The sequence below is a fragment of the Chromobacterium sp. CCUG 30098 genome (genome assembly GCF_059916605.1).
Genome location: NZ_JAUCGS010000003.1, coordinates 1 through 55,691, shown reverse-complemented (window position 1 = coordinate 55,691; position 55,691 = coordinate 1). Strand labels below are relative to the sequence as shown.

Annotated in this window: 53 protein-coding genes (1 of these 53 running past the window's edge); 25 read left to right on the top strand and 28 right to left on the bottom strand. The window is 65.2% G+C overall.

The genetic code is table 11. The annotated features are described in order from the left end of the window. The 3 genes from trpS to QUG03_RS08400 all read left to right on the top strand — a co-directional run. Positions 1–304: the 3' end of a tryptophan--tRNA ligase gene (gene trpS / locus QUG03_RS08410; RefSeq protein ID WP_227106884.1), read on the top strand. 719 nt of this gene lie to the left of the window's left edge; only the last 304 of its 1,023 coding nucleotides appear in the window; its start codon lies off the left edge, out of view; the stop codon is at positions 302–304. A gap of 72 nt (positions 305–376) precedes the next feature. Beyond that, on the top strand, positions 377–682 hold the full coding sequence (locus tag QUG03_RS08405; RefSeq protein ID WP_107798122.1) for a chorismate mutase: 306 nt from the start codon (positions 377–379) through the stop codon (positions 680–682). A 92-nt stretch (positions 683–774) separates the two neighbouring features. Then, entirely contained in the window at positions 775–1,239 is a 465-nt protein-coding gene (locus QUG03_RS08400) for a CreA family protein (protein WP_107798121.1), read from the top strand. Between the two features lie 44 nt (positions 1,240–1,283). On the opposite strand, the gene QUG03_RS08395 is transcribed toward QUG03_RS08400, so the two are convergent. From QUG03_RS08395 to mltG, 7 genes are read right to left on the bottom strand one after another with little or no spacing between them, the layout of a single operon-like run. After that, the gene (locus QUG03_RS08395) at positions 1,284–2,060 is read right to left on the bottom strand and encodes an MBL fold metallo-hydrolase (protein ID WP_227106882.1); all 777 of its coding nucleotides are present in this window, start codon (positions 2,058–2,060) and stop codon (positions 1,284–1,286) included. Positions 2,061–2,084: 24 nt separating this feature from the next. Beyond that, a complete protein-coding gene (locus tag QUG03_RS08390; protein ID WP_107798119.1) occupies positions 2,085–2,477 on the bottom strand; it encodes a hypothetical protein in 393 nt (130 codons plus the stop codon). 14 nt (positions 2,478–2,491) lie between these two features. Continuing rightward, positions 2,492–3,262, bottom strand: a complete 771-nt coding sequence (locus tag QUG03_RS08385; protein ID WP_227106878.1) for a TatD family hydrolase — start codon at positions 3,260–3,262, stop codon at positions 2,492–2,494. Between the two features lie 48 nt (positions 3,263–3,310). Beyond that, positions 3,311–3,685: a PilZ domain-containing protein gene (locus tag QUG03_RS08380; protein WP_048416050.1), complete on the bottom strand. Its 375-nt coding sequence runs from the start codon at positions 3,683–3,685 to the stop codon at positions 3,311–3,313. 19 nt (positions 3,686–3,704) lie between these two features. Next, positions 3,705–4,724 carry a DNA polymerase III subunit delta' gene (locus QUG03_RS08375; protein WP_500819838.1) on the bottom strand — a complete coding sequence of 340 codons (1,020 nt, stop codon included), beginning with the start codon at positions 4,722–4,724 and terminating at the stop codon, positions 3,705–3,707. Then, positions 4,724–5,359 carry a dTMP kinase gene (tmk, locus tag QUG03_RS08370; protein ID WP_081544255.1) on the bottom strand — a complete coding sequence of 212 codons (636 nt, stop codon included), beginning with the start codon at positions 5,357–5,359 and terminating at the stop codon, positions 4,724–4,726. The genes QUG03_RS08375 and tmk overlap by 1 nt, the downstream gene beginning before the upstream one ends. Beyond that, positions 5,359–6,348 (bottom strand): endolytic transglycosylase MltG, encoded by a 990-nt coding sequence (mltG, locus tag QUG03_RS08365; protein WP_199225793.1) that lies wholly within the window; start codon positions 6,346–6,348, stop codon positions 5,359–5,361. The genes tmk and mltG overlap by 1 nt, the downstream gene beginning before the upstream one ends. Before the next feature lie 201 nt (positions 6,349–6,549). Here mltG and QUG03_RS08360 point away from each other — a divergent pair, with 201 nt between their 5' ends. From QUG03_RS08360 to QUG03_RS08325, 8 genes are all read left to right on the top strand, one after another. Further along, positions 6,550–7,227, top strand: a complete 678-nt coding sequence (locus tag QUG03_RS08360) for a DUF3313 family protein (protein ID WP_158274224.1) — start codon at positions 6,550–6,552, stop codon at positions 7,225–7,227. 106 nt (positions 7,228–7,333) lie between these two features. After that, the gene (locus QUG03_RS08355; RefSeq protein WP_107798114.1) at positions 7,334–8,014 is read left to right on the top strand and encodes a DUF3313 family protein; all 681 of its coding nucleotides are present in this window, start codon (positions 7,334–7,336) and stop codon (positions 8,012–8,014) included. Between the two features lie 57 nt (positions 8,015–8,071). Continuing rightward, a complete protein-coding gene (gene modA, locus QUG03_RS08350) occupies positions 8,072–8,800 on the top strand; it encodes a molybdate ABC transporter substrate-binding protein (RefSeq protein ID WP_107798113.1) in 729 nt (242 codons plus the stop codon). Next, entirely contained in the window at positions 8,797–9,471 is a 675-nt protein-coding gene (gene modB / locus QUG03_RS08345) for a molybdate ABC transporter permease subunit (protein WP_107798112.1), read from the top strand. The genes modA and modB overlap by 4 nt, the downstream gene beginning before the upstream one ends. Positions 9,472–9,734: 263 nt before the next feature. Continuing rightward, positions 9,735–9,998 carry a hypothetical protein gene (locus tag QUG03_RS08340; RefSeq protein WP_107798111.1) on the top strand — a complete coding sequence of 88 codons (264 nt, stop codon included), beginning with the start codon at positions 9,735–9,737 and terminating at the stop codon, positions 9,996–9,998. A 170-nt stretch (positions 9,999–10,168) separates the two neighbouring features. After that, positions 10,169–11,650 (top strand): flagellar filament capping protein FliD, encoded by a 1,482-nt coding sequence (gene fliD / locus QUG03_RS08335; protein WP_500819837.1) that lies wholly within the window; start codon positions 10,169–10,171, stop codon positions 11,648–11,650. A gap of 92 nt (positions 11,651–11,742) precedes the next feature. Then, positions 11,743–12,441 carry a FadR/GntR family transcriptional regulator gene (locus QUG03_RS08330; protein WP_500819836.1) on the top strand — a complete coding sequence of 233 codons (699 nt, stop codon included), beginning with the start codon at positions 11,743–11,745 and terminating at the stop codon, positions 12,439–12,441. Positions 12,442–12,512: 71 nt separating this feature from the next. Beyond that, positions 12,513–13,784 carry a CynX/NimT family MFS transporter gene (locus QUG03_RS08325; protein ID WP_500819835.1) on the top strand — a complete coding sequence of 424 codons (1,272 nt, stop codon included), beginning with the start codon at positions 12,513–12,515 and terminating at the stop codon, positions 13,782–13,784. Positions 13,785–13,992: 208 nt separating this feature from the next. On the opposite strand, the gene QUG03_RS08320 is transcribed toward QUG03_RS08325, so the two are convergent. Genes QUG03_RS08320 through QUG03_RS08310 form a run of 3 tightly spaced genes read right to left on the bottom strand, consistent with a single transcriptional unit; the run spans position 13,993 to position 17,754 of the window. Beyond that, positions 13,993–14,517 carry a DUF2946 family protein gene (locus QUG03_RS08320; protein WP_500819834.1) on the bottom strand — a complete coding sequence of 175 codons (525 nt, stop codon included), beginning with the start codon at positions 14,515–14,517 and terminating at the stop codon, positions 13,993–13,995. 55 nt (positions 14,518–14,572) lie between these two features. Further along, entirely contained in the window at positions 14,573–17,065 is a 2,493-nt protein-coding gene (locus tag QUG03_RS08315) for an ABC transporter permease (RefSeq protein WP_253313787.1), read from the bottom strand. Next, the gene (locus QUG03_RS08310) at positions 17,062–17,754 is read right to left on the bottom strand and encodes an ABC transporter ATP-binding protein (protein ID WP_048414370.1); all 693 of its coding nucleotides are present in this window, start codon (positions 17,752–17,754) and stop codon (positions 17,062–17,064) included. The genes QUG03_RS08315 and QUG03_RS08310 overlap by 4 nt, the downstream gene beginning before the upstream one ends. A gap of 2 nt (positions 17,755–17,756) precedes the next feature. Between QUG03_RS08310 and QUG03_RS08305 the strand changes: the two genes are divergently transcribed. Then, positions 17,757–18,356 (top strand): arylesterase, encoded by a 600-nt coding sequence (locus QUG03_RS08305; protein WP_107798106.1) that lies wholly within the window; start codon positions 17,757–17,759, stop codon positions 18,354–18,356. Positions 18,357–18,456: 100 nt separating this feature from the next. Further along, positions 18,457–19,743 carry an MFS transporter gene (locus QUG03_RS08300; RefSeq protein ID WP_500819833.1) on the top strand — a complete coding sequence of 429 codons (1,287 nt, stop codon included), beginning with the start codon at positions 18,457–18,459 and terminating at the stop codon, positions 19,741–19,743. A 76-nt stretch (positions 19,744–19,819) separates the two neighbouring features. Here QUG03_RS08300 and QUG03_RS08295 read toward each other — a convergent pair whose 3' ends face one another. The 6 genes from QUG03_RS08295 to QUG03_RS08270 all read right to left on the bottom strand — a co-directional run bounded on the left by QUG03_RS08295 (position 19,820) and on the right by QUG03_RS08270 (position 26,123). After that, positions 19,820–21,061, bottom strand: a complete 1,242-nt coding sequence (locus QUG03_RS08295) for a GGDEF domain-containing protein (protein WP_500819832.1) — start codon at positions 21,059–21,061, stop codon at positions 19,820–19,822. Further along, positions 21,058–22,260, bottom strand: a complete 1,203-nt coding sequence (locus QUG03_RS08290; RefSeq protein WP_500819831.1) for a GGDEF domain-containing protein — start codon at positions 22,258–22,260, stop codon at positions 21,058–21,060. The genes QUG03_RS08295 and QUG03_RS08290 overlap by 4 nt, the downstream gene beginning before the upstream one ends. Before the next feature lie 138 nt (positions 22,261–22,398). After that, on the bottom strand, positions 22,399–23,013 hold the full coding sequence (locus QUG03_RS08285; protein WP_107798102.1) for a peroxiredoxin: 615 nt from the start codon (positions 23,011–23,013) through the stop codon (positions 22,399–22,401). A 290-nt stretch (positions 23,014–23,303) separates the two neighbouring features. Further along, positions 23,304–25,097, bottom strand: a complete 1,794-nt coding sequence (gene aspS, locus QUG03_RS08280) for an aspartate--tRNA ligase (RefSeq protein WP_500819830.1) — start codon at positions 25,095–25,097, stop codon at positions 23,304–23,306. 84 nt (positions 25,098–25,181) lie between these two features. Then, a complete protein-coding gene (locus QUG03_RS08275; protein ID WP_081550658.1) occupies positions 25,182–25,850 on the bottom strand; it encodes a DUF502 domain-containing protein in 669 nt (222 codons plus the stop codon). A gap of 6 nt (positions 25,851–25,856) precedes the next feature. After that, positions 25,857–26,123: an FmdB family zinc ribbon protein gene (locus tag QUG03_RS08270; protein WP_107798100.1), complete on the bottom strand. Its 267-nt coding sequence runs from the start codon at positions 26,121–26,123 to the stop codon at positions 25,857–25,859. A gap of 265 nt (positions 26,124–26,388) precedes the next feature. On the opposite strand from QUG03_RS08270, the gene fabI reads away from it, so the two are divergent. From fabI to QUG03_RS08255, 3 genes are read left to right on the top strand one after another with little or no spacing between them, the layout of a single operon-like run. Further along, a complete protein-coding gene (gene fabI / locus QUG03_RS08265) occupies positions 26,389–27,165 on the top strand; it encodes an enoyl-ACP reductase FabI (RefSeq protein WP_107801628.1) in 777 nt (258 codons plus the stop codon). A gap of 11 nt (positions 27,166–27,176) precedes the next feature. Further along, positions 27,177–28,112, top strand: coding sequence for a phosphate acetyltransferase (locus tag QUG03_RS08260; RefSeq protein WP_235084438.1), 936 nt, complete (start codon positions 27,177–27,179; stop codon positions 28,110–28,112). Beyond that, entirely contained in the window at positions 28,109–29,263 is a 1,155-nt protein-coding gene (locus QUG03_RS08255) for an acetate/propionate family kinase (protein ID WP_500819829.1), read from the top strand. Before QUG03_RS08260 ends, QUG03_RS08255 begins: the two co-directional genes overlap by 4 nt. 88 nt (positions 29,264–29,351) lie before the next feature. On the opposite strand, the gene QUG03_RS08250 is transcribed toward QUG03_RS08255, so the two are convergent. Together QUG03_RS08250 and rpsT are read right to left on the bottom strand one after the other, a co-directional pair. Next, positions 29,352–30,407, bottom strand: a complete 1,056-nt coding sequence (locus QUG03_RS08250) for a phospholipase A (RefSeq protein WP_500819828.1) — start codon at positions 30,405–30,407, stop codon at positions 29,352–29,354. A 93-nt stretch (positions 30,408–30,500) separates the two neighbouring features. After that, positions 30,501–30,764, bottom strand: coding sequence for a 30S ribosomal protein S20 (rpsT, locus tag QUG03_RS08245; RefSeq protein ID WP_048409254.1), 264 nt, complete (start codon positions 30,762–30,764; stop codon positions 30,501–30,503). Positions 30,765–30,890: 126 nt separating this feature from the next. Here rpsT and murJ point away from each other — a divergent pair, with 126 nt between their 5' ends. The 3 genes from murJ to queF are packed head-to-tail and all read left to right on the top strand — an operon-like array spanning position 30,891 to position 34,085. Continuing rightward, on the top strand, positions 30,891–32,426 hold the full coding sequence (gene murJ, locus QUG03_RS08240; protein ID WP_500819827.1) for a murein biosynthesis integral membrane protein MurJ: 1,536 nt from the start codon (positions 30,891–30,893) through the stop codon (positions 32,424–32,426). A gap of 1 nt (position 32,427) precedes the next feature. Beyond that, positions 32,428–33,195: a CPBP family intramembrane glutamic endopeptidase gene (locus tag QUG03_RS08235; protein WP_500819826.1), complete on the top strand. Its 768-nt coding sequence runs from the start codon at positions 32,428–32,430 to the stop codon at positions 33,193–33,195. 50 nt (positions 33,196–33,245) lie between these two features. Then, positions 33,246–34,085: an NADPH-dependent 7-cyano-7-deazaguanine reductase QueF gene (gene queF, locus QUG03_RS08230; RefSeq protein ID WP_500819825.1), complete on the top strand. Its 840-nt coding sequence runs from the start codon at positions 33,246–33,248 to the stop codon at positions 34,083–34,085. A 235-nt stretch (positions 34,086–34,320) separates the two neighbouring features. Here queF and QUG03_RS08225 read toward each other — a convergent pair whose 3' ends face one another. The 5 genes from QUG03_RS08225 to aroQ form a co-directional block, all read right to left on the bottom strand. Further along, positions 34,321–35,430 (bottom strand): DUF3426 domain-containing protein, encoded by a 1,110-nt coding sequence (locus QUG03_RS08225; RefSeq protein WP_500819824.1) that lies wholly within the window; start codon positions 35,428–35,430, stop codon positions 34,321–34,323. Then, a complete protein-coding gene (gene prmA, locus QUG03_RS08220) occupies positions 35,427–36,323 on the bottom strand; it encodes a 50S ribosomal protein L11 methyltransferase (RefSeq protein ID WP_107798093.1) in 897 nt (298 codons plus the stop codon). Before prmA ends, QUG03_RS08225 begins: the two co-directional genes overlap by 4 nt. Then, positions 36,323–37,681 (bottom strand): acetyl-CoA carboxylase biotin carboxylase subunit, encoded by a 1,359-nt coding sequence (gene accC / locus QUG03_RS08215; protein ID WP_107798092.1) that lies wholly within the window; start codon positions 37,679–37,681, stop codon positions 36,323–36,325. Before accC ends, prmA begins: the two co-directional genes overlap by 1 nt. 126 nt (positions 37,682–37,807) lie before the next feature. Next, positions 37,808–38,263: an acetyl-CoA carboxylase biotin carboxyl carrier protein gene (accB, locus tag QUG03_RS08210; RefSeq protein ID WP_107798091.1), complete on the bottom strand. Its 456-nt coding sequence runs from the start codon at positions 38,261–38,263 to the stop codon at positions 37,808–37,810. 36 nt (positions 38,264–38,299) lie between these two features. After that, positions 38,300–38,749 carry a type II 3-dehydroquinate dehydratase gene (gene aroQ / locus QUG03_RS08205; protein WP_500819823.1) on the bottom strand — a complete coding sequence of 150 codons (450 nt, stop codon included), beginning with the start codon at positions 38,747–38,749 and terminating at the stop codon, positions 38,300–38,302. Between the two features lie 279 nt (positions 38,750–39,028). Between aroQ and queA the strand changes: the two genes are divergently transcribed. From queA to ubiB, 5 genes are all read left to right on the top strand, one after another. Beyond that, positions 39,029–40,051, top strand: a complete 1,023-nt coding sequence (gene queA, locus QUG03_RS08200; protein ID WP_500819822.1) for a tRNA preQ1(34) S-adenosylmethionine ribosyltransferase-isomerase QueA — start codon at positions 39,029–39,031, stop codon at positions 40,049–40,051. A gap of 36 nt (positions 40,052–40,087) precedes the next feature. After that, positions 40,088–40,459: a gamma-butyrobetaine hydroxylase family protein gene (locus QUG03_RS08195; RefSeq protein WP_107798089.1), complete on the top strand. Its 372-nt coding sequence runs from the start codon at positions 40,088–40,090 to the stop codon at positions 40,457–40,459. A 2-nt stretch (positions 40,460–40,461) separates the two neighbouring features. Further along, entirely contained in the window at positions 40,462–41,196 is a 735-nt protein-coding gene (gene ubiE / locus QUG03_RS08190; protein WP_474455633.1) for a bifunctional demethylmenaquinone methyltransferase/2-methoxy-6-polyprenyl-1,4-benzoquinol methylase UbiE, read from the top strand. 233 nt (positions 41,197–41,429) lie between these two features. Then, positions 41,430–42,014, top strand: coding sequence for a ubiquinone biosynthesis accessory factor UbiJ (locus tag QUG03_RS08185; protein WP_107798088.1), 585 nt, complete (start codon positions 41,430–41,432; stop codon positions 42,012–42,014). Positions 42,015–42,020: 6 nt separating this feature from the next. After that, positions 42,021–43,547 carry a ubiquinone biosynthesis regulatory protein kinase UbiB gene (gene ubiB / locus QUG03_RS08180; protein WP_486636518.1) on the top strand — a complete coding sequence of 509 codons (1,527 nt, stop codon included), beginning with the start codon at positions 42,021–42,023 and terminating at the stop codon, positions 43,545–43,547. Between the two features lie 222 nt (positions 43,548–43,769). Here the strand turns inward: ubiB and QUG03_RS08175 are convergent, their stop codons facing one another. The 5 genes from QUG03_RS08175 to QUG03_RS08155 form a co-directional block, all read right to left on the bottom strand. Continuing rightward, positions 43,770–44,468 carry a B3/B4 domain-containing protein gene (locus tag QUG03_RS08175; protein ID WP_500819821.1) on the bottom strand — a complete coding sequence of 233 codons (699 nt, stop codon included), beginning with the start codon at positions 44,466–44,468 and terminating at the stop codon, positions 43,770–43,772. Positions 44,469–44,529: 61 nt separating this feature from the next. Then, complete coding sequence (locus QUG03_RS08170) at positions 44,530–45,387, bottom strand: DMT family transporter (RefSeq protein WP_199225792.1); 858 nt, start codon at positions 45,385–45,387, stop codon at positions 44,530–44,532. 629 nt (positions 45,388–46,016) lie between these two features. After that, entirely contained in the window at positions 46,017–47,516 is a 1,500-nt protein-coding gene (locus QUG03_RS08165) for an exonuclease domain-containing protein (RefSeq protein WP_107798085.1), read from the bottom strand. A gap of 51 nt (positions 47,517–47,567) precedes the next feature. Continuing rightward, positions 47,568–48,842: a Y-family DNA polymerase gene (locus QUG03_RS08160; RefSeq protein WP_500819820.1), complete on the bottom strand. Its 1,275-nt coding sequence runs from the start codon at positions 48,840–48,842 to the stop codon at positions 47,568–47,570. Positions 48,843–48,990: 148 nt separating this feature from the next. Further along, positions 48,991–50,745, bottom strand: a complete 1,755-nt coding sequence (locus tag QUG03_RS08155) for a cholesterol oxidase substrate-binding domain-containing protein (protein WP_227106810.1) — start codon at positions 50,743–50,745, stop codon at positions 48,991–48,993. A gap of 300 nt (positions 50,746–51,045) precedes the next feature. Between QUG03_RS08155 and QUG03_RS08150 the strand changes: the two genes are divergently transcribed. Continuing rightward, positions 51,046–55,691: amino acid adenylation domain-containing protein (locus QUG03_RS08150; RefSeq protein ID WP_500819819.1), on the top strand; the 4,646-nt coding region annotated here is incomplete at its 3' end.

Below are 55,691 nucleotides of genomic sequence, written 5' to 3'. Positions count from 1 at the left end.
TCCGGGCCAGGTGGAAGGCAATGTGGTGTTCACCTATCTGGACGTGTTCCATTCCGACACGGAGCAGGTGGCGGAATGGAAGGAGCATTATCGCCGCGGCGGCCTGGGCGACACCGTGATCAAGAAGCAGTTGGAAGAATGCCTGCAAACCCTGCTGGAGCCGATCCGCGCCCGCCGCGAGCAGTACGCGCGCGATCCGGCGGCGGTAATGGCGATGCTGAAGACCGGCACCCAGCGCGCGCGCGAAGTGGCGGCCGCCACGCTGGCCGAGGTGAAGACGGCGATGGGCTTGAACTACTACTAAGAGCCTTTTTACGATCTGCTGCGCGTCGGCGAGACCGCGTTGAAAACACACTCTTTAAGAGGAGAGCACCGCATGGAACAAGTCTACCAATGCCAAAACCTGGAAGAGGTGCGCGGCCAGATCGACCGCATCGACCGCGCGCTGGTGGCGCTGATCGCCGAGCGCGGCCTTTACGTGCGCCAGGCGGCGGCGTTCAAGCACAGCCGGGAAGAAGTGGAAGGCGGCAAACGCGTCGATCAGGTGATGCGCCGCGTCGAGCGTCTGGCCGGCGAACTGGGCGCCGACGCGGCGCTGACCGCGGCGGTTTACCGCACGATGATAGAGTACTTCATCGCCGATGAAATGGCGGCCTTCCGCGCCAAAGCGGCTGCCGATTGAGGCGGAGGCCGGCTTTCCCTACAATCGCTTCCATCCGCTGACCACCGGCCGCCCTCCGCGGCCGGCGTTTTTCCCGCGGCCGGAGAACCTGAATGAACAAGATTGCCCTGTTGCTGCTCGCCTGCCTGACCGCGCCCGCGATGGCCGAGGAAGTGGGCGAGGTATCCACCACCTTCAAGCTGCTCAGCCCCAACGACAAGGTGGTGGTGGAAGCTTTCGACGACCCGGCGGTGCAAGGCGTGGCCTGCTATATCTCGCGCGCCAAGACCGGCGGCTACAAGGGCGCGCTGGGCCTGGCCAAGGACCCGTCCCGCTTCTCGGTGGCCTGCCGCCAGGTGGGCGCGATCAAGTTCTCGCGGCCGCTGCCCAAGCAGGAGCAGGTGTTCAAGGAAGGCGCGTCCTTCATCTTCAAGCATGTGCGGGTGGTGCGCATCGTCGACGCCAAACGCAATACCCTGACCTACCTCAGCTATTCCGACAAGCTGCTGGACGGCAGCCCGGACAATGCGCTGACCGCAGTGGCGGTGCTGGATCAAAAGATCCCGCTGCAACCCTGAAATAAAAGCGATTGATTATTAACGATTTCTTGGCATGACGGGCATCAGCTAAACGGCAGCTCAACGCGCAAGCCGTCATAGCCGACCTCCACGCCGGGCGGACATTCGGCGCTGAGCGCGCCGAATTCCAGCCTGTGGGTCATGTGGATCAGCACCGTGCGTTCGGCGCCGATGCGCTCGGCCCAGGCAAAGGATTGCCGCACGCCGAGGTGGGACGGATAGGGGTCGTGGTTCAGGCAGTCCAGGAACAAGAGCTTCAGCCCCTGCAACAAGGGCAGGCTGCTGTCAGGGATGTCCGACACGTCGGTCAGCCAGGCCATGTCGCCGACGCGCCAGCCGAGGCAAGGCCAGGAGCCGTGTTGCAAGGGCACGGGCGTCAGCGTGACGCCGCCGCAGTCCACCGGCCCGTCCACCTGCTGCGGCAGCAGCACCGGCTTGTCCCACATCTTGGACGGCGGCAGCAGCGCGTAGTCGAAACGGCTCTTGATATTGTCCAGGGTGAAGGCGTTGCCGTAGAGCGTGATCGGCCCCTTCTTCACGTAGCAGAAGGCGCGCAGGTCGTCGATGCCGTTCAGGTGGTCGGCGTGCGGATGGGTGTACAGCACCGCGTCCACCTGGCTCAGGCCTTCGCGCAGCGCCTGCTGCCGCAGGTCCGGCCCGGTGTCGATCAGCAGCCCCTGGCCGGCCGCCTTGATATAGGCGCTGGCGCGGGTGCGGCGATTGCGCGGATCCGGCGAACGGCAGGTGACGCAGTCGCAGCCTATGGCCGGCGTGCCGGAACTGGAGCCGCAGCCCAGGATGGTAACTTCAAGCGAACCCAATGGCGTTTCCCAAGTAATAAGGCATCAGCGGCAGCGCTCGGGGCGCTCCGCCTTCTCGCGCACCCAGCCGCCGTCGCAGCGGACATTGCCGTCGGCGTCTTGCTGGCAGCCGCCGCGCGGCTGCTTGGCGCAATACGGATTGCCGTCGCGCGACAGCAGGCAGGCGCCGGGGCCGGCGTAAGTGACGCCGTTGGCGCGCACCACGCCGCCGCCCGGATAAGGCGAGCACAGCACGTTGCCGAATTCATCGATCGCGCATTCGCCCTTGCCGCACATCGCCTGTCCGCGCTGCACCAGAGCGATGCCGCCGTCTTCGGAACAATAACTGCGTCCGTTCAGATTGACGCAATTGGCCCAGGCCTGGGCCGAGAACAATATGGCCAGCAAGGCCAGCCCGGACAGCAAGATTCGCTTCATGCGCTTTCTCCGCTTCAACGGCTGGCCTTGGAGAACAGCCGGAAAAAGTTATCGCTGGTGACACGCGCCACCTCTTCCACCGCCATGCCGCGCAGCTCGGCGATGTGCGCGGCCACATGGCGGACATAGGCCGGCTCGTTGACCTTGCCGCGATACGGCACCGGCGCCAGATACGGGGAATCGGTTTCGATCAGCATCCGATCCAGCGGCACTTTCTGCGCCACTTCCTTGACCTGGGCCGCGTTCTTGAAGGTCACCACACCGGAGAAGGAAATGTAGAAGCCCAGCTCCAGCGCGGCTTGCGCCACCTCCCAGGTTTCGGTGAAGCAATGCATCACGCCGCCGCACGCCTCGGCGTTTTCTTCCCGCATCAGCCGGATGGTGTCCTCGGCGGACTCGCGGGTGTGGATCACCAGCGGCAGGCCGACGCGCTTGGCGGCGCGGATATGGGTGCGGAAGCGCTGATGCTGCCATTCCAGATCGCCCTTGCACCAGTGGTAGTCGAGTCCGGTTTCGCCTATGCCCACCACCCGCGGGTGCGCGGCCAGCGCCACCAGTTCGTCCTCGCTGTACTCTTCCGCTTCCGGGTCGTCCGGATGCACGCCCACGGTGGCGTATAGATTGCCGTGGCTCTCCGCGAGTTCCAGCACTTGCGGATATTTGGGACGGCTGACGCCGATCACCAGCGCGTGGCTGACCTGGTTGGCCTGCATATTGGCCAGCACTTCCGGCATGCGCGCGGCGAGGTCGGGAAAATTGATATGGCAGTGGGAGTCGATAAACATATTTGCGTCAATCAGGCTGCGGCGCGCGGACGCGCGCCGCTAAAACAATCACATGGTATGAGTGGGCCGGCTGGAATTGAGCACGCCGCTGAGCAGGGCCTCGATCTTGTCCTTGGCCTGCTTGCCGGCGTCGCCGGCGACGAACTCGACGCCGACGCCCTGCACCCGGCTGTTGTTGGCGCCGGCCGGCGTCAGCCACACCACCTTGGCTTGCACCGCGATGCGCTGCGGGTCGTCCATCAGGGTCAGCAGCAGGAACACCTCCTCGCCCAGCTTCATTTCCTTATTGGTGGGAATGAAGATGCCGCCGTGGCGCACAAAGGGCATGTAGGCGGCGAACAGCGCGCTGCGCTCCTTGATGTGCAGGGACAGCACCCCGGGACGGTTGGGATTCAGGTCCGGGCGAGTGGCGGAATTGTCCATACTTGGCTAACCCTCTGTGTCAGGCGGCCTTGCCGCTGGCGAATATCTTCAGATAGTCCATCAGCACCGCTTCCAATTGCAAGCGCGTGTTCAAGGTATGCTGGCCGAACGGCGCCAGTTGGTTGAGCGTCTGCTGACACGCCATCAATTGCGCGATGTCGGCGCGCGCCGCCAGTTGCTGCAAGGCGCGCTCCTGATCTGGATAATAGCGGACCAAACCGGCCAGTCTCAAACTCGCCAGATCATGCAGCCACTTCATCAGCCAGCCTATGGGCAGCAACAGCGGCAGTTTCTGCTTGTCCACCGCCTCCGCCAGCTGCAACACATTGGCGAAGCTGGGCTGGCCCAGACCCTGGACGAACTGGCCGCGCAGCTTGGCCAAAGCCGGATCGTGGTCGAACAGCGGCGCGCCGCCGTTATGAGCCAGTTCCAGTTCCAGTTCCGCGTCCGCCACGCCCTGCTCGCGCAGCCAGGCCAGCGCCTGGGCCTGGTGCGGCCGCGTCAGCGGAAACTGGCGGCAACGGCTGCGTATGGTGGGCAGCAAGCGCTGCGGCGCATGCGCCACCAGCAGGAACAGCACCTCGGCCGGCGGCTCTTCCAGGATTTTGAGCAAGGCGTTGGCGGCGGCCGGATTCAGGCTTTCCGCCGGTTCCACCAGCACGATGCGCCGGCCGGCGCGATGCGCGCTCAGGTGGGCGAAATCGATCACATCGCGCACCGCCTCGATCTTGATCACCGGCAGCTTGCGGCTGACTTTCTTGCCCTCGGCGCCCTCCTTGCCTTCCTCGTCCTCGTCGCCCAGCGGCGACAAGCGGCGGAAGTCCGGGTGGGTGCCGTGCCGATACCAGCGGCAGGCCTCGCATTCGCCGCAAGGCTGGTGGCCGGCCTGCGGGCGTTCGCACAGCAGCGACTGGGCCAGGTGTTCGGCGAACTCCAGCTTGCCGATGCCGGCGGCGCCGGTGAACAGCCAGGCATTGGGCAGGCGTTCGCGCTCGGCGTTCAGCCGGGTCCAATCGCCTTCTTGCCAGGGCAGCAACATCACGCGGCCTCCAGCAGTTTTTGCAGGCAGGCTGCAATGTCGACCTGGATCTCGGCGATGGAGCGGCTGGCGTCCAGCACCGCGAAACGCGGCTGGCCGGCGGCGCGGCGCAAATAGGCTTCGCGCACGCGCACGTGGAAATCGGCCTTCTCCTGCTCGAAGCGGTCCAGCTGCCGGGTCTTGGACATACGCTCGGCCGCCACTTCCAGCGGCAGGTCGAACAGCAGGGTCAGGTCCGGCTGCAAACCGTGCTGCACCCATTGTTCCAGTTCGGCGATGCGCTCGAACGGCACGCCGCGGCCGCCGCCCTGGAAGGCGAAGGTGGAATCGGTGAAGCGGTCGGACACCAGCCACTGGCCGGCGGCGAGCGCGGGCTCGATCACGCTGTGCAGCAATTGCTGGCGCGAAGCGAACACCAGCAGGGTTTCCGCGTCCAGCGAGGCCTCGGTGTCCACCGCCAGCAGCAGCTCGCGGATTTTCTCGCCCAAAGGGGTGCCGCCCGGTTCGCGGGTGAATACGGCGTCGACGCCGTGTTGCGCCAGCCAATCGCGGATGAAGGCCAGATGGGTGCTTTTGCCGGCGCCGTCTATGCCTTCCAGGCTGATGAAGCGGCCGCGTTGCTGCTCTAGCGCCATTACTGTCCTTTCTTCAAGATATATTTGCGCACCGCCTGATTGTGTTCGTCCAGCGTTGCGGAGAAATGCGAAGTGCCGTCGCCGCGAGCGACGAAATACAAGGCCTTGGTTTCGGCCGGATTGGCCGCCGCGTCCAGCGCCGCCTTGCCCGGCAAGGCGATGGGCGTGGGCGTCAGGCCGGCGCGGGTATAAGTGTTGTAAGGCGTGTCGCGGCGCAGATCAGCCTTGCCTATCTTGCCCTGGTACAGGCTGCCCATGCCGTAGATCACAGAGGGATCGGTCTGCAAGCGCATGCCCTGCTTCAAGCGGTTGACGAACACCCCCGCCACCATTGGACGGTCGGCGTCTTCACCGGTTTCCTTCTCAATCAGGCTGGCCATGATCAGCAGCTCGTAAGGCGTGCGGTAAGGCAGCTCCGGCTTGCGCGCCGCCCAGGCCGCTTCCAGCCGCTGCTGCATCGCGCCGAAGGCCTGGCGGTAGAGCTCCGCGTCCTCGGTGTCCGGCGAGAACAGATAGGTGCTGGGGAAGAACAGGCCTTCCGGCTTGGCGTCGCCGAAGCCCAGCCGCCGCATGATCTCCTCGTCGCTCCAGTCCTTGGCCGTATGCTTGATGTCGGGGTTGCGGTCTATCGCCTGGCGGAATTGGCGGAAGGTCCAGCCCTCGATCACCGTCAGGCTGGCCTCGTCCGGATGGCCGTCGGCCAGGCGGTTCAGGATGTCCAGCATCGATGCCTGGCCGTCGAAACGATACAGGCCGGCCTTGATCTTGCGGTCCACGCCTTGCAGGCGGGCCAGGGCCACCATCACCTGGCGGCTGCGAACCACGCCCTCCTGCTCCAGTCCCCGCGCCACTTGGCTCAGGGTGCGGTTGGGCCCCACGGTCAGCTTGTAACCGGCTTCCGGCAGGCCAACCGGAATCAGGACCACCCAAACCAGCCAGGCACAGCCCAGCGCAAGGCACAGCAAGAACAGGCGAAACAGAGTTTTCATCATTTGACGGGAAGCATGAGACAGCGCAGCGGGACGATCGCGCATGATACCAGACAAGCCGGCCTGACCGACATGTCAGGCCCGCCCCCCGCAATCAAGCAAAGTTTGCGCCAAATCAACTGTCCACCTTTCCATTTTGCATAGTTTTGCTCGCGTTCTATACCTGATTAAATGGACTGCTTAAATGATGCGAGTCTTTTCATGAAGCCATTCTTCAATCTGGGATGCGCATTGGTGGCCTGGACGGCGCTGGCCAGATTGGCGGCAGTCCGGCAGACCGACAGGGATTTATGGCGCCTGCCGATGGACGCTTTCCGACAAGGAGGGCATCCGCAGCAATTGACTTACCAGCAATCCCCCGCTGCGCTGAGCGGCTACCACGCGCTGATCGTGGAGCCTTTGCTGCTGTTGAACCGCCAGCAGGACGGCGGCTGGCAGCTGCTGCAAACCGCGGAACAGGAAAACGCCAACCAGATCATGCGCCGCCAGGTGGCCGCGCTGCTACAGGCCTGGCCTATCGCGCTGACCGACGTGGCCACCGCCGGCGTGCTGCGCTTGCGCATCGCGGTGGCCGCGCGTCAGTCTCGGATTGCCCAGGACAGCCAGCCGCTGAACAGCAGCCACGTGGCGCTGCAACTGCCTTGCATGGCTTCCAATATAGAACCCTATCTGCAACTGGTGTCCTCGGTGTCCCAATTGGAAGACGCGCTGGGACGGGGCGTGGTCGCCGGCGGCGTCACCATGCAGTCGCAAGCCGAAGCCGCCTCCGGCGACGAAGGCGACGGCTGGCGGCAGCTGCTGACCCAGGACTGGTCCCCGCTGCTGCGCCAACAACTGGCGCCGGCGACGCGGCGCGGCGCGGCCTCGACGACGCGATAAGCCGCATGAAGACAGTCCGCCCCGTCACAAAGTCGCAACAATATAGAGGGAACGCCGCTTGGCGGCCGCAGTCCATCTCCCACGCAATCTCCACTGAGCCCGCACGATGAAACCATTCTTTAAACTCGCCTGCGCGCTGATGGCTTCCGCCTTGCTGGCCAATATCGGCCACGCCGGGGAGCCGCCGGAGAATCTGGTCCTGCTGCCCAGCGAAGCCTTCCATCCCAACCCTGAGCATGCCGGCCAGGTGCTGTACCTGCAGCCCGGCGTCGATCTGAAACGCTATCACGGCATCCTGATCGAGCCGCTGATTTTCCTGGGCCGCCAAGCGGACGGCCAATGGCTGGCGACGGCGGCGGACGAGCACAACCGCCTAGACGCCTGCTACCGCAACAGCCTGGCCCGGGCGCTCTGCCGCGAGGGATTGCCGGTGGCCGCCGCGCCCGGTCCGGGCATCGCCCGGCTGCGCGTGGCGGTGGGCGACATGCTCAGAGAGCTGGCCGGCCCCAAGGAACGGCGCCCCGTGAAGACCGCCCTCAATCTGGCGCGCTTCGCCGACGACATCGATCCCTATCTGGCCCAGGTGTCCACCGTGGGCCAGCTGGAAGACTCCGAATCCGGGCTGCTGCTGGCCGGCGGCGTCAATCTGCTGGGCAAGGACATGGACCTCGCCAACGCGCAACCGTCCAATGCGGAATGGCTGCAACAGCGCGTTGACCTTTGGAGCAGCCACCACGCGCGGCAGATGGCCCAGCATCTGGCTGCGGCTACGTCGTTTGGGGAGTAGGCTAGCATCCAGACTGGCGGCATAATGGTCGCCTCATCTCTTGTCAGAAAGCCGACCATGCCGCGCAAACTACTGAGTTTCTTGCTGTTGTTGTCCCCGCTGTTCGCCGCCGCCGACACCGTCACCGTGGCGGTCGCCAGCAATTTCCAGCAGACGCTGGACAAGATCGCGGTGGAATTCAAGGCCGCCAGCGGCCACGACATCAAGGCCAGCGGCGGCGCTTCCGGCAAGCTCACCGCGCAGATCCGCCAGGGCGCGCCCTTCGACGTGTTCCTGTCCGCCGACGACGAACGCCCGGCCGAACTGCTGCGCGACAAGATAGGCAAACCCGACAGCCGCTTCACCTACGCCATCGGCAAGCTGGCGCTGTGGAGCAAACAGCGCGACGACGCCGGCGAAGCCGCGCTGCGCGGCGGCAACTTCAACAAGCTGGCCATCGCCAACCCGGCGGCCGCGCCCTATGGCCGCGCGGCGATGGAAACCCTGACCGCACTCAAGCTCGTCGACGCGCTCAAACCCAAGTTCGTCACCGGCGACAATATCAGCCAGACCATGCAGTTCGCCCAGGTTGGCGGCGCCGACTTCGCCTTCGTCGCTTACGCGCAGCTGCTGGAACAAGGCATCTCCGACCGCTACTGGCTGGTGCCGGCCAAGCTGCATCAGCCGATACGCCAGGACGCGCTGCTGGTGCGCGACACGCCGGCGGCCAGGGCCTTCCTCGCCTTCCTCAAGGGCGACAAGGCGCGCGCGCTGATCAAGAAAGCGGGCTACGACTTCGCGCAATGATGGCTTCCGAATGGGCGGCCATCGCGCTGACGCTGCGGCTGGCCGCCATCAGCACCCTGATCCTGCTCCTGCTGTGCGTGCCGCTGGGCTGGTGGCTGTCGCGCACACGTTCGCGCCTCAAGCCGGTGATAGAGGCCGGCGCGACGCTGCCGCTGGTGCTGCCGCCCACGGTGCTGGGCTTCTATCTGCTGGTCGCCTTCGGCCCGCACGGCCCCATCGGCCAGCTGACCGCCTGGTTGGGCTGGCCCGGCCTCGCCTTCACCTTTCAAGGGCTGATCATCGCCTCGGTGCTGTACTCCTTGCCCTTTGTGCTGCAACCGCTGATCGTCAGCTTCAACGCGGTGCGGCGCGAGGAAATCGAAACCGCGATGGTATTGGGCGCCAACCGCTGGCAGCGGCTGACCCGCGTCATCCTGCCCAGCTGCCGCTCCGGCGTGCTGGCCGCCGCCAGCATGGGCTTCGCCCACACCGTGGGCGAATTCGGCGTGGTGCTGATGATAGGCGGCAATATCGAAGGGGAAACCCGGGTCATTTCCATCGCGCTGTACAACCACGTGGAACAGGCCGACTACGCCAGCGCCCACCGTCTGGGCCTGCTGCTGGTGCTGTTCGCCTTCTCCACCCTCGCCCTGGTCTACCGCCTCAACGCGCGCCAGCGCCGCTACGACTAAGAGCCGCTCGCAAAATTCCGGACCTGCCTTGCGCCCGACGGGCGCTGCCTGCGTCGACGCGCCTTGGCTCAGCTTCCCCGCGAGGCTCTCTTAGCGGTTCTTAAGAGACCGCGAATCTGGCCGCGTTTACTGACAATGCTGACATCTATCGATGCAAACCGTTACATGACGTCAACAAAACGCAGTGTTCATGCGCTATAACTTGGAGTATCGTTTTTCTCGCCCGTCATGGGCCCGACAACCTGTGCTACCAAGGATGAATCATGCGCAAATACCTGATGATCGCTGTTCTGGCCCTGACTTCCGCCAACCTGGCGCTGGCTGACGCCGCCTGCGACGCCAAAGCCGCCGAGAAGAAACTGGCCGGCGCCGCCAAAAGCAGCTTCCTGAAGAAATGCGAGAAAGACAGCGCCGCGGCCAACGCCCAGAAAGCCTGCGACGTCAAAGCCGCCGACAAGAAACTCGCCGGCGCGGCCAAGGCCAGCTTCGTGAAGAAATGCGTGAAGGACGCGGCTCCGGCCAAGTAAGCCCCCTCCCCGGCGGCCTGTCCGCCGGGACAGCCCGCTCGCCGGCAAGTCCCTGATTTTTCGCCTACACTGAGATGTGGCAACAGGGATTCTGCGGGTGAGCCATGGCAAACAATATCCTTGGAAATTACAATCCGCTGTTATCGCTTTTCGGCAATAACAACCAACTCTTGAGCGGTTTATTGGGCTCCTCGCCCATTGTGCCGCTGATCCGGAGCAGCAACAGCTCGCCAAGCGCCGGCACCGATCCCAATGTGGTGCTGATTTCCGGGCTGGGCCAATTGCTGTCCAGCCTGAACATCTTCCAAGACAGCCTGCAACAGATCTATTCCCCGTACGCGGTCAACAACTCCATCAGCGGCAGCAGCAGCAATCCGTCGGTGGCCAGCGTCTCCACCGCCGCCGGCGCGCAAAACGGCAATTACAGCGTATCCGTCTCGCAACTGGCCCAGGCTCACAGCGCGGTCACCGCCTTCACGCTGCCGGACACCAGCAGCACCGCGGTGGGCAGCGGCAGCCTGACCATCAAGACCGGCAGCTACGCCTACACATCGTCCACCTCGGCCAGCAGCTTCACGCCCAGCGGCAGCTCGGCCACGCTCTCCATCAGCAACGGCACGCTGTCCAGCATCGCCACCGCCATCAACGGCTCCGGCGTCGGCATGGTGGCCAATATCGTGCAGAACGCCTCCGGCAATTATCAATTGCAGATCAGCGCCGCCCAGACCGGCGCCAGCAACAATTTCCAGATCCTGGTCAGCGACAACGACGGCAACAACACGGATCAGAACGGCTTGTCGCGCTTGGCTTTCGACCAGACCCAGGCGGTGGGCAGCGGGCAGAATCTGACCCAGACCCAGGCCGCGCAAAACGCCAACTACCTGATCAACGGCGCCTCCGGCTCCAACGCCGGCAATAGCGGCATCTCGCTGGGCGCCTCGGTATCCATGGACTTGCTGTCCACCGGCAGCACCAATATCTCGGTCAAGCTGGATCTGAACGGCCTCAACGGGCAGGCGCAATCGCTGGCCGACGCCTTCAACACCCTGCAAGGCAGCCTGAACGCGCTGCTGGTCAGCGGCGGCCTGCTCAGCCGCGACCCCATCGCCAAGCAATTGGCCAACAGCATGAACCAGCAGGCCGGCGCCAGTTACAGCAACGGCAGCTCGCTGCTGGTCAAGCTGAACCAGATCGGCCTCAATTTTCAATATCCGCAGCAGTTCGGCCAGATGGGCAGCCTCAGCCTGAGCAACAACAGCCTGCAAAGCGCTTACAGCGGCGACTCCCAGGGCGTGGCCAATCTGCTCTACACCGCCGCCCGGGCGCTGAACTGGCTGGCCAACAGCTACGCCTCCTATGGCAACGGCACCATTCCGCAAACCCTGACCGCCTTGCAGAAAATGCAATTCAGCCAGCAGCTGCGTCAGTCGGCCACCCCGACGTCCAACACCGTCCCCGCCAACCTCGCCTCCTTGACCGGCAACCAGTCCGGCACCATCCAGCTGAGCGCGCAGCAGATCAGCGCGCTATCGCTGTACGCGATGGTTTACTCTCTGGGCGCGCCCTATGCGGTCAATTCCCAGATTCTGAACAACGGCCTGGGCCTGTCCGGCAACGGCAACAGCGGCAACGGCATCTCCACATATGCATGATTGATATTTGCTATTTGTTTTTCATCTAGCATTGCCTGCGCCGTATTGTCTCGTTAAAATTCATCGGATGATTGGATGAATAAGGAGGCCGCATGCTGGCGCTGCCCTATAAACGCTCGCTGGTCGACATCGCCGTGGAAAACATCGCCAAACGTCTGGCGGACGGCGACTGGCCGATAGGCGCTCGCATTCCCACCGAACCGGAACTGGCGGAACAGCTGGGCGTCAGCCGCAACACGGTGCGCGAGGCGGTGCGGGTGCTGCTCTACGCCGGCCTGCTGGAGGTGCGCCAGGGCGACGGCAGCTATGTGCGCGCCACCGTGAACCCCGGCGACGCGATGCGCGCCATCAGCCGCGCCAGCCTGCGCGAGCACTTGGAAGTGCGCTGCATGCTGGAAGAAGCCGCCGCGCGGCTGGCCGCCAGCCGCTGCCCGGAAGCGGACCTCGGCGCGATAGCGGACGCATTGACGCTGCGCGGCGAGCGCCTGCCGCAGGAGCCGCTGGAAGCCTTCATCGAGCGCGACCTGGCGTTTCATCTCGCCATCGCCAACGCCAGCGGCAACCAGGCCTTGGCAGAGCTCTACGGCTATTTCTCCCGCGCGGTGCGCCAGCATGTGCAGCAGTCCATCCTCGACGAGGCGCTGCCGGACCCCGACCTCGCCGCCCACCAGGCGATTTACGAAGCCATCCGCCAGCGGCGGCCAGACGAAGCCGGACAAGCCGCCGCCGCCATTACCCGCCCCTTGCTGGAGGCGCTGGACCGCTTGCTGGATCGCCCCGCCAAGGTTTAAGCCAAATTTGAGCCGGCCCTCAGGCGCGGGGAGCCGGTTCCGACAACAACAAAAGCGCAGAAGGAAAACCCATGTCCACACCCAAATCCATGCCTGACCACCTGCCGGTCGAGGACACGCTGATCGACGCCGAGATCGACGACGCCGGCGTGCAAAGCCAGCGCCCCGCGCTGCACCGTCCCTGGCTCTTGCTGCTGGGCCTGATCCTGGTCGGCGTCAATCTGCGGCCGGCGCTGTCCAGCCTGTCCCCGGTGCTGGGCGATGTCGCCGCCAGCCGCGGGCTCAGCGGCATGATGGCCGGCCTGCTCACCACGCTGCCGGTCGCTTGCCTGGGCCTGTTCGGCCCGCTGGCGCCGCGGCTGGCCCGCCGCTGGGGCAGCGAAAAGACCATCGCGCTGATCCTGGTGACGCTGGCGCTCGGCATCCTGCTGCGCACCCAGTTCGGCCAAGTCGGCCTGTTCGCCGGCTCGGCGCTGGCCGGCGCCAGCATCGGCATCATCGGCGTGCTGCTGCCCGGCATCGTCAAGCGCGACTTTCCGCGCCAGGTCAGCCTGATGACCGGGGTCTACACCATGGCGCTATGCCTGGGCGCGGCGCTGGCCGCCGGCCTGACCGTGCCGGCGATGCACTGGATGGGCGACAGCTGGCAAGGCGCGCTGGCGATCTGGGCGACCCCGGCGCTGCTGGCCTTGCTGGCCTGGTGGCCGCAGACGCGAAAACAACAAGCGGCCCACCACGGCCAATGGCTGGTGCGCGGCCTGCTGCGCGACCCGCTGGCCTGGCAGGTGACGCTGTTCATGGGCTTGCAGTCATCCATGGCTTACATCGTGTTCGGCTGGCTGCCGTCCATCCTGATAGACCGCGGCGAAACGCCGCTGCACGCCGGTCTGCTGCTGTCCATTTCCATCATGGTGCAAGTGGCCTCCTCGCTGCTGGTGCCGGCGCTGGGACAGCGCTGCCGCGACCAGCGCCCGCCTATCGCCGCCACCGTGGCGCTGGTGCTCAGCGGCCTGTTGGGCATGTTGTTCGCGCCCACCGACAGCCTGCTGCTCTGGGCGGTCTTGCTGGGCCTGGGCCAGGGCGGCCTGTTCAGCATGGCGCTGAGCCTGCTGGCGCTGCGCTCGCCGGACCCCCATGTCGCCGCCCATTTGTCCGGCATGGCTCAGGGCGTCGGCTACGCGCTGGCCTCGCTCGGCCCGCTCAGCGTGGGCCTGATCCGCGACCAGACCCACGCGCTGTGGCCGCTGGGCCTGTTGTTCTCGCTGATCTCCGCCGCCACCTTCGCCATGGGCATGCTGGCCGGGCGCAAGCGTCTGGTGCAGGTGGAGTCGCGTCCGCTCTAAGAACCTGTTTACGATCTGCTACGCTTCGTGGAGCGTTACACGGTGAGTACGGCTTCAAAATGCTCATGTACCGTGTGTACACTCCGCTTTTTCAGCCGTTTTCGCCTTGTCTCGCCCTTGCTCGCGAGATCGTAAACCGGTTCTAAGCCATCCGCGGACCAAACAAAACCCCGGGCTTGCCCGGGGTTTTGTTTGGAGGTGAAACGGCTCAGCCCTTGGGCCGGCCGACAATGCCGTAACGCCGCCACAAGTCCGGCAGGCTCTCCTTGCCCAGCGGGATGGCGCTCTTGCCCAAGGCCAGCCGGTCCGGCAGCGAGCCCATGTCGCCGTCCCAGCCCGGCGCCCCTTCTTCCAGCACCGCGGCCAGGTCGCGGTCGTCCACCGCCGCCAGCTCGCCGCCGATCTCGATCAGCAACATGCCCTCCGGCGTCAGCCAGGCGGAGCGCGCCGGCACGTCGTCGTCGTAGGGCAGCGTGCGCCAGCCCGACGGAGTGCGCCGCGCCACCAGCGGCGCGGCGTCCAGCGTCACATAGACTTTCTGCGGCCCGTTCTGCACATAACAGCGCCCCAGCCCGTCGCGGCTGTAATTGCGGCCGAAAAACTCCACCATCGCCTCGTGCTGCAGGCGTTCGTCCTTGATCCACCACTGGCCGCGCGCATCCAGCCGCAGCCAGCCGAACACGGCGGGCACGTTCGGCCACTTGGCCATTGCCGCCTGTACTATCGCATCCATCATGCGTCTCCTTGCGGGCTTGCTCCCGCTTGATTCTCAGCTTTGACCACTACACTCAGATCGCTCTCAACACCGCCATCGGCGACGTTCTGGTCACCCGCCCCACGAGCGGCCAACCGGCCACCACCACCACCAGCGCGCCGCTGGCGACGCCGGCGGGCAACAGCCACGGATTGAACACCAAGGGCAGATTGAACAATTTGACCGAAGCCAAAGCGCCGATGCCCATGGCGCCCAAGGCCGCCAATAAACCGGAAAACGCGCCCAACCAGGCCAGCTCCGCCAGCACCACGCTGCGCACCTGCCGCCGCGACGCCCCCAGCGCCCGCATCAGGCCGACATCGAACAGCCTCTCGTCGCGAGTGGCCGCCAGCGACGCCCACAACACCAGCACGCCGGCGGCCAGGGCCAGGCCGAACATGGCTTCGATGCCGCGCGACAGCTTGTCCATCATCGCCCTCACCTCGCTCAGGATCGCCCCGACGTCGATCACGGTCAGATTGGGAAACTCGCCCACCAGGCGGTTGACGAAGTCCTCGTCCGCCGCCTCCAGCCGGAAGCTGGTGATCCAGCTGGCCGGCTGCTGGCTGAACTGGCCCGGCGTGCCGATCACGAAGAAATTGACGCGGAAGCTGTCCCACGGCACTTCCCGCAAACTGCTCACCTTGGCGCGGTAAGCGGTGCCGGCCAGATCGAAGACCAGCGTGTCCCCCAGCTTGATGCCCAAGGTGGCGGCCAGCTCGCGCTCCACCGAGAACTGCGGCGGAATCCGTTTCTGAGGCTGCCACCACTGGCCCGCCGTCAGCTTGTTGCCCGGCGGCAATTCGTCGCGCCAGGACAGGTTGAACTCCCGCTCGGCCAGCCGACGCGCGCGTTCGTCCTCGTAAGCCGACGGCCGCACCGGATGCTCGTTGATCGCGATCAGCCGCGCCCGCACCATGGGCGCCAGCTCCGGCGCCGCGCGCCCCTCCACCGCGAAGGCGTTGCGCACGCCGTCGAGCTGGTGGCGCTGGATATTGATGACGAATTTATTCGGCGCGTCCGCCGGCACGCTGCGCTGCCAGGCGCCGATCAGGTCGTCGCGCACAATGGTCAGCGTTAGCAAGGCCATCAGGCCCACCGACAAGGACACGATCTGGATCACCGCCAGCCAGTGGCGGCGCGCGATATTGGCGATGCCGAAGCGCCAGCCCACCCGGCGTCCGCGCGGCAGCCGCCGCATCAGATAGACCACGCCCAGCGCCAGCGCGCCCACGGCGGCGAAGAAGCCCAGCATGCCGGCCAGCAGCCAGCCGGCCACCGCCAGATCGCCCACCTGCCAGGCGGCCAGGCCCAGCAAGGCCACCAGGGCCAGCAAGGGCGCCAGCACGCCCTGGCGGGTCGGCGTCAATTCATCGCGCAGCACCGCGGCCGGCGGCACGTCGCGTATGCCCATCAAGGGCGGCAGAGCCAGGCCGGCCAGCAACACCAGCGAGGCCAGCGGCCCCACCAGCCAGGTCAGCCAGCCCGGGTCCGGCAGTATTTCGCCGACATAGCCGCTGGCCAAGCGCATCAAGGCCAGCTGCACGCCGAAGCCGCCGGCGGTGCCCAAGGCGCCGGCCAGCAGGCCCAGCAAGAGGAACAGGCTGACGAACAGCCCCCACACCTCGCCCGCCGTCAGGCCCAGGCAGCGCAGCACCGCCACCTGCTGCCAATGGCGCGCCAGATAGCGGCGGACCACCAGCGCCACCGCCGACGCCGCCAGCGCCACGGTCAACATCGCGGTCAGGCCCAGGAAACGCCGCGCGCGCTCCAGCGCGGTGCGCACTTCCGGCCTCGCCTCCTCGACGTTTTCCAGCCGCGCGTCCTTGGGCTTGGCCTTGTCCAGCCACTGGCGGAAGTCGGCGATGCCTCGGTCGTCGCCGGCGAACATCAGCCGCCAGCGCGCGCGGCTGCCCTCCTGGATCAGGCCGGTGGCGGCCAGGTCGGCGCGGTTGAACATCAGCCGCGGCACGAAGTTGTACAGGTCCATCGCGCCGTCCGGCTCGCGGACGATTTCGCCGGCCAGCCGCAGTTGCGCGCCGCCGACGCCCAGAGTGTCGCCCAGTTTCAGCTTCAAGCGCCGCATCAGGCGGGCGTCGGCCCAGGCGGTGCCCGCGGCCGGCCGCAGGCTGCCGGTTTCCACGCGGCCGTCGGCCAGGCGCACGCTGACTTCGCCGCGCAAGGGGTAGTTGTCGCTGACCGATTTATACGTGGCCAAAGCCGCCTGACCGCCGGAAAACACCATGGAGGGAAAGCTGATGTTGTCGGCCAGCCGCAGACCGCGCTTTTCCGCCTCGCGGCGGATGGGTTCCGGCGCCGGCTGATTGCCGTTCAGCACCAGGTCGGCGGCCAGCAGCTGCGTGGCCTGGGTGGTCAGCGCGCGTTCCACGCGATCGGAGAAAAAGGCCACGCTGCTCATCGCCATCACCGCCACCACCAGGGCCAGGGCCAGGATGGTCAGTTCGCCGGACACCAGTTCGCGGCGGATGAAGCGCAACACCAGGGTCAAGCGGCCGGCCAGAGTCATGAGCGCGCCCCGTTGAGCTTGCCTTCCACCAGCCGGTAGATGGCGTCGCAGCGGCTGGCCAGCTCGGTGTCGTGGGTGACCAGCACCAGGGCGGTGCCCTGTTCGGCGTTGAGCTGGAACAGCAGATCGATGATCTGTCGGCCGCTGTGCGGGTCCAGATTGCCTGTGGGTTCGTCGGCGAACAAGAGGCCGGGATGAATGACGAAGGCGCGCGCCAAGGCCACCCGCTGCTGCTCGCCGCCGGACAGATGGCGCGGATAATGGCCCAGCCTATGGCTGAGGCCGACGCGGTCCAGCATCTGCCGCGCCGCTTCGCGCGCGTCGGCGCGGCCGGCCAGCTCCAGCGGCAGCATCACGTTTTCCAGCGCGGTCAGTTGCGGCATCAGCTGGAAATTCTGGAACACGAACCCCACCTTGTCTCTGCGCAGCAGCGCGCGCGCGTCTTCGCTCAAGCCGGACAGCGCCTGGCCGAACAAGGACACCTCGCCGCCGGACGGATGATCCAGCCCCGCCAACAGGGACAACAAGGTAGACTTGCCGGAGCCGGAAGCGCCGACAATGGCCACGCTCTCGCCCGGATACAGGGTCAGCGTGGCGCTGCGCAGGATGTTCAGCGGCTCGCCGTGGAAATGCACCTGCTTGGCCAACTCGCTGGCCGCCAACACCGCCTGGGTTTCAATTGGATTCATTTATGCGCTCGATACTAAGCAAAGTTCTACTTTCCGCCGGCCTGTGCCTGCTGATGCTGCCGGCGTCCGCCGCGACGATACTGGTCTTCGGCGACAGCCTGTCAGCCGGTTACGGCCTCTCTCCCGGCCAGGGCTGGGTCAGCCTGCTCGCCAAGGAGATGGGGGCGAAACACCGCATCGTCAATGCCAGCATTTCCGGCGAAACCACCGCCGGCGGCCTGGCCCGCCTGCCGGACGCGCTGGCGCGCCATCGCCCGGACATCGTGGTGCTGGAATTGGGCGCCAACGACGGCCTGCGCGGCCTGCCGCTGGAGCAAATGCGCGGCAACCTGTCCAAGATGATCGCCTTGGCCAAACAAAGCAAGGCCAAGGTGGTGCTGGTGGGCATGGCCCTGCCCCCGAACTATGGCCCGCAATACGGCGCCGAGTTCCGCAAAGCCTACGCCGACCTGGCCAGGCGCGAGCGCCTGTCCTTCGTTCCGCTGCTGGTGGCCGGATTCGAGGCCGATCTATCCAAGTTCCAGCCGGATGGCTTGCACCCGGTCGCCGCCGCCCAGCCCGCGATGATGCGCACGGTCAAGGCCAAGCTGCCGCTGAGCTGAAAAGCCGCGGCGTCCCGGGCGGACGGATATTCATGGTGTTGACTTTCTTCGTTGCAACGCAGCAAGATAAGTCAAAAGCATAATCATATCCTGGATTCTTATGAGCCGCCCGCCCCCCTCCCCCTGGCTGAAACGCCTGCTGTCCCCCTATCGCGGCCTGCCCGCCACGGTCTACATCCAGGTGCTGTGCAGCCTGATCAACAATATCGGCGGCATCTCCAAACTATTCCTGCCGCTCTATCTGCGCGAGAGCTACCAGCTGGGCTATGCGCAGATCGGCCTGACCATGGCGGCCTACGGCGCCGGCGCGCTGCTGGGTTCCCTCAACGGCGGCTCTATGTCCGACCGCTTCGACGGCCGCAAGCTGGCCACGCTGTTCCTGTCCGTTTCCGGCCTGTGCCTGCTGTTGCTGGCGCTGGCCATCCCGCTATGGCTGTTCGCGCCGGTCTTGCTGGTCTCCGGTTTCGCCGACGGCGCTTTCCGGCCGGTCAATCTGCGCCTGGCGCTGGAGCCCTGTCTGCCGCGGCAACGCGCGGTGGCCCAGGGTATGTTGCGGGTGGCCTTCAACCTGGGCGTCGCCGGCGCCGGTTTGCTCAGCGGCTCGCTGGCCGCCATCGGCTATGGCTGGGTTTACGCCGCCAACGCCGCCGCCACGCTGAGCGCGGCGCTATGGCTGGCCTGGGCCTACCGCCGCGCCGGCGCGGCCCACGCAGAGCCGCCGCGGGCCGGCGAAGACGCCGGCGGCCGCCAAGGCCCCTGGCGCGACGCGCCCTTTCTGCGCATGTTGCTGGGCATGGTGCTGATGACCGCGGTATTCGACCAGATCTATGTGACGCTGGGACTGTTCCTGCGCGAGCATTACCAGCTGGGGCCGCAATGGGTGGGTTATCTGTTCACGCTGAACGGCCTGATGGTGGTGGCGCTGCAGATCGCCATCAGCCGTCGCATTCTGGATTGGGGCCTGCTGGCCAGCACTCAAGCCGGGGTGCTGCTGACCGGTTTCGCCTTCCTGTGGCTGACCCTGGGCCAGGGTCCGCTGTGGGCGGTGCTGATGATGGCGACGCTGACGCTGGGCGAACTGCTGGTGTCGCCCTGCTACGCCATGCTGGTGATGCACCGCTCGGAAGGCCGCCTTCGCGGCCGCTATCTGGGGCTGTACAACGCGGTGTGGCAGGGCCGCACCCTGTTCGCCCCGGCGCTGGGCACCTGGCTGTACGGCGCCGTGGGCGGCATTGCGCTATGGTGGCTGTGCGCCGCCGCCGTCTGTCTGTCGGCGCTGATCCAGCAGCCGGCGCTGCGCGCCATGCTCGCTAATGAGCCCGAGCCGGCGCCCCCAAACCCGTACAAACTCTCGCAAGCCCGCGCGAGACAAGGCGAAAACAGCTGAAGAAACGGCATGCACAGGCGACGCGCGAGCCGGCCGGAGCGGCGCTCGCGAAACGCGGCGGGCCTTGATCAGCGGCTCAGCCGGCCTGGCCCCGCTCCGGCTCCGCGTTCCACAGGCATACCCGGTTGCGGCCGGACGCCTTGGCGCGGTACAAGGCTGCGTCCGCCTGCAACAAGGCCTGCTGGCTGCCGTTCAGCGGCGGCTGGCCCGCCACGCCGATGGACACCGTCTGCGCGTAGCCCTCCGGCAAGCCGTCCAACTGGGCCTGCGCCAGGCGCAGCCTGACCGCCTCCATTCTTTCCGCCAAGCCCTCCGGCGCCAAGCCCGGCGCCAGCACCACGAACTCCTCGCCGCCGTAGCGCGCCAGCGTCATCCAGGCCTCCAGACAGGAGGCGATGTGCTTGGCCGCCTGCTGCAGCACCTGATCGCCCACCAAGTGGCCGAAACGGTCGTTCACCTGCTTGAACTCGTCCAGATCCAGCATCGCCAGGCTCCAGGGGCCCGCGTCGGACTGATCCAGCTCCGCCATGCGGCAGCGCAAGGCCCGCTGGTTCAAACAGCCGGTCAGCACGTCGGAGTCCGCCAGCAGATGCATCTGCTCCGCCGCCTGCTGCAGCATCTGCCTGCGCTGTTCCAGCAGTTCCCGCTTGGCCGCGCTTTCCGCGTACAGATCTTGCAGCCGGCGCAGCACCACCGCATTGCGCTCGCGCAGCCTTACTGTGTCGCGCAGCAGGGGGTTGAAGCTGGACAGGAACTCCCATTGCACCAGGATGAAGATCATCGCGCCCACCAGCAAGGCGCTGTACAGCAAGGTGCCCTCGCAATGGAAGCGGTAGAGCGGATACACCCAGTAGCCGACGAAGAAGGTCAGGTGCAGATCGCGGCACGGCGCCAGCAGCAGGCATACCGCGGCGAAGCCGCCGGCCAGCCACAGCACGACCACGATGCGGTAGGGCCCTTCCTCCTGCGGAAACATGAACCACATCATCATGCTCCACACCAAGGCGCTGAACAGCATCAGTTGCCGCAGCGCCTGGTAATGCCGGAACACCTGGTCCTGGGTATGCGCGTAACGGCGAAAACGGTAGACCAGGCGCGCGAACAGCAGCTGCATCAGCAGGAACATGCCCACCCAGCACAGGATGCGCCAGCCGGGCGCGTGCCCGTACATCAGCACGCCAAACAGGGGAATGGCGATGAAGGACTGCAGGATAGAGAGCTGAAGCATGGAGACGAACTGGCGCACCAGCTCCGCCTCCAGCTGCGGGTGCGCGGCCTGCCAGGGAAACGGCATCAGAATGCCCAGTCTTCGCCTCACGCCCCGGCCTCTCTCGCCAGGCAGACGCGGTCGCGCCCCTGCGCCTTGGCCTGGTACAAGGCCTTGTCCGCCTGTTGCAGCAAGCCCAGCGGGTCCACGCCCGACCGCCAGGCGGCCACGCCGCAGGACAAGGTCACCGGCAAGTCGCCGGTCCAGCGCCGCCAGTCCCAGCCGCCCACCTTGTCGCGCAGCGTTTCCATGCGCCGGCTCAATTCGGCGCCGCTGCAGGCCGGCGCCAGCAACAGGAATTCCTCGCCGCCGTAACGGCCGAACAGCTCGCCGTCCGCCAGGGCCTGCTGCGCCAGCTCGCACAGCTGCTGCAACACTTCGTCGCCGCGCGCATGGCCGCAGCTGTCGTTGATGCGCTTGAAATGGTCCAGGTCGATGATGGCGATGGCGAAAGGCGCGCCCTGGGTTTCCGAAAGCTCCAACAGGCGCTCCATTTCCCGCATCAGGGTTCGCATGTTCAGCACCCCGGTCAAGGGATCTCGCGAGGCCAGTTCGCTGATGCGCTCCACGGCGCCGTCCAGTTCTATGTTTTGCCGCTCCAGTATCGCGTTGTAGCTGTCCAGCTGCGTCTGCTCCAGCGTCAACTCGCGCATCAGGCTGGCGTTTTCGGCGCGCTGCCCCATGGATTCCAGCGCGAAGCGATGCAATAAGGCGGTGAACAGCGTCAGCGACAGGCAATAGATGATGCCGGAAGCGCCCACCCAGCGCAGCACCGCCTCCGGCGAGAGAAACATGCGCAGCAGCAGCAGGCCCCAGAGCGGGCCGACGAAGCCGTAAAACAGCTCCCGGCGCGCGGACAGCATCGCGCCTTGCACCGCGCTGACCGCGATGCCCCACAGCACCACGATCAGGCTGTAAGTCAGATCGTCGCCGGGCATCAGAATCCAGGCGGCCAGGCCCCAGCCCGCGCCCGCGGCGACGATCTGCGCCGAAAAACGCCTATGCAAGGCGGCGATCTGCCAGGCGTCGTGCTCGGGGCAGCGGCAGGCGCGCCACGTGGTGCCCCACAGGCTTAGCAGCAGCAGGCTGAAAAGCAATAGCCACAGCAAGGCGGCCACCAGCGGCGCCCGCCCCCATTCCAGACCGGTCAGCAGGGCCGCGCCCAATAAGGCGTGCGGCACGGACAGGTGGGTGGAGCGCATCGCATGCAGCATGGTGAAGCTGTCCAGCTGGCTGATCGGCAAAGACATGGCTTGGGCCTGTCCTATTTTGGAAACTTATTGTTAGTTATAGCGAGCAATGCGCCAAACCCGCCAAGGCCGCGCAAGAAAAAGCCCCGCGGGCCAAGGCGCGCGGGGCAGGGTCGGACGCAATCCGTTAAAGACGGATTACAGGTCCTTGGCGTTTTCGGCCAGGTAGGAAGCCACGCCTTCGGCGCTCGGCTTCATGCCTTTCTTGCCCTTGTTCCAACCGGCCGGGCACACTTCGCCGTGCTCTTCGGTGAATTGCAGCGCGTCAACCATGCGCAGCATTTCGTCGACGTTGCGGCCCAACGGCAGGTTGTTCACCACTTGGTGCTGCACCACGCCGGAACGGTCGATCAGGAAGGAGCCGCGGAAAGCGACGCCGCCGTCGGCTTCAACGTCGAAGGCCTTGCACAGTTCGTGCTGGATGTCGCCCACCAGGGTGTAGCCAACTTGGCCGATGCCGCCTTTTTCCACCGGGGTGTTGCGCCATGCGGCGTGGGAGAACTGGCTGTCGATGGACACGCCGATCACTTCCACGTTCTTGGCTTTGAAGTCCGCCAGGCGGTGATCGAAAGCGATCAGCTCGGACGGGCACACGAAGGTGAAGTCCAGCGGGTAGAAGAACACTACCGCGTACTTGCCGGCGGTAGCTTGCTTGAAGGAGTAGTTGTCAACGATCTGACCATCGCCCAGCACGGCGGAGAAGGTTTTCGCGCCATCGAAGAAGGGGGCTTGTTTGCCAACGAGTACGGCCATTGCGGATCTCCTTAAAGGTCTTGGTATGACTGCGCTTCCCTGTTCGGGCATCGGGAAACGCGGCGGAATGCGAGGCTTTATAAAACAGGGCCGCCGACATCGGCAAATTGTAAATCCATATCGTTGCGATAAAGTTTTGCAATGTCGGCCCGGCAGGCGCTCGCTTACAAGTATGAGGCCGCTATTAGATTGGGCCAAAAGCGCAAGGTTCAAGCCGACGTCTCCGACCGGCCCGGAATAAAAAACGGCCGCTGCATGGCAGCGGCCGTCGGCATCGCGTCAAACCGGCATCAAGCGGACGGCTCGGCCTTCTGACGCAGACGCAGGTTCAGTTCGCGCAGCTGCTTGTCGTCCACCGCGTTGGGCGCGTTGGTCAGCAGGCACTGAGCGCGCTGGGTTTTCGGGAAGGCGATCACGTCGCGGATGGACTCCGCGCCGCACATCAGCGTCACCAGACGATCCAGGCCGAAGGCCAGGCCGCCGTGCGGCGGCGCGCCGAACTTCAGGTTGTCCAGCAGGAAGCCGAACTTGTTCTGCTGCTCTTCCGGGCTGATCTTCAGTGCGCCGAACACTTTTTCCTGGATCTCGGCGCGGTGGATACGGATGGAGCCGCCGCCGATTTCCCAGCCGTTCAGCACCATATCGTAGGCGCGCGCCAGGCAGGCGCCCGGATTGGTGGCCATCAGGTCCTCATGGCCCTGCTTCGGGCTGGTGAACGGATGGTGGCAGGCGGTCCAGCGGTCGTCGTCCTCGTCGTGCTCGAACATCGGGAAGTCCACCACCCACAGCGGGCGCCATTCCTTGACGAAGTAGCCGTTGGCCAGGCCGTGTTCGTGGCCAATCTTGATGCGCAGCGCGCCGATGGCCTCGTTCACCACCTTGGCCTTGTCCGCGCCGAAGAAGATGATGTCGCCGTTTTGCGCGCCGGTGCGCTCGATGATGGCTTTCAGGCCGTCAGCGGACAGGAACTTGACGATGGGCGACTGCAGGCCTTCTTCAGTCGGCTTGCTGGCGTCGTTGACCTTGATGTAGGCCAGACCCTTGGCGCCGTAGATGCCGACGAACTGGGTGTAGTCGTCGATTTCCTTGCGGCTGAGGCCGGAACCGCCCGGCACGCGCAGGGCCACCACGCGGCCGCCCGCCATGTCGGCCGCGCCGCGGAACACCTTGAACTCTTCCGACTTCATCACATCGGTCAGTTCGGTGAATTTCAGGTCCACGCGCATGTCCGGCTTGTCGGAGCCGTAGTAGAACATCGCGTCGGCGTAAGTCATGCGCGGGAACTGCGGCAGTTCCACGCCCAGCACGTCGCGGAAGATCTCCTTGGTCATGCCCTCGGTGATGTCCATGATCTGGTCCTCGTTCAGGAACGAGGTCTCGATATCGATCTGGGTGAATTCAGGCTGACGGTCGGCGCGCAGGTCTTCGTCGCGGAAGCACTTGGTGATCTGGTAGTAGCGGTCGAAGCCGGCCACCATCAGCAATTGCTTGAACAGCTGCGGCGATTGCGGCAGCGCGAAGAATTCGCCCGGGTGCACGCGGGACGGCACCAGGTAGTCGCGCGCGCCTTCCGGTGTGGAGCGGGTCAGCATCGGGGTTTCGATGTCGATGAAGCCCTGCTTGTCCAGATGGTTGCGCACGCCCATCGCCACCTTGTAGCGCAGACGCAGGTTTTTCTGCATCGCCGGACGGCGCAGATCGATCACGCGGTTGGTCAGGCGCACGTTCTCGGACAGGTTCTCGTCGTCGATCTGGAACGGCGGCGTGGCGGCTGCGTTGAGGATTTCGATGCCCTTGGCCAGGATTTCGATCTCGCCGGAAATCATCTTGCTGTTGGCGGTGCCGGCCGGACGCTCGCGCACGATGCCGGTGATGGACAGCACGTATTCGCCGCGGCTGCTATCGGCCAGCTGGAACGCTTCCGGGGTGTCCGGATCGATCACCACCTGCACCAGGCCTTCGCGGTCGCGCAGGTCGATGAAGATCACGCCGCCATGGTCGCGGCGGCGGTGAGCCCAGCCCTTCACGGTAACGGTCTGGCCGAGGTATTTCTTGTCAATAAGTCCGCAATAGTCGGTACGCATTTGGGTAAACCCTTTTATTCAAATTCGGTGAGGCTTCCCCGCCCGGGGGAAAGAAAGGCGTTAAGGGCTAGACAGGGTGTCGGTCTAGCCCTGCCGATTATGTTCGTCGTTCAGACGCGGACGCTGGGCGGCCGGCGGCGGGTTCGGCGCCACCATGCCCATGGAGATCGCGTATTTCAACGCTTCGTCCACGCTCATGTTCAAGGCGCGGGTGTCCTTCTTGGCCACCATCACGAAATAACCCGAGGTCGGGTTGGGGATGGTGGGCACGTAGACCCCGATGAACTCGTCGTCGGACAGCGATTCGGACACGACTTCAGGCAGCGGGCCGGTTTGAAACGCCACCGTCCACATGCCGGAATGAGGGAACTGCACCAGCAGCGCCTTTTTGAAGGCCTGGCCGGAGTCGGACAACAGCGTGTCGCTGACTTGCTTGACGCTGTTGTAAATGCTTTTCACCACCGGGATGCGGGACAGCAGCGCGTCCCACATGTCCAGCACGCGCTGACCCAGCACATTGGCGGCCAGCATGCCGGTGCCCAACAGAATCAGCACCGACAGCACCACGCCCAGGCCCGGCAGATGGAAGCCGAGCAAGGCCTCCGGCTGCCATTCCTGCGGCAACAGGTTCAGCGTCTGGTCCAGCGAAGTGACGATCAGGTTCAACACCCACAGCGTCACGGCCAAGGGCAGCCACACCAGCAAGCCGGTGACGAGATAGCCCTTAAGCGTCATTTTGATTTGCGGCGTCATCGAGGTTTACGCGCACCCACAGCCGGTGCCGCAACTATGACCGCCGCCGCTGTCCGAAGACGCGGAGGAGGAAGAGCCGGACGCGGACGCGCCGCCCTTGAAGTCCGTGGCGTACCAGCCGGACCCCTTCAGCTGGAAGCCGGCCGCGGACAGCTGCTTGCGGTACTCCGCGCTGCCGCAGGCCGGGCATTGCGCGACAGGCTCGTCGCTGAGTTTTTGCAGATGCTCTTTGGCGACGCCGCAGGCGCCGCAACGGTATTCGTAGATTGGCATAGCTTTGCTTCCCCACCAGTAATCATGATGGCATAATAAACCGAACTCATGCTGCACTGCACTATCCGAGCGTGAACTTACGCTCGGCATGCCTAGTCGGACAGATGCGGACGAACGCCCCCAAGATCAAGCCTTCGTTCCCGCCAAATCGTCGATTATATCCGACTGAATCGTCAATACAAAAATCCCTTTGCTTCATTAGCCCGCAATACTGCCCTGCAACCCTACAAATCCCGGAGGTCACATGGTTTACCAAGAGGGTCAGATGGAAAGCATTCGCAACATTCTTGCCGGCAAGAAAGGCCTGATCGTAGGCATCGCCAACGAGAACAGCATCGCCTACGGCTGCGCCAGCGTGCTGCGCGACCTGGGCGCGGAGTTCGCCGTCACCTACCTGAACCAGAAAGCGGAAAAATACGTGCGTCCGCTGGCCGACCAGCTGGGTTCGCCGCTGGTGCTGCCGCTGGACGTGGAACAGCCGGGGCAGATGGAAGCGGTGTTCGAGGCCATTCGTCAGCAATGGGGCAAACTGGATTTCGTCATTCACTCCATCGCCTATTGTCCGATGGACGATCTGCACGGCCGCGTCACAGACTGCTCGCTGGAAGGCTTCCAGCAGGCGATGCGCGTGTCCTGCTACTCCTTCATCGAAATGGCGCGTCTGGCCGAACCCTTGATGAGCCAGGGCGGCAGCCTGATCACCATGAGTTATTACGGCGCCGACAAGGTGGTGGAGAACTACAACATCATGGGTCCGGTCAAGGCGGCGCTGGAAAGCGTGTCGCGCTACCTGGCCAGCGAGCTGGGCGCCAAGAATATCCGCGTGCACGCGGTGTCCCCCGGCCCCTTGCGAACCCGCGCCGCCTCCGGCATCGCCCACTTCGACCAGTTGATTGAGGACGCCATCGCCCGCGCGCCGCAAAACCGCCTGGTGGAAATCGAGGACGTGGGCACCACCTGCGCCTTCCTGATCTCCGAAGCCGCCCGCGGCCTGACCGGCCAGACCATCTATGTCGATGGCGGCCATCACATCAAGGCCTGAGGGAGCACGCCATGACACGCGACGAACACGCTTTTTCCGACATCCTGCAACAGGCCGTCGGCCTGGGCCCGCTGCCGATGGCGGTGACCCACCCCTGCAGCCGCGAGGCGCTGTTGGGCGCGGTGGAAGCCGCCGACCACGGCATCGCCACCCCCATCCTGGTGGCCCCCGCCGCCAGGCTGGCCAAGCTGGCCGACGAACTGGAAGTGGACCTGAGCCGCTTCGAGCTGGTCGACGTGCCGCACAGCCACGCCGCCGCCGAACAGGCGGTGAGCCTGGTCCGCGACGGCTACGCCGACATCCTGATGAAGGGCAGCCTGCACACCGACGAATTCATGGGCGAAGCGCTGGCGCGCGGCACCGGCATCCGTACCGACCGCCGCATCAGCCACGTCTGGATCATGAAGGTGGAGACCTATCCGCGCTATCTCTTCATCACCGACGCCGCGATCAATATCGAACCGGACCTGCTGACCAAGCGCGACATCTGTCAGAACGCCATCGATCTGACCCAGGCGCTGGGCATACGCCAGCCCAAGGTGGCCATCCTGGCCGCGGTGGAAACCATCAATCCGGCGATGCGCTCCACGCTGGACGCCGCCGCGCTGTGCAAGATGGCGGACCGCGGTCAGATCACCGGCGCCATCCTCGACGGCCCGCTGGCTTTCGACAACGCCATCTCGCGCGAAGCCGCCGACAGCAAGGGCATCGTCTCGCCGGTGGCCGGCGATCCCGACATCCTTCTGGTGCCGGATCTTGAGGCCGGCAATATGCTGGGCAAGCAGCTGACGTATCTGGCCGCCGCGGCCTCCGCCGGCATCGTGATGGGCGCGCGCGCGCCCATCGTGCTGACCAGCCGCGCCGACGACGCGAACGGCCGCCTCGCCTCCGCCGCCGTGGCCAATTTGCTGGCGCACAAACGCCGGCAAAGCGGACAGCGGACATGAGCCGGGTGCTGCTCGCCGTCAACGCCGGCTCCTCCACGCTGAAATTCCGCGCCTTCGCGCCGGACGGCCGCCAATTGCTGGCGCGCGGCATGGTGGACCGCTTCGGCCAGGCCAAGCCGGAGCTGCAATTGCTGGACGGCAAGGGCCAGACGCTGAACCGCCACGCGCTGGACGACGGCAGCCGCGGCAGCGCCATCGCCGCGGTGATCAACAGCCTGGCCGATCAGCAGCTGGAACCGCTGGCCGTGGTGCACCGCGTGGTGCACGGCGGCGGCCGTTTCACCGCCGCCATGCGGCTGGACGCCGACATCCGCGCCCAGCTGGAGGACTACGTGGCGCTGGCGCCGCTGCATCAGCCGGTCAGCCTGTCGGTGATCGCCGCCTTCGAGGAATACGACGCCCGTTTGCCGCAGTTCGCCTGCTTCGACACCGCCTTCCACGCTCAACAGCCGGAAGTGGCCACCCGCTTCGGTATCGCCCGCCATTGGCACGACGACGGCGTCCGCCGCTACGGCTTCCACGGCCTGTCCTACGCCGCCATCGCGCGGCGGCTGCCGGAGCTGGGCCTGGAGCGCGCCAAAGTGGTGGTCTGCCACCTGGGCAGCGGCGCCAGCGCCTGCGCGCTGGACGCCGGCCGCAGCATGGCGTCCAGCATGGGCTTCTCCGCGGTGGACGGCTTGATGATGGGCAGCCGCCCCGGCTATATCGATCCGGAAGTCATTCTCTACTGGCAGGAACAAGCCGGCATGAGCGTGGCCGAGGTGAGGCGCGAGCTGTACAAGAACTCCGGCCTGCTCGGCGTCTCCGGCCTGTCCTCCGACATGCGCGAACTGCTGGCCAGCGATTTGCCGGCGGCGCGCGAGGCCATCGAGCTGTTCTGTTACCGGGTGGCGCGTGAAGTGGCCAGCCTGGCGGCGGCGATGAAGGGGCTGGACGCGGTGGTGTTCACCGCCGGCGTGGGCGAGCACTCGCCGGAAGTGCGCGGCCGGGTGCTGCAACAGCTGGCCTGGCTGGGCTTTGAAGCCGACCAGGCCGCCAATCTGGCCCAGGCGCGGCGGCTGACCACCGCCGCCAGCCCGCGCGCGGCCTATGTGCTGCCTACCGACGAGGAAGGCGAAATGGCGCGCCAGGCGGCCGCGCTGCTGCAATAAGCGCAGGGCCCGCCCATGGGCGGGCCTGCTTCGGGCCTGTTCACAATCTTTTCAACAGCCGCGCAGCGAACTCCAAAGCTGGCGAGACTCACTCCAGCCAGTCGCTCATCGTCAGCCCCACGCCCAGCGCGCGGGTGCGCACGTTGTAATCGATCAGGCTTTCGCCGTAACCGTCGAAAGCCTGCACATAACCGCGCAGCTTGCCCTTCACCGGGAAACTCCAGTCCAGTTGCAGTCCATGCTTGCCGCTGTCGAAATTGGGCCGCCACATGGCGCTGAAAGTCTGGCCGCGGTACTGGTAGATCGCCTGCAGATCCCCGTGCCCCATGTATTTGACGATGTCGGGATTGTCGTCCTTGTCGCCGGACTCCGGCAGCCTGGCCCACCAGCGGCCTTGCAGCGTGAACGGACCGTTGTCCAGCGCCGCCATCGCGTACACCCGGTTCCAGCTGCGCGACAAGGGATTGGCGCGGCCGTTGGATTGATGCAACAAACCCAGGCCGCCCATACGCAGCCGGGTGTCGCCCCAGGCCCAGGCGGACGGCAAGGGGAAGGTAAGAATTAGTTCCGGCTCGTAGTCGGTGCCGCGGAACGGCGCGGAATGCGCCTGGTTGTAGATTTGCCAATGCGATTGCTGGGTGTAGGCGAACCACAGGTTCAGCGGGGTATCGAAAATGTCTTCCCACACCTTGGTCTTGAACGACAGCTGGAACTTGGCCTCGGTCTTGTCCAGTTCCCCGCCCGGCGTCTGGCTGGGCGGCCGGGTCGGCGACTGCGGCTCGTTATTGGGCTTGGCCATCTGCCAGACCGGCAGATAGTAATTGGGGCGGTATAAGCGAAACCCGAAGGTGTCGCCGCGCGAGCGCCCGTCCAGATCCCAGGCTTCGGCCAGCCGGCTGGGAGCCGGCGCGGCATCCGGCTCTACGCCGGCGGCCGGAAGCGGGCGCACCGGAGGCGCGGCGGCCGCGGAAGACGGCGCTGCGGGCGCCGCAGCGGCGGGCACAGCGGCCGCCAGCCCATCGTAGCAGGCCAGACGCAGCCTGGCGTCCGCCAGGCGGCCGCAATCGGCCAGTTGCTGCGGCAGTTCCGCCGCCAGGGTCTGCGCCGCGCACAAAGCCAGCGCCCAAGCCGTCCATCCCGACATAGCCATGCCTCCAGCGAGGGAAATCAATGCGCCAGACACACAAAAGGCTCCGCGATGCGGAGCCTTTGCGTATTCTTCAGCGCTGGGCTGTGATCAGGCCATGGCCTTGATCTGAGCCGACAGACGGCTCTTGTGACGAGCGGCCTTGTTCTTGTGGAACACGCCCTTGTCAGCAATGCGGTCAATCACTTTTTCGGAAGTCTGGAACACTACCTTGGCAGCGGCTTTATCGCCTGCTTCAACTGCCTTGAGCACTTTCTTAACTGCGGTACGGAACGCAGTACGCAGGCTGGCGTTGTGCGCGCGCTGCTTAAGGGCTGTGCGTGCACGCTTGCGAGCTTGTGCGCTGTTAGCCATGAATCTTTCTCCTGATGAGCGGAATCTGAAACCCGCGATTCTAAGCCCTAAACTCAGGTTTTGCAACAATAAACCTGGCGGCGTACACTAGCGGGCTTGCTCAACGCTAGATAAACCACCCGCAACATGAATCTGCTCAAGGCTCTGGCTGCTGTCAGCAGCATGACCATGGTGTCCCGCATCCTGGGTCTGGTCCGCGATACCATCATCGCCCGCGTTTTCGGGGCCGGCATGGCCGCCGACGCCTTCAACGCCGCCTTCAAGATTCCCAATATGCTGCGCCGCCTGTTCGCCGAAGGCGCGTTTTCACAGGCTTTCGTGCCCATTCTCGGCGAATACAAGAACCAGCGCAGCGAAGAGGAAACCCGCGAGTTCATCGCCAAGATCACCGGCGTGCTGGGCTCGGTGCTGCTGCTGGTCACCGCCGTCGGCATGCTGGCCGCGCCACTGATCATGTGGATTTCCGCGCCAGGCTTTTATCGCGAACCCGCCAAGGCGGCCTTGTTCGCCGACATTCTGCGCGTATCCTTTCCCTATATCTTTTTTATCTCTCTGTCGTCGATGACCGGCAGCGTGCTCAACAGCTGGGGCAAGTTTTCGATTCCGGCGTTCACGCCCACCTTCCTCAACCTCAGCTTCATCGTATTCGCGCTGTTCTTCAGCAGCCACTTCAACCCGCCCATCATGGCGCTGGCCTGGGCGGTGTTTGTCGGCGGTCTGGTGCAACTGGTGTGGCAGCTGCCCTTCCTGAAGCGGATAGGCATGCTGGCGCGCCCGGTGTTCGCTTTCCGCGATCCGGAAGTCTGGCGCGTGATCAAACAGATGGGGCCGGCCATCTTCGGCGTGTCGGTGGCTCAGATCTCGCTGCTGATCAACTCCACCTTCGCCTCCTTCCTGCCCACCGGCAGCGTATCCTGGATGTATTACGCCGACCGGCTGATGGAGTTCCCGTCCGGCGTGCTGGGCGTGGCGCTGGGCACCATCCTGCTGCCCTCGCTGTCCAAACACGCCGCCACCCGCTCCGACGGCGAATTCAGCGTGCTGCTGGACTGGGGCATCCGTCTGTCGCTGCTGCTGGCGGTGCCGGCCACGGTGGGCCTGGGCCTGCTGTCCGGTCCGCTGCTGGCCACGCTGTTCACCTATGGCAAGTTCACCGCCCACGACGCGCTGATGTCGCAACAGGCGGTGATCGCCTACTCCTTCGGCCTGCTCGGCCTGATCCTGGTCAAGGTGCTGGCGCCCGGCTTCTACGCGCGCCAGGACATCAAGACCCCGGTGCGCATCGCGCTGATCACCTTGTGCCTGACCCAAGTGATGAACCTGGCCTTCGTGTTTCCGCTCAAACACGCCGGCCTGGCGCTGTCCATCGGCCTCGCCTCCTGCCTCAACGCCGGCCTGCTGCTGCGCGCGCTGCTGAGCCGCGGCCTGTACCAGCCCTCCGCCGGCTGGCGCGGCTTCCTCGGCAAGATGGTCGTCGCCATCCTGGCGATGACCGCGGTGCTGCTGGCGCTGCAATGGCTGCTGCCGGTGCACTGGCACGGCCCGGCCTGGCAGCGCGTGTCCTGGCTCAGCCTGCTGGTCGCCGCCGGCGCGCTGACCTATTTCGCCACCCTGTTCGCGCTCGGCTTCCGCCCGCGCGACTTCATGCGCCGCGAGCGCTGACATGGCCGCTGTCCCGCGCCTGCCCACCCTGCCGCCGGCCGACCGCCAGGCCGCCGGCGTGCTGCTGGTCAGCTGCCTGTGCCTGACCCTGCTCTACTACCCCGCCAACCGCTACTGGATGCTGGACGGGCTGCAGCAATGGTGGCCGGCGTTGGGCTTGTCCTTCCGCCAGCAGGTCACCCACAACCCAGACACCGATCTCTACCGCGCCGCCTACTGGGCGTTGGCCAGCATCGTCAGCTACTGCCTGCTGCCGCTGCTGGCCATCCGCCTGCTGGACCGCCGCCCGTTGGCCGATTTCGGCCTGGCCTGGCCGGACCGCGCCACGCTAAAAACCGATCTGAAGCTGTTTCCGCTGTTCTACGCCGTGATGCTGCCCTTGGTATGGTGGGCGTCCGGCCAGCCGGGCTTTTTGAAGATCTACCCCTTCTTCCGGCTCAGCCCAGGCGAGAGCTTATGGCCGCACTGGCTGCTGTGGGAGCTCTTGTATTTCGCCCAGTTCGCCGCGCTGGAATTCTTCTTCCGCGGCTATATGGTGCACGGCCTCAAACCGCGGCTGGGCGTCAGCGCCGTCTTCGTGATGGTGCTGCCCTACTGCATGATCCATTTTGAGAAACCGCTGCTGGAGAGCCTGGCCGCCATCGTAGCCGGCGTCGCGCTGGGCGCGCTCAGCTACCGCTACCGTTCCATCTGGCTGGGCATCGCGCTGCATTGCAGCGTGGCGCTGACCATGGACTTGATGGCGCTGTGGCGCAAGGGCCTGCTTTAAAAAGCGGCTCACGATCTGCCGCCTCTTTGAAAATCGATATAATTCAAGCCATGAACACTCAAGCCATGTCCCCGGAGCAATCCCCTCTGGGCAAAACCGTCAGCTATCAGGATCATTACGATCCCCATCTGCTGTTTCCGATCCCGCGCCAGGCCAAGCGCGACGAAATCGGCGTGGACGCCGCCGCGCTGCCCTTTGCCGGCGTGGACATCTGGACCGGTTTCGAACTGTCCTGGCTCAACGCCCGCGGCAAACCTCAGGTGGGCATTGCCGCCTTCCGCATCCCGGCCGACAGCCCGAACCTGATCGAATCCAAATCCTTCAAGCTCTATCTGAACAGCTATAACCAGACCCGGATGGCCGGCCTGGACGCGCTGCGCCGCCAGCTGGCCGCGGACCTGTCCGCCGCCGCCGGCAAGCCGATAGGCGTCGACATCATGCTGCCGCAGCAGTTCGGCGGCGAAACCGTGGCCGAACTGGCCGGCGACTGCATCGACGATCTGGACATCGAAGTGGACAACTACGCGCCCTGCCCGCAGATTCTGCACGCCGACGCCGGCGACATTGTCAGCGAGACCCTGTGCAGCCATCTGCTGAAATCCAACTGCCTGGTCACCGGCCAGCCGGACTGGGGCAGCGTGCAGATCCGCTACACCGGCCCGCGGCTGGACCGCGAGGCGCTGCTGCGCTACCTGATAGGCTTCCGCCAGCACAATGAATTCCACGAGCAATGCGTGGAGCGCATCTTCACCGATCTGCTCCGCGCCTGCGCGCCGAGCCGCCTCACCGTCTACGCGCGCTACACCCGCCGCGGTGGACTGGACATCAATCCCTTCCGCAGCAATTGCGGCGAGATGCCGGTGGGCAACACCCGTACCGCGCGGCAATAAGACCCTTTCTTAAGCGGGAAAAGCAAAAAGGCCGGCGAATGCCGGCCTTTTTGTCATTCTGGAAACGATGATCAATGGATCTTAGAGCCTGTTTACGATCTCGCGAGCTAGGGCGAGACAAGACGAAAACGGTTGAAGAAGCGGAATGTACAGGTGGTACATGAGCATTCTGAAAGCGTTTTTAACGCCCTTGTCTAACTATTCCGCCGACGCGTAGCAGATCGTAAACAGACTCTTAAGGATAGAACCAATAAAGGCTATACCCCATCGCATGCACCTTGCCGGCGTCCAGCCGCATGGTGACCTTGACCTCGCTATTGGAATTGAAGTGGCCGAGCTTGAAATCGTCCGGCTTCAAATACTCCTTGGGCGCGAACACCTTGCGGATCAGCACCTGATCGTCCGAATCCTTCAAGGTCACTTCCAGCATCGGATAGGCCTGGGAGTAAGTGGCGTGGTTCTTCAGCGTGGCGGACAGCTGGATCAGATTGGGGAAATCCGGGACGAAGGCCAGTTCCGACCACTCCGTGCGCACGCGGGCGATATCGGTGGGCCAGGGCACGGCGCAGCCTACGGCGCCGCAGAGGTTTTCCAGCGTCGGGCGCAATTCCGGCACTTCCGCGGCGATGCGGGTGCGGTTGAAATACACCAATTGGCCAGCCAACACCAGCACGCCTATCGCCGAGGCGACGACGGCCAGGAAGGTCAGCGCCGGATGGCGTCGCCGCGGCGATTCGTCCGGCTCGTCTTCGCCATGGCTGGACGGCGGCTCGACGCGCGCCTCCGGCGCCGGCTTGGCGGGCTGCTCTTCGAACTTGGGTTCCGGAACCGCTGCCGGCGCAGCTTCCGCCACCGGCTCAGGCGCGGGGCGGCGGCGGTTGCCGAACACCTCCGGCGCGGGTTCCGCCACGGCAGGCGGCTCGGCGTCAAAGGGGTTGCCCAGCGGCGCGCTGACATGGCGATTCTGCATCGCCTCCGCCAGTGCGCGCTGGAACTCCTCGACATCGGCGCGCGCGGCCGGGGCTTCCTCCGCCTCCGCCATCGGCGGCGGCATCAGCAGTTCGTCCGGCGGCGCTTCCGTCGCGCTGGAGCCCGGATCGAAATCCGGCACTTCCAGCTCGAAATCGTCCAGCGCCTCGCTCTGCCGAGCCTGAGTCTGGACGGGCGGCGGCGCCGCGGCGCGCGCAGGTTCCGCCGGCGGCGCTTCCGCCGCGACGAAATGCTCGGTGGCGTTGAACACATGCGAACAGCGCCCGCAGCGCACCAAGCCATTGGCGGCCGCTAATTGGGCATCATTGACCTTGAAGCGTGTCTGGCAATTGGGGCACTGTGTCGTATATGTCATACCGTGGGGCGTCGGGTTCCTGTCAGTCTGGTCCATCCTTCGTCGAACACCGGAGCGTCCATCTGGAACCACTGTTCATAGATGGCCGACAGTTCTTCGGCTTGTTCGGCGAGAATGCCTGAAAGCACGATTCTACCACCGGTTTTGACGTGGCTCGCCAGCAACTGGCCCAACATGCGCAGCGGATTGGCCAGAATATTGGCCAGTACCACGTCGTAGACCGCTTCCGGGTTCTGGTCAGGCAGACAGAAGTCCGCCTTGACCTGGTTCTGTTCCGCGTTGTCCTGGCTGGCCCGCACCGCCTGCGCGTCGATGTCCACGCCCAAGGCGGAGGCCGCGCCCAGCTTGAGCGCGGCGATGGCGAGAATGCCGGAACCGCAGCCGTAGTCCAGCACGCTTTCGCCGCCTTGCAGCTGGGCGTCCAGCCATTGCAGGCACAAGCGCGTGGTCGGATGGCTGCCGGTGCCGAAGGCCAGGCCCGGATCCAGTTGCAGATTGACCGCGTTCGGCGCCGGCGGCTCGTGCCAGGTCGGCGTGATCCACAGGCGGTCGGAAATCCGGATCGGGTCGAACTGCGACTGGGTCAGACGCACCCAGTCCTGCTCTTCCACCCGCTCCACATTGTAGCTGGGCAGGGCCAGACCGCAGGCGTTGGCGGCGGCGGCGATCAGCAGGGCCACGTCGGCCGCTTCATCAAACAGCGTGATGATGCGGCTGCGGCTCCACAGCTTGTCCACCGGCTCGCCGGGTTCGCCGAAAATCGGCTCTTCGCGCTCGGTGCCGGCAAAAGCGTCTTCGATCGCGGTGGACAGCGCGCCGGCGTCCATCAGCGCGTCGGCCAGACGCTCGGCGACGGTTGACTCGGCGTCAATGGTGGCTTGCAGCCAGGCCATCACGCGCCCCCTTTTTTCTGCTGCGACAAACGCTGCTCCAGATAATGAATGCACGTGCCGCCGCGCTGGAAGGCCGCGTCCATGAACAGTTCCTGATGCAGCGGGATATTGGTCTTGATGCCGGAAATGGAGATTTCCGACAGCGCCACCCGCATCCGCGCCATCGCCTGCTCGCGGGTATCGCCAAAGGCGATCAGCTTGCCCACCATGGAATCGTAATGCGAAGGCACGGTGTAGCCCTGGTAAATATGCGAATCGATGCGGATGCCCGGGCCGCCGGCCGGGTGATAGCTTTCGATCTTGCCCGGGGACGGCACGAAGGTGAACGGGTCCTCGGCGTTGATCCGGCACTCCATCGCATGGCCGCGCAACACCACGTCCTTCTGTTTGTAGCGCAGTTTCTCGCCGGCGGCGATGCGGATCTGTTCCTGCACGATGTCGATGCCGGTGATCATCTCGGTCACCGGGTGCTCAACCTGCACGCGGGTGTTCATCTCGATGAAGTAGAACTCGCCGCGCTCGAACAGGAACTCAAAAGTGCCGGCGCCGCGGTAGCCGATGCGACGGCAGGCTTCGGCGCAGGCTTCGCCAATCTTCTGGCGCTGCTTGTCGGTGATGCCCGGCGCAGGCGCTTCCTCGATGATCTTCTGGTGGCGGCGCTGCATGGAGCAGTCGCGCTCGCCCAGATAGATGGCGTTACCGTATTCGTCGGCCAGAATCTGGATTTCGATGTGGCGCGGCTCTTCCAGGAATTTTTCCATGTAGACGGTGGGATTGCCGAAAGCCGCGCCGGCTTCGGTGCGGGTCATCTGCACCGAATTGATCAGCGCGCCCTCGGTATGCACCACGCGCATGCCGCGACCGCCGCCGCCGCCGGCGGCCTTGATGATCACCGGGAAACCGATCTTCTTGGCGATCTTGACGATCTCGGCCGGATCGTCCGGCAAAGCGCCTTCGGAGCCCGGCACGCAGGGCACGCCGGCTTCTATCATCGCGTTCTTGGCCGACACCTTGTCGCCCATCTGACGGATGGTGTCCGGACGCGGACCGATGAACACGAAGCCGGACTGCTCGACGCGCTCGGCGAAGTCGGCGTTTTCCGACAGGAAGCCGTAACCCGGGTGGATGGCCTGGGAATCGGTCACCTCGGCGGCGGCGATCAGGGCCGGCACGTTCAGATAGCTCTTGCCGCTGGGCGCTGGGCCGATGCAGACCGATTCGTCGGCCAGCTTCACGTACTTGGCTTCGCGATCGGCCTCGGAATGCACCACCACGGTCTTGATGCCCATCTCGCGGCAGGCGCGCTGGATGCGCAGGGCGATTTCACCCCGGTTGGCAATCAGAATTTTTTCAAACATGGAATTCTCCGCTGGCGGATTCCGCGGCCGGCGTCGTCGCCGGCGGGGGCCGCCAATGCTGTCGTGGCAAACGACAAGGGCACAGACGCTGCGCCGTGCCCCCTTGCCGTCTGCCTGTCGTCTGGCTTACTCGATGATGAACAACGGCTCGCCGAATTCCACCGGCTGGCCGTCTTCGACCAGAACGGCCTTGACCACGCCGGAGCGGTCGGCTTCGATCTCGTTCATCAGCTTCATCGCTTCGATGATGCACAGGGTGTCGCCGGCGTTGACGCTCTGACCCACTTCGATGAAGCTCTTGGCGCCCGGGCTCGGCGAGCGATAGAAGGTGCCCACCATCGGCGACTTCATCGCGTTCTTGTCGTTGTTGGCCGGCGCGGCGGCTTCGGCGGCCGGAGCGGCCACGGCGGCGGCTTGGGCGTTGGGCACTTGCAGCGCGGTCATCGGCTGAGCGTAGGCCATCTGCGGCGCGGCGGATACGCGGGTAATGCGGACTTTTTCTTCCCCCTCGGTCACTTCGAGTTCGGCGATGCCGGATTCCTCGACGAGATCGATCAGCTTCTTGAGTTTACGGAGATCCATTGATAATCCTTCGAGTGGGATATTCGGTAGAGTGAGTTAGGCCTGCGCGGCAAGATGCCGGATGGCGTGCGCAAGCGCCAGTTCATAGCCGTGGGCGCCGAGTCCGCAGATCACGCCGACCGCGAGGTCGGAGAAATAGGAATGCTTGCGGAACGGTTCGCGGGCATGAACGTTGGAAAGGTGGACTTCGATAAACGGCACTTGCACCGCCGCCAGCGCGTCGCGCAAGGCGACGCTGGTATGGGTGAAAGCGGCCGGATTGACCAGAATGAAGGCAGTACCGTCATGCGGGCACTGCTGCACGCGATCAATCAACACATGTTCCGCATTGCTCTGCAATGCCGACAATTCAAACCCCGCGGCGCTAGCCTGCTGTTCCAGCCGCTGGTTGATATCGTCAAGCGTTTCCCGGCCGTAGTGCTGCGGCTCCCGCTGTCCCAGCAGATTGAGGTTGGGGCCGTGCAACACGAGGATTTTTCCGGTCAAAGCCTGCTCCTGTTTATCATCTTGGGCGCGAGTTTGCCGCAATTCGCTGCAAGATGTCTAGCTTTTGCATCATTTCAAACAGTTGTTTGGATGGCGAACACGGCGGATCTTCGAGTCAAAGCACTAGTATCCACGGGCGTTTTTCCGCCTGGCAAGTTTTTACCGCCTGGCCGAAAATCGATGTTGATTCAGCGCAAATCCCGCCACTTCGCTCACTAAGCTGATGCCGGCCGGCGGCGGCGCGGGTATAATTTGCCGATTCTGAATCTTTTACGCCTTATGCAGCTTTCCGACTTCGACTACCACCTGCCCGAGCACCTGATCGCCCAGCACCCTCCGGCAGAGCGCGGCGCCAGCCGCCTGCTGCGCGTGGCCGGCCATGACCGCGCCAATCTGCGCTTCACCGACTTCATCGATCAGGTCAGCCCCGGCGACGTGATGGTGTTCAACGACACCCGCGTGATCAAGGCCCGGCTGTTCGGCGAAAAAGCCAGCGGCGGCAAGATCGAGGCGCTGATAGAACGCGTGCTGGACGCGCATACCGCGCTGGCCCACGTCCGCGCGTCCAAATCGCCCAAACCCGGCACCCGGCTGATCTTCGCCGATCGCTGGGAGGCGGAAATGGTAGAGCGCCACGGCGAACTGTTCAAGCTGCGCTTCCTGGCCGAGGACAATCTCTTCGACATCCTGGAAGCTTCCGGCAAGCTGCCGCTGCCGCCTTATATAGAACGCGGCGCCGGCCACGAGGATGACGAGCGCTACCAGACCGTCTACGCCCGCGAGCGCGGCGCGGTGGCCGCGCCCACCGCCGGCCTGCACTTCACCGAAGACATGCTGGAACAGCTGCGCGCCAAGGGCGTGCAACTGGCTTACGTCACCCTGCACGTCGGCGCCGGCACCTTCCAGCCGGTGCGGGTGGACAATATCGCCGAGCACAAGATGCACAGTGAAATCTACGAAGTGCCGGAAACCACTCGCGCGCTGATCGCAGAAGCCCACGCCGCCGGCCGCAAAGTGCTGTCGGTAGGCACCACCAGCATGCGCGCGCTGGAATCCGCCGCGCGCGGCGGCGAACTGGCCGCCGGCTGCGGCGAAACCGACATCTTCATCACCCCGGGCTACCGCTTCCGGGTGGTGGACCGCCTGCTGACCAATTTCCACCTGCCCAAGTCCACGCTGCTGATGTTGGTGTCCGCCTTCGCCGGCTACGAGGAAATCTGCGCCGCCTACCAGCACGCGGTGGAGCAGGAATACCGTTTCTTCAGCTACGGCGACGCCATGCTGCTGGAACGCAAAGACTGATGCGCGGCTTAATCGGCCGCCTTTAAGGATCAGACCATGTCCGGACTCTCTCCCGACGCGCCCGCGCCGCAGGAAATCCAGCTGCACGCGGTGTCGCGCGTGCTGGAAATCAGCTTCGACGACGGCGCCCGCTTCGAGCTGCCCTGCGAATACCTGCGCGTCTACTCGCCCTCGGCGGAAGTGCGCGGCCACGGCGCCGGCCAGGAAGTGCTGCAAGTGGGCAAGCGCCATGTCGCCGTCACCGCGCTGGAGCCGGTGGGCCATTACGCGCTGAAGATCACCTTCGACGACGGCCACGACAGCGGACTGTACAGCTGGAGCTATCTATACGAGCTGGGCGCCAAACGCGACCAGTACTGGCAGGATTATCTCAATCGCCTCGCCGCCGCAGGCGCGAGCAGGGAGTGACCATGGACAAGACGACCCACTTCGGCTTCAAGACCGTTGCCGAAAGCGAAAAAGCCGCCAAGGTGGCCGATGTGTTCCACTCGGTGGCCAAGAAATACGATGTGATGAACGACCTGATGTCCGGCGGGCTGCACCGGGTGTGGAAACACTTCACCCTGACCACTTCCGGCGTCAAGGCCGGCGACAAGGTGCTGGACATCGCCGGCGGCACCGGCGACCTGTCGCGCGGCTGGGCCAAGCGCGTGGGCAAGAGCGGCGAAGTGTGGCTGACCGACATCAACAGCTCCATGCTGACCGTGGGCCGCGACCGGCTGCTGGACGACGGCCTGGTGCTGCCGGTGTCCTTGGCCGACGCCGAGAAGCTGCCCTTCCCCGACAATTACTTCGACGCGGTGTCGGTGGCTTTCGGCCTGCGCAATATGACCCACAAGGACGCAGCGCTGAAGGAAATGTGCCGGGTGCTGAAGCCGGGCGGCAAGCTGATGGTGCTGGAGTTCTCCAAAGTCTGGAAACCGCTGTCGCCGTTCTACGATTTCTACTCCTTCAAGGCGCTGCCGGTGATGGGCAAGCTGGTGGCGGGCGACCCCGACAGCTATCAGTACCTGGCCGAATCCATCCGCATGCATCCCGATCAGGAAACGCTGAAGCAGATGATGCTGGACGCCGGCTTCGGCAAGGTGGATTACCACAATATGAGCGGCGGCGTGGTGGCCCTGCATAAGGGCTACAAGTTCTAAGACCCTGCTCAAAGTCTGCTGCGTTTCGTGAGGCGTCGCACGGTGAGTACAAGCTCAAAATGCTCATGTACCACGCGTACATTCCGCTTTTTCGCTCGTTTTCGCCTTGTCTCGCTCTGGCTCGCGCGACTTTGAACAGCTTCTAAGAGCCTGATTACGATCCGCGGCGCTCCGGCAATGCGGCCTTGATCAGACTAGACCCCTTCACCTTCCAATCACGGCGGAGACAGCGCATGGGCATCCAGATCGCGGCATTCAACCATCTGTTGAACCAACACCCGGCGGTGCGGGCGGAACTGGCCGCGCACGCCGGCCGGCGCGTCGCCGTGGCGCTGCCGCCCTTCCACGTGGCCGGCGTGTTCACCGACGACGGCTGGCTGGCCGCCTGCGAGGGCGAGCCGGAAGCCACGGTGCGGCTCAAACACGCCGTCGCGCTGGCGGCGGCGGCCGGACGCGACCCGGCGCTGAGCGACATCCAGCTGGAAGGCGACGCCGAACTGGCCGCCGCCCTCGGCCGCCTGCTGGGCCGCCTGCAATGGAACGCCGCCGAGGATCTGTCCCGACTGGTGGGCGACGCCGCCGCCCAGCGCGCGGAAACCCTGGCCCGCGGCCTGCTCGGCTTCAAGGGCCAGGTGGCCTGGCGGCTGGCCGCCAACTGGGTGGAGCATCTGCGCGAGGAAACGCCGGTGCTGGCCGGCCGCCGCCAGGTGCAAGGCTTCGTCGCCGCGGTGGACACCTTGCGCGACGACGCCGGCCGCCTGGAAAAACGCCTGGCGCGGCTGCAGGCCGCGCTGCAACAAGAACAGACAAAGGCCTGACGGCACATGCGGACTTCGCGCTTCATCAAGATCGTTTCCACCTTCTACCGCTTCGGCCTGGACGACTTCCTGGAAGGCCATTCCAAGCTCGGCTTCGTCCACAAGCTGTTCGGCCTGCTGCCGCTGCGCCGCGACACCAGCGCGCCGCTGCCGCAGCGGGTACGGCTGGCGCTGGAAAGCCTGGGACCCATCTTCGTCAAATTCGGCCAGGTGCTGTCCACCCGCCGCGATCTGCTGCCGCCGGACTACGCGGACGAACTGGCCCGACTGCAAGACCGGGTGCCGCCCTACGACGGCCTGCAGGCGCGCGAGATGATAGAACGCAGCCTGGGCCGCAAGGTGGACGAACTCTACGTCGATTTCGACAACACCCCGGTGGCCAGCGCCTCCGTAGCCCAGGTGCACAAGGCCTGGCTGCGCCAGCCCGACGGCGGCCGCGGCCGCGAAGTGGCGGTCAAGGTGCTGCGCCCCGGCATCCAGCCGGTGATCGAGCAAGACCTGGCGCTGATGGGCACGCTGGCCGGCTGGGTGGAGAAGCTGTTCACCGACGGCAAGCGGCTGAAGCCGCGCGAAGTGGTGGCCGAGTTCGACAAATACCTACACGACGAACTGGACATGATGCACGAGGCCGCCAACGCCTCGCAGCTGCGCCGCAACTTCAAGAACTCGGACATGCTGATCGTGCCCGAGGTGTTCTACGACTACACCAGCCGCGACGTGCTGACGCTGGAATGGATGCACGGCATCCCGGTGGGCCAAGTGGACCGGCTGCGCGAAGCCGGCGTGGACCTCACCAAGCTCAGCCGCTTCGGCGTGGAAATCTTCTTCACCCAGGTGTTCCGCCACGGCTTCTTCCACGCCGACATGCACCCGGGCAATATCTTCGTCGCCGCCGACGGCCGCTACATCGCGCTGGACTTCGGCATCGTCGGCACCCTGACCGACACCGACAAGCACTATCTGGCGGTCAACTTCCTCGCCTTCTTCAACCGCGACTACCACCGCGTGGCCACCGCCCACATCGAATCCGGCTGGGTGCCGAAAGACACCCGCGCCGAGGAGCTGGAAGCGGCGGTGCGCACCGTGTGCGAACCCATCTTCGAGAAGCCGCTGTCGGAAATCTCCTTCGGCATGGTGCTGCTGCGCCTGTTCGAAACCAGCCGCCGCTTCAATGTGGAAATCCAGCCGCAACTGGTGCTGCTGCAAAAGACCCTGCTCAATATCGAAGGCCTGGGCCGCCAGCTGGATCCCAATCTGGATCTGTGGGACACCGCCAAGCCCTTCCTGACCAAGTGGATGAACGAACAGATAGGCTGGCGCGGCCTGCTGCGCACGCTGAAGCACGAAGCGCCGCAATGGGCCACCACCCTGCCCACGCTGCCGCGCAAACTGAATGACGCGCTGTCCTCCGCCAACAGCGAGCTGCTGATCAGCGGCTACATCCAGCTGATGCGGGAACAGAAGCGCCAGAACTGGCTGCTGGCGCTGATCGCCATCCTGCTGGCGGCCTTGCTGCTGAAAAACTGGCTCTGAGGCCCTCGTAAAGCATGATTTCATTCATGCCCTGCTTCATCAGGCCTTCAAGCAGGCATGGCGGGATCAAGGCGTCCAAGCTTCAGCCGCCCGCCATCCTGCAAACAGGAGCGCCCGTTTCAATTACGACGCTCCATGAGTCTGCAAGCCCCCTTGCCAAGCCAAGCGGGGCTTTTATCTTTATTTGGGTGCGGCTGACGGGACGGACCGCTCTTCCATTCTTCACAGGGAAAACTCGAAACGCCGGTTTGAGGGCGACAACATGTCTTCCTCGGCAATCGCCACGCCCATTTCACCCATCCGGATGCCAATCCGATCACGCAAGGCCTGCAAATCTTTCCATGCCTGCTGGTGCAGCGCCTCGGCCACCATCAGCACGGTGTCCGTGGTCGGGGAAATCACCGACTGAGCGCCTTGCCGGAAAACCCAGCGGCGGGAATGCGCCTGATGATCCTCATCGGCAAAAATGATTTCACCCACGGCCGGCCGCTCAATCTCGCCGGAAAATGCCTGATACGCCTCCAGGCCGTTCGCCGGTCTGACCACCACGCCTCCTCTAAGGCATGCGCAATCGAATGCCGCAATCGGAATGGCCGCATGCATGGACTCCGCGTTAAGCGCGTCGATCAGCGGCAAGACATGAGGTAGGCATCCCTCCTTCCGGAAACGGCGCAGCAGCGCCTCTGCCGCACAGCGATACTGCGTGGGCTTCAAACCCATCTCAGCATAGGTTTGGCGCCATGCCTGCAGCGACGGGACCTCGCTCTCGGCCCTCTCCGCCTGCTGAGCGGCAACCTCTGCATAAGTGGAGTCAAGCGCTCCCGCATTCAGTCCGGCGTTTCCAGCCTGTCGCAGAACCAGAACCAGGGCTCTCAGTTCCGGGAATCGCCCCCACACTTCGTCAGAATGATGAAAGTACATCTTTTCTAGCCCCCTTTGTCGTCATGCCTGGGTTTGCCATCACGGGATGAACGAATGCCGCTCACACTTGCGGCACCGTCTTCAAACGCGCCGGAATCGTCAGCACCAGAATGGCGAGCATCACCGCCGCGACGCCAACGGCTTGGCTCATTTCAATTTGCTCGCCCAGAACCAGCGCGGCAAGCAGCACCGCAGTCAAGGGCGCAACGGCGGTGAATGTGGCGGCCTCGCTGCCGCTTACCCGCGCGGCCCCGCCATACCACAACAGAAAACCGCCGACGGTCGGCACCAGCGCATACCAGATCACCGCCGCAATCGCCTCGGAACCCGGCATGGCAAACGGCAGCTCGAGGAAGGCAACGGGCAAGGACACCAACAGACCCAGAACCGTCATCGCCGTGGTCTGCAACAATGGCCGCAAAGGCACTCGCATGCGCTTGTTGAGCAGAATGAAAGCGCTTTCGCAGACGACGGCCCCCAAGATGCAGGCCATGCCGATGAGAGACAGCGGCCCGGAGCCTTTCCACGCCACCGCCATCACGCCAATGGTGGCGAGCCCTACCGCAATGAGCAGCCGCGCGCTTGGCCGCTCCCCCAAAACCATGACAGAAAAAAGCGCGGAGACCGCGGGAAGCGTTCCAATGATTACGCCCGCATCGGCGGCCGGAAGATAGGACAGGCCGGAAATCAACAAGGTCGTGTAACCGACGCTCCCCGCCCCCGCCTGGAGCAGAAGCAAAAACCCGTCGCTGCGCGTCAGTTTTGGCCACCTCTCCCTCTGCAGGAGAAGCAAGGGAATCAACACAGGCAGTGCGAGAGCAAACCGCAGCGCCGTCGCAAAAAAAGGAGGCATGCTCCCCGCGATGAATTTTGAGGCGATCACGGTAGAACCAACAGTCATCATCGCCAACGTCAACATCAGATATCCGAGAGTGCGGTTTGACAATTCCACCTCCGTTCATGGCTAAGCTCACAAACGGATTTACTTCACGCGCTATTTAAAATCAAGCCTTTAAAAATATCGTCAATAGCTATTGATTTTTGTAGCTTCCAAGAAAGTTCGCTTCGCAAGCATCCATCCATGGCGATGGCGTTCAGCGAATTCCTGGGCAAGTTATGCCATACAGCACTTATTCACATCGATACATTTCAAATAAGGCGGCCAAGATGCTTTTGACTTTCTGAAGGGGAATGCGGGCCCTGGGTTTTCGCAAGGGCGGGCACCATGAATCTCTCCCGAGACCCAGGCGTTCATACCGCTTACGCCAACAAGCCGGCTGCCTATGCACAGGCTGAGCAGGAGTTTAATGAACGGACAAAACAAGGCATCTCATGTCCGCCCCGTCTTTGACCACGCTTGCCCGGCGGCGGCATCAAGCCTTTTATAAGCATGACATGCAAAGGACGGACAGAGGCGGTGTAATGAAAAAGGGAAACGCCCGCCTCCGCGCATCGCCTTAAGGTTCCGGCGGCGGCCCGGCACGGTTTGAGCTGTGCCCGCATGATTATCCAAGCCCGAGACGGGCATGAATGCAACAGCGCATCCATTCACAGCTCGCGCAGCGCCGTGCCCTCCGCCGGCTTGCGCAGCCAGCCTTCCAGCAGCTTGTAGCTGTCCAGATCGAAGGACGGCGCGCCCTCCAGCGGGCCGCCGTCGCCCTGGCGCGAGCCCAGATAGCACCAGCGGTCGAACACATGCTCGGCGCGCTCGCCGGTCACTTCGTCGGTTTCCACCACCGCGATGGCGCCGGCGAACGGCCAAGCCTTCACCTTCAACTTGGCCAAGGCGCCCAGCAGCCGGATATTGTGCACCTCCGCCGGCTCGCGGCCGATGCAGGCGCCGCGGCAGCGTCCCAGCTTCAAAGCCGCGCACGGCGCGCCCTTGCGGCTGGTCACCGCCTCCACGCCCAATACCGACTGGCACAGCGCGTTGCCCAGCGCGATTTCCGCCAGGATCTTGCGCGCCTCCCGCGCATGGCGGAACAAGCCGTACAAATCCGCGGTGCGGCTGAAATCCAGCTCGCGCGCGTACACCACCTTGGGGCGGGTGAAGCCGTCCTCCGTCTCCAGCTGGATGGAACACAGCTCCGGACTCAGCTTGCCGCGGTGGTTATGCTGCGGCTTCAAGGCGTGAATCAAGCGCAGCTCCAGCAAATGCGCGCCGAACTCGCCCAGGGTCTCCTGCCACTCCACCCGGCCGATGGGCTCGCCGATATGCACCTCGCGGCTCTTGCCGCCGCCCTTGACCGCGGCGAAATGCGCCAGCACCCGCGTGCGCAGATTGCCGCCCTTGCCCACGTACAAGGGTTTGCCCTCCTCCCCGTACAGCGCGTACACCCCCGGCACGTCCGGCAGCAGCTCCAGTTGCTCTTGCAGCGCCGCCGGCAGGCCGGCCAGTTCCGGCGGCGCGGCCAATACCGCCGCCATCGCCGCGCCCACGGCCGCTTCGCCCAGTTCCTGGCTGGCGATGCCTAGGAAGCGATGCACCGCTTCCGCGTCCGCCAAGGCCCGGTGCCGCTCCGGCAGGCGGATGTCGTAACGCTCTATCAGGCTGTCCAGGCTGTGCTTGAAAAACTGCGGGTAGAGCCGGCGCGACAGCTTGACCGTGCACAGCGACTGGCTCTGAAAGCGCAGTCCGGCGCGGCGGAATTCGTTTTTCAGGAAGCCGTAATCGAAGCGCGCGTTGTGCGCCAGGAACAGGCGGCCGGACAGCATGGTCAGCAAGCGCTCGGCCAGATCGGCGAAGCTCGGCGCCGCCGCCACCATGGCGTCGGAGATGCCGGTCATGTTCTCGATGAAGGGAGGGATGGGCTGGCCGGGGTTGATCAGAGAGCTGAAGCGCTCCACCCGGTCGCCGTCGATCAGGATGACGCCCACCTCGGTAATGCGGTCGCGGCTGATGTGGCCGCCGGTGGTTTCCAAGTCGACGATGGCGCAAGGCTGGGCAAACAGAGGGTTCAATGTCTGGCTTTCAAGTGCGGCGCGCGGCGGCTTGATTGCACTATAGCCGCCGCCCTGGCCCCGCAGGTTGCAAATCAAGAGCGGCATTTTACTCCAAGAGCCGGGGCCCCATCCGCTTTCCGCCGCATCCGGCCGCGCCTACTTCGCCTTCGCCACCGGGATGTCCTCCCAGCGCGTGGTGTAGGCCGGCGACAACATGTCCTGCTTCATCTTCCACGGCTGCTCCAGCCCTTCCGCCAACAGCTTGACCGTGCCGCGGCCCATGCGATGGTTGATCGCGTCCAGCGCCGCCATCAGGCGCCGCGCCTTTTCCGGATCCGGTCCCTCCGCGAACAAATCCGGCTGCGCCCGTTCCGCGTCCACCAGCTGCCAGGCCATCACCCCGCATTTCTGATAGCCGGCGCCGGGCCGCCACAAACGCTCCACCGCCCGCCCGGCCGCGGCCGCCAGCACCCGGCTGTCCGCGCTGGCCGGCAACAAGGGCACCACCTCGCTGTCCCGCTGCACCGTGCCTTGCTGATACACGCCGCGCTGCAGGCTCACTTGCAAGAAGGAGGCCAAAGAGCCTTGTCGCCGCAAACGCTCCGCCACTTGCGCCGCGTGCATCGCCACCGCCTCGCGCGCCTCTTCCAAACGCGTCACCTTGTGGCCGAAGGAGCGCGTGGACATCAAGGATTGCCGCGGCGGCAGTGCCTCCTCCAGACTCAGGCAGGACAGGCCGTCCAGTTCGTCGGCGATGCGCGCCACGGTGACGCCGAAACGGCGGATCAGCCAATCCCGGTCCGCCGCCGCCAGCGCCGCGGCGTGGCCGATGCGCTCCAGACGCAGCTTGGCCGACAGCTTGCGGCCCACGCCCCAGATCTCCTCCACCGCCACCTCGGCCAGCAGCGTTCGCCGCTCCGCCGCGTCCAGCGCTTGCAGATTCATCACCCCGTCGCGGGACGGGTCCTGCTTGGCCAGGTGGTTGGCCAGCTTGGCCAAGGTCTTGCTGGGGCCGATGCCGACGCATACCGGCAGGCCCAGGCCGCGCGACATGGCGTCGCGCATCCGCTGCGCCAGCCGCTCCGGTTCCGGTTCGCCGCCGATGTCCAGAAAGCATTCGTCTATCGAATACACCTCCTGCGCGCGCGCGAAACCGGCCAGCAGCCGCATCGCGCGGCCGGACAAATCACCGTACAGCGTGTAATTGGACGAGAACACCGCCACGCCCAGCTGCTCCAGCCTCGCCTTGTGCAGGAAGTAAGGCGCGCCCATCGGCACGCCCAGCGCCTTGGCCTCGGCCGAGCGCGACACGATGCAGCCGTCGTTGTTGGACAACACGACAATGGGCGCGCCGGCCAGGCGCGGGTTGAACACCCGCTCGCAGGAAGCGTAGAAGGAATTGCAATCGACTTGGGCGTAGCAGGTGGACATGGCTGGGCTAAGGGGCGCGAATCCGGCGCGGCGGCGATGCTTGCAGTGTAGCGCCCGCGGCCCGGCGGAGGCGAGCGCGCGGCAAAAAACGGCGCGCCGCCATCGGAGGGCGCGCCGTCTTCAACAAGCTCCAGCGTCGGAAAGCCGTTCAGAGGCCCAGGCTGTCCAGCAAGGGCGAGGAGAACAGGCGGTAGGGGTCATACGTCGCCAGCGCCGCCTTGGCCGCGTCCCAATTGGCCGCCGCCGGCTGGCCGGCGCGGAAGGCGTTGGGAATGGTCGTTTGCAGCATGGCGGAATCCGCCCACGCTGCCTGGTCGGTATAGCCCCAGCCCTTGGACCATTCCGGACGCACCGCCGCGTAGGAGCCGTTGAAATTGGCCTCAATCCACTGCTCTATCTCGCGATAGAACTGGTTGGCGTAAGGCGTGCCCGGCAGCGTCAGGATGTCCAGCCACACCGCGGCGTTCCATTCCGGATGGTCCGGCCGCGGGCGGATGGCGGACAAGGCCGGCGCCACGCTGCCGTTCAAGGCCGTCTCGCTAGGATCGTCCAGCCCGGTCACGCGGATTTCCACCGGCCCGTTCATCGGATAGCGGCCCTGTTGCTGATAGGCCTGCACCCGCGCCTGATAGAAGGTGACGAACTCGTTGAGCACGCGCTGCACGTTTTCGCGACGGGTCAGCACCGCGTAGCCGTTGGCGGTGACGCGCAAGGTGGTGGGCTTGACGTAGAGCAGCAGGTTTTTGGACCAGCCCCACAGGTCCCAGCTGGCCGTCGCCACCAGGCCGGCGCTGGCCGCGGCGAACTGCGCCTTGCCGAAGGCCGGCGTCAGCTTGCCGTCGCCCAGCGACAGAATCTTATTGGCCAGATCGGTCACTTCGTCGGGCAGATTATCCGAGAAGGGGTAGTTGAACGGCTTGTCGGTCTGACGGGAGAACAGCGGCTTGTTCGGCGTCACCGTCCACACCTTGAGCCAGGGATTGCTGGTGAAGGGGAACCAGATCGCCTCCACTCGGCCGGCGCTGTCCAGATAGCTGGCGAAGGTGCGCCCGCCGCTGCCCGCCGCGGCGAACATTTCGCCATAGGGAATATTGAACCAGCTCTGACAGCGCAAGCGCTGGTTGGGCGCCGCCTGCAAAGTGGCTTCCACAATCAGCGAGCGGCCCACGTGCGCCAGCAGCGGCGCGATCTGCGGATCGTTGCGGGCAAACTTGCGCAAGGCGTAAGCGCCGCTGGCCTTGTCGTAGACCACGGCGGTGAGGCTGAGCACCAGATTGCTGATCGAGCCGTAGCTGGCGCCGGCCAGACGGCGTTCGCCCTTGGCCGGAATCGCGGTGCCGTGGCCGTTGATGGCCAGCACCCCGCCCAGGGTCAGATCCCCGGGCGCCGGCGCGGCGGTCACGCCCAGACCGGCCTTTTCCATTCCGGTGAGCAAGGCTTCCATGGTGATGCCGGCCTGGGCGGTGACCTTGGCCACCGGGCCCGAGGCGTCGACGGACATCGCGGTCAGATAGCGCGTGGTGTCCAGCAAGACCACCGCCGGGCAGCTGACGCCGGCGGCCAGCGTCAACGGCGACCAGTTGTGCATCATGCCGCGCGCGCGCACTTTGTAGCCGTTGTCCTTGGCCCAGTTGGCCACCTTCACCACTTCGTCCGCGGAACGCGGCGCGCAAGTCCAGACATCGTCCACCTTGATGTCGCCGGCCCAGTTTTTGAAGCTTTGCTTATATAGGGGAATGTCCGCCGGGAAGTTGTTGGGCTGGCTGCAAGTCAGCCTCGCCGCCATGATCCGCTCGGCCGGCAACCAGCCCGCCAAAGCCCCGGCGGAAGTCAATTTCAAGGCCCCGGTCAAAAAGTCGCGACGGCTGGCGGCCAATGGTTTTTCCGCATCATTCGAACTCATTTCAAAACTCCTCGCAAATGCAAAAGTAAAGATAAAAACAATACGAGTTAAACAAGCAGCATTTAAACCGTATTCAGCAAGAATATTTGAAAATCAATAATGCGAATCGCTGCATCAGCTATCCCATTATCTTAATAGAATGACGCTATCATGTACCGCAAGTATTAAAAACCTGACTTATTTACCAGTTAAATTGCTTCACTAATTTAATTCACATCGGTGTAGATTTACGCGACACACAAGGCAGTACAAAAGCATATTTCGGCATAATACTTTCTAAATAAGATTGGAATAACTCAAATGAAAACCTTCCCGCTTACACGCCGGCAGCTGGAAATCTATTTTCATCAATCGTTATTCTCCGCGCCCGAACTGTTCAATATCGGCGGTTTCATCAAAATCCAGGGCGCTCTCGATATCGAAACCCTGCGAACCGCGCTCGTCTCCCTGATGGAACACACGCCGGCGTTGCGCATCGCCATAGACGAAGCCGGCGGTCAGCCGCGCCAAGTGCTCTGCCCGCGCCACCCTTGCCCGCTGACGGTGATAGACACCCGCGGCGAGGCGGACCCGGAGGCCGCGGCCAAGCAATGGACCGAGCGCGATTTCGCCCGCGCCTTCCCCTTCGACGGTCAAACGCCGCTGGCCGCCTACACCCTGCTGCGGCACGGGGAAGAGGATTTCATCCTGTACGGCCGTTTCCACCACATCGCCTTCGACGGTTGGGCCATCGCCCGGCTCTACGGCGAGAAATGCCGCTACTACAACAGCCTGCGCCAAGGCCTGTCGCCGGAGCCGGCGTCGACGATGACGCCGGCCGAGCAGGTGGAGGAAGAGGACGGCTACTACGCGTCGCGCCATTACGAGAAAGACCGGCAATACTGGCAAGACAAGCTCGCCGGCTACTCAACCCGGCTGTTCGCCGACGCCGGCGGACAACTGGCCTGCGGTCAACGCAGTTTCCAGCTATCGGCGGAAAGCTATAGCCGCATCGGCGAACTGGCCGCCGCGCACCAGGCCACCGTCTTCCACTTTTTCATCGGCTTGATCTACACCCACGCGCTGCGGGAATTCGGCGCCGACGATCTGCTGCTGGCGCTGCCCATCCTCAACCGCCGCAGCGCCTTGGCCAAGAACACCCCCGGCCTGTTCGCCAGCCTGTGCCCGCTGCGTCTGAAGCTGCGGCCGCACTGGAGCTTCGCCGAGCTGCTCAGCCTGATCCAGCGCGAGCTGAGAGCCGACTTCCGCCATCACCGCTTCCCGATAGGCGAAACCGAAGGCCTCGGCCGGGACCGGCTGCCCTACGAAATCAGCCTGTCGTTTGAGAAGCACGATTACGACGCCATGTTCGACGGCACCGTCAGCAATATGACCGCGATGCGCGCCTTGTCGCAGCACTATCCCTTGAAGGTGTTCGTGCGCGAGGCGGACTCCCGCCAGCCGGTGAAAGTGGACCTTGATTACAATCTGGCCGGCTTCGCCGAGCTGGACGCCGCCGCCTTCATCGACGGCGTGGAACCCTTGCTGCACAGCCTCTTGCGCGATCCAGAGCAAACGCTGGCCAAGCCGCCGCGCGCCGTCGCATTGCCCGCTTCCGTCGCGCCGCCGCATCCCGATCTGTGCAGCTGGTTCGAACACGCCGCCCAGACCTTCCCCGAACATATCGCCGTTCAGGGCGAAACCGCCGCGCTGCGCTACCGTGAACTGGACGCCCGCGCCAATCAGCTCGCCCGGCAATTGCTGCAACTCGGCGTGCTGCCCGAGCAACGCGTCGGACTCTGCTGCCAACGCCAGCCGGATCTGCTGGTCGCCATCCTCGCCATCCTTAAAGCCGGCGCCGCCTATGTGCCGCTGGACCCCGGCTATCCCGCCGAGCGCCTGGAGTTCCTGGTTCGCGACAGCGCCATCCACGTCGTCGTCGGCGACGCCGAATCCGCCGACGCCCTGCCCGCCGGCCTGGCGCTGCGCTGGCTGGACGTCGCCGTCTCCTCCGGCGACGCCGCGCCGCCGCCGCGCCGTCTGCATCCGCAGCAGGCCGCCTACGTCATCTACACCTCCGGCTCCACCGGCACCCCCAAGGGCTGCGTGGTCAGCCATCACAATGTGGTCCGATTGATCGCCGCCACCGCCGAGCGTTTCGCCTTCGGGCCCGACGATGTGTGGTCGCTGTTCCACTCCTACGCCTTCGATTTCTCGGTGTGGGAGATCTGGGGGCCGCTGCTGTTTGGCGGTACTTGCCTGGTGGTGCCTTATTGGGTGTCCCGCTCGCCCGAGGCCTTCGCCGGCTGGCTGCAACAGCACCGGGTGTCGGTGTTGAACCAGACCCCGGCCGCCTTCCGCCAGTTGATTCCCGCCGCCGCCGCTCACGCCTTGCCGGACTTGCGCCTGGTGATCTTCGGCGGCGAGGCGCTGGAGCTGGCCAGCCTGGAGCCCTGGTTCCAACAACGCGGCGACCAGCGTCCCGAGCTGGTCAATATGTACGGCATCACCGAAACCACCGTGCACGTGACCGAGCGCGCCATCCGTCAGGCCGATCTGGATGCTCGTCGCGGCCAGGTCATCGGCCAGCCGATTCCCGATCTGGCCTTCCATCTGCTGGACCGCTTCCTGCAGCCGGTACCCGTCGGCGTGCCCGGCGAGATCTATGTCGGCGGCCCCGGCGTCGCTCGCGGTTACTGGAACCGCCCGGCGCTGACCGCTTCCCGTTTCCTGCCCAATCCCTTCGCCGCCGACGGCTCCCGTCTGTATCGCTCCGGCGATCTGGCCCGCCGCCGCGCCGACGGCGAGATCGAATACCTGGGCCGCGCCGATCATCAGGTCAAGCTGCGCGGTTTCCGCATCGAGCTGGGCGAGATCGAGGCCGCGCTGTGCCGGCTGCCCGCGGTGCGCGAGGCGCTGGTGCTGCTGGACCGCCCCGCCGCCGGCGAACCGCGGCTGGTGGCCTACGCCGTCGGCGACGCCGAACCCGCCGCCTTGCGCGCCGCGCTGGCCGCCGAGCTGCCCGAACACATGCTGCCCGCCGTCATCGTGGCGCTGGAGCGTTTCCCGCTGACCCATCACGGCAAGGTGGACCGCGCCGCGCTGCCCGCGCCGCAAGCGGCCAGCGCCGCTCTGCGCGTCGAAGCCCGCTCGGACGCCGAACGCGCGCTGGCCCAGATCTGGGCCGAGGTCCTCGCCGTGCCGCTGCCCGGCATCGACGACAACTTCTTCGCCCTCGGCGGCGACTCCATCCTCTCGCTGCAAGTGGTCGCCCGCGCCCGCGACCAGGGCCTGGCCCTGAGCGTGCAAAAACTGTTCAGCCTGCCCACCATCCGTCAGCTGTGCGAAGCGCCGGACGCGGCCGGCAACGACGAAGCCGCCGCGCGGCAAGCCTTCGCCCAGATAGCCAACGCCGACCGGCTGCGCTTACCCGACGATGTGATCGAAGCGCTGCCGATGTCGCGGCTGCAAGCCGGCATGCTGTTCCACAGCGAGCTGTCGCAAAACGGCGCCATCTTCCACGACATCTTCAGCTTCGACCTGCGCCTGCCCTGGGATGAGGCCGCCTGGCGCGCCGCCGTTCGCCGCCTAACGGAACGCCACGCCGCGCTGCGCACCACCTTCCACTGGAACGCCTACTCGGAACCGCTGCAGCTGATTCATCGCGACGGCGACATCCCGCTGAGCGTCGCCGACTTGCGCGCGCTGGCGCCCGAGGCGCAAAGCCGGGCGCTGGCCGACTTCGTCGCCGCGGAAAAAGCCCGGCCCTTCCAGCCGCAATCACCGCCGCTGCTGCGCCTCGCCCTGTTCCGGCTGGAAACGGGCCGCGCGCGGCTGACGCTGAGCTTCCATCACGCGATTCTGGACGGCTGGAGCGTGGCCACCCTCGTCACCGACTTGCTGCGGCTGGCGCGCCAGCCGGACAGCACAGCCGGCAGCGACGCGGACGGCGCGCTGAGCGCGCTGTTCATCGAACAGGAAAAACAGGCCGAGAAGGACCCGGCGCTGAAAGCGGCCTGGCAACGCCGGCTGGCCGGAACGGAAGCGTCCATCCTGCCCCGGCTGAGGCCTGCGCGCCCAGCCGCCGGCGCGCGCAGCGTCCGCCGCCTCAGCCGCATGCTGCCGGCCGAGCTGTCCGGCGCGCTGGACGCCGCCGCCGCGCGGCTGGCGCTGCCGCTCAAGACTGTGCTGCTGACCGCCCATCTGCGCGTGCTGGCGCTGCTGACCGGTTCCGCCGCCGCCAGCACCGGCTACGTCACCCACAGCCGCCCCGAGCGCGAAGACAGCGCCGCCGCGCTGGGCCTGTTCCTGAACACCCTGCCGCTGAACGTGGCGCTGCAAGCCGGCAGCTGGGCGCAATTGGCGCGCGGCGTCTTCGCCGAGGAAACCGCGCTGCAGCCCTTGCGCCGCCTGCCGCTGGCCGCCGTCATGCAGCTGAATCAGGGGCGGCGCGGCTTCGAGGTCGGTTTCAACTACATCCACTTCCATGTCTACGAACAGGCGCTGCGCTTGCCTGAGGTGACGGTGGAAGGCGTGGAAGTGTTCGAGGAAACCGACTTCCCCTGCCTGGTGCAGTTCAGCCGGGACCCGCGCGACCAGGGCCTGGAGCTGACGCTGGCCTGGGACGAGGCGGAATTCGACGCGCCGCAGATCGAGGAGATGGCCGCCTATCTGCAACAGGCGCTGACGGCGCTGGCCGCCGACCCGGACGCCGACTGGCTGGCCGCGCCGCTGCTGAACCCAGAGCAAACCGCCCAGGCCCTGGGCCCGACGCCTCTCGCCGTCGCGCCGCCGCATCCCGATCTGTGCGCCTGGTTCGAGCACGCCGCCCAGGCCTTCCCCGAACATATCGCCGTCCAGGGCGACACTGCCGCGCTGCGCTACCGCGAGCTGGACGCCCGCGCCAATCAGCTGGCCCGGCAATTGCTCCAGCTCGGCGTGCAGCCGGAACAACGTGTCGGCCTGTG

What these genes read in the sequence shown, in the direction of transcription:
- QUG03_RS08300 (WP_500819833.1), top strand. Translation starts at nt 18,457, where the DNA reads ATGAGCCGCCCGCCCCCCTCCCCCTGGCTGAAACGCCTGCTGTCCCCC.
- QUG03_RS08260 (WP_235084438.1), top strand. Translation starts at nt 27,177, where the DNA reads ATGACACGCGACGAACACGCTTTTTCCGACATCCTGCAACAGGCCGTC.
- QUG03_RS08320 (WP_500819834.1), bottom strand. Translation starts at nt 14,517, where the DNA reads ATGGATGCGATAGTACAGGCGGCAATGGCCAAGTGGCCGAACGTGCCC.
- QUG03_RS08325 (WP_500819835.1), top strand. Translation starts at nt 12,513, where the DNA reads ATGTCCACACCCAAATCCATGCCTGACCACCTGCCGGTCGAGGACACG.
- QUG03_RS08170 (WP_199225792.1), bottom strand. Translation starts at nt 45,387, where the DNA reads ATGTTGACGTTGGCGATGATGACTGTTGGTTCTACCGTGATCGCCTCA.
- ubiB (WP_486636518.1), top strand. Translation starts at nt 42,021, where the DNA reads ATGCGGACTTCGCGCTTCATCAAGATCGTTTCCACCTTCTACCGCTTC.
- QUG03_RS08380 (WP_048416050.1), bottom strand. Translation starts at nt 3,685, where the DNA reads ATGGACAATTCCGCCACTCGCCCGGACCTGAATCCCAACCGTCCCGGG.
- QUG03_RS08355 (WP_107798114.1), top strand. Translation starts at nt 7,334, where the DNA reads ATGAAACCATTCTTTAAACTCGCCTGCGCGCTGATGGCTTCCGCCTTG.
- QUG03_RS08250 (WP_500819828.1), bottom strand. Translation starts at nt 30,407, where the DNA reads ATGTCGGGATGGACGGCTTGGGCGCTGGCTTTGTGCGCGGCGCAGACC.
- QUG03_RS08165 (WP_107798085.1), bottom strand. Translation starts at nt 47,516, where the DNA reads ATGCCGCTCTTGATTTGCAACCTGCGGGGCCAGGGCGGCGGCTATAGT.
- QUG03_RS08400 (WP_107798121.1), top strand. Translation starts at nt 775, where the DNA reads ATGAACAAGATTGCCCTGTTGCTGCTCGCCTGCCTGACCGCGCCCGCG.
- rpsT (WP_048409254.1), bottom strand. Translation starts at nt 30,764, where the DNA reads ATGGCTAACAGCGCACAAGCTCGCAAGCGTGCACGCACAGCCCTTAAG.
- QUG03_RS08340 (WP_107798111.1), top strand. Translation starts at nt 9,735, where the DNA reads ATGCGCAAATACCTGATGATCGCTGTTCTGGCCCTGACTTCCGCCAAC.
- QUG03_RS08405 (WP_107798122.1), top strand. Translation starts at nt 377, where the DNA reads ATGGAACAAGTCTACCAATGCCAAAACCTGGAAGAGGTGCGCGGCCAG.
- queA (WP_500819822.1), top strand. Translation starts at nt 39,029, where the DNA reads ATGCAGCTTTCCGACTTCGACTACCACCTGCCCGAGCACCTGATCGCC.
- QUG03_RS08275 (WP_081550658.1), bottom strand. Translation starts at nt 25,850, where the DNA reads ATGACGCCGCAAATCAAAATGACGCTTAAGGGCTATCTCGTCACCGGC.
- aspS (WP_500819830.1), bottom strand. Translation starts at nt 25,097, where the DNA reads ATGCGTACCGACTATTGCGGACTTATTGACAAGAAATACCTCGGCCAG.
- QUG03_RS08390 (WP_107798119.1), bottom strand. Translation starts at nt 2,477, where the DNA reads ATGAAGCGAATCTTGCTGTCCGGGCTGGCCTTGCTGGCCATATTGTTC.
- modB (WP_107798112.1), top strand. Translation starts at nt 8,797, where the DNA reads ATGATGGCTTCCGAATGGGCGGCCATCGCGCTGACGCTGCGGCTGGCC.
- QUG03_RS08305 (WP_107798106.1), top strand. Translation starts at nt 17,757, where the DNA reads ATGCGCTCGATACTAAGCAAAGTTCTACTTTCCGCCGGCCTGTGCCTG.
- QUG03_RS08360 (WP_158274224.1), top strand. Translation starts at nt 6,550, where the DNA reads ATGAAGCCATTCTTCAATCTGGGATGCGCATTGGTGGCCTGGACGGCG.
- QUG03_RS08375 (WP_500819838.1), bottom strand. Translation starts at nt 4,724, where the DNA reads ATGTTGCTGCCCTGGCAAGAAGGCGATTGGACCCGGCTGAACGCCGAG.
- QUG03_RS08235 (WP_500819826.1), top strand. Translation starts at nt 32,428, where the DNA reads ATGGCCGCTGTCCCGCGCCTGCCCACCCTGCCGCCGGCCGACCGCCAG.
- murJ (WP_500819827.1), top strand. Translation starts at nt 30,891, where the DNA reads ATGAATCTGCTCAAGGCTCTGGCTGCTGTCAGCAGCATGACCATGGTG.
- QUG03_RS08155 (WP_227106810.1), bottom strand. Translation starts at nt 50,745, where the DNA reads ATGAGTTCGAATGATGCGGAAAAACCATTGGCCGCCAGCCGTCGCGAC.
- QUG03_RS08255 (WP_500819829.1), top strand. Translation starts at nt 28,109, where the DNA reads ATGAGCCGGGTGCTGCTCGCCGTCAACGCCGGCTCCTCCACGCTGAAA.
- QUG03_RS08160 (WP_500819820.1), bottom strand. Translation starts at nt 48,842, where the DNA reads ATGTCCACCTGCTACGCCCAAGTCGATTGCAATTCCTTCTACGCTTCC.
- accB (WP_107798091.1), bottom strand. Translation starts at nt 38,263, where the DNA reads ATGGATCTCCGTAAACTCAAGAAGCTGATCGATCTCGTCGAGGAATCC.
- queF (WP_500819825.1), top strand. Translation starts at nt 33,246, where the DNA reads ATGAACACTCAAGCCATGTCCCCGGAGCAATCCCCTCTGGGCAAAACC.
- ubiE (WP_474455633.1), top strand. Translation starts at nt 40,462, where the DNA reads ATGGACAAGACGACCCACTTCGGCTTCAAGACCGTTGCCGAAAGCGAA.
- fabI (WP_107801628.1), top strand. Translation starts at nt 26,389, where the DNA reads ATGGAAAGCATTCGCAACATTCTTGCCGGCAAGAAAGGCCTGATCGTA.
- QUG03_RS08195 (WP_107798089.1), top strand. Translation starts at nt 40,088, where the DNA reads ATGTCCGGACTCTCTCCCGACGCGCCCGCGCCGCAGGAAATCCAGCTG.
- modA (WP_107798113.1), top strand. Translation starts at nt 8,072, where the DNA reads ATGCCGCGCAAACTACTGAGTTTCTTGCTGTTGTTGTCCCCGCTGTTC.
- accC (WP_107798092.1), bottom strand. Translation starts at nt 37,681, where the DNA reads ATGTTTGAAAAAATTCTGATTGCCAACCGGGGTGAAATCGCCCTGCGC.
- QUG03_RS08285 (WP_107798102.1), bottom strand. Translation starts at nt 23,013, where the DNA reads ATGGCCGTACTCGTTGGCAAACAAGCCCCCTTCTTCGATGGCGCGAAA.
- QUG03_RS08290 (WP_500819831.1), bottom strand. Translation starts at nt 22,260, where the DNA reads ATGTCTTTGCCGATCAGCCAGCTGGACAGCTTCACCATGCTGCATGCG.
- QUG03_RS08185 (WP_107798088.1), top strand. Translation starts at nt 41,430, where the DNA reads ATGGGCATCCAGATCGCGGCATTCAACCATCTGTTGAACCAACACCCG.
- QUG03_RS08310 (WP_048414370.1), bottom strand. Translation starts at nt 17,754, where the DNA reads ATGAATCCAATTGAAACCCAGGCGGTGTTGGCGGCCAGCGAGTTGGCC.
- tmk (WP_081544255.1), bottom strand. Translation starts at nt 5,359, where the DNA reads ATGGCGCTAGAGCAGCAACGCGGCCGCTTCATCAGCCTGGAAGGCATA.
- mltG (WP_199225793.1), bottom strand. Translation starts at nt 6,348, where the DNA reads ATGAAAACTCTGTTTCGCCTGTTCTTGCTGTGCCTTGCGCTGGGCTGT.
- QUG03_RS08385 (WP_227106878.1), bottom strand. Translation starts at nt 3,262, where the DNA reads ATGTTTATCGACTCCCACTGCCATATCAATTTTCCCGACCTCGCCGCG.
- prmA (WP_107798093.1), bottom strand. Translation starts at nt 36,323, where the DNA reads ATGGCCTGGCTGCAAGCCACCATTGACGCCGAGTCAACCGTCGCCGAG.
- QUG03_RS08270 (WP_107798100.1), bottom strand. Translation starts at nt 26,123, where the DNA reads ATGCCAATCTACGAATACCGTTGCGGCGCCTGCGGCGTCGCCAAAGAG.
- QUG03_RS08225 (WP_500819824.1), bottom strand. Translation starts at nt 35,430, where the DNA reads ATGACATATACGACACAGTGCCCCAATTGCCAGACACGCTTCAAGGTC.
- QUG03_RS08315 (WP_253313787.1), bottom strand. Translation starts at nt 17,065, where the DNA reads ATGACTCTGGCCGGCCGCTTGACCCTGGTGTTGCGCTTCATCCGCCGC.
- QUG03_RS08175 (WP_500819821.1), bottom strand. Translation starts at nt 44,468, where the DNA reads ATGTACTTTCATCATTCTGACGAAGTGTGGGGGCGATTCCCGGAACTG.
- QUG03_RS08330 (WP_500819836.1), top strand. Translation starts at nt 11,743, where the DNA reads ATGCTGGCGCTGCCCTATAAACGCTCGCTGGTCGACATCGCCGTGGAA.